Genomic DNA, 56127 nt, shown 5'->3' with positions numbered 1-56127 from the left:
CTTTTCTACTACGAGACACCCATCAAAGCCTATGCGCTCTCCGTTGGGATCGCCCTCGCCGCCGACAAATACGCCAAGGCCTATTTCGACAACGGCATGTCGAGCGACGCAGTCATCTCCTATGCAGATAAGAAGACGCCGGCGCAGGCGAAAGAAATCCGGGACTATCTGAAAGAGCGCTTCGGCGGCGACAATCGCTTCTCCGGCCCACTTGTCCTCGACGGCAACGCCAAATACGAGCCGCTGCGCATCAACGCCCAGGATGCGCAGCTCTTGGGCTCCCGCGAATTCTCGCGTTCTGACGTCGGCATGATCTTTGGCGTGCCGGATCATTTGCTCAACCAGACGAGCAAATCGACCGCCTTCGGCAAGGGAATCGAAGAGCTTACGCAAGCTTTCATCGATTTCACTCTTGGCCCGCATCTCAAGACGATCGAAGACGAGGTCAATTACAAGCTCTACGGCAACCGCCAGCGTCGCGCCCGCTTCGATCGCGACAGTTTCGTGCGCGGCGATCTCAAGTCCCGCGCCGAGGCGATCCAGACCATGCTCGGCGGCGCCCAGGGCCCCGGCGTCATCTCGCAGAACGAAGCCCGCATCCGCCTCGGCATGCCTGGCAAGCGCGGCGACGCATACAACCAAATCCTCGGCTGGGGCGCGCCGCAAAAGCCGGCAGGCGCCGCCGAGCCGCCCGCGCCCGGCGAAAAGCCCCTCCCCGACCCGGCCGCTCCGATCAAGGAAAAGGCTTGAGCATGAAAACCGCCATCCAGCGCCTGCTCGCCGCGAACGGTCCCGGCCGTTTGCCGAGGATCGTCACAAACTACGATCCCGATTGGGATGGCGACGACGACTCTTCGCCTGCCTTCGATCCGGACATGGATGGCGATCAAGCCACCATGTTTTTCTACGATATCATCGGCGGCTGGGATCAGCCCGCGACCGAAGACATCGTGCGCGGCATTCGCGCGCTGAAGGCCTCGACGATCCATCTGCGGATCAACTCGCCGGGCGGCCTCGTCTTCGAATCCGTGGCCATCAAGACGGCGCTCGAACAGCACCCGGCGCAGGTCATCGCCCATGTGGATGGGCTCGCAGCTTCCGCCGCCTCGACGCTCATGCTCGCCGCCGATGAAATCGAGATCGCTCCCGGCGGCTTCGTCATGATCCACAATGCCGAGACGTTCGCCTGGGGCAATAAGGAGATCATGGCGCAGGCGATCGCCATGCTGGAAGCGATCGACGGCTCGATCGCCGCGCAATATGGCGCGCGAACCGGCCTCGCGCTGGAAGACGTCGCCGCCATGATGGCGGCGGAGACATGGCTCTCGGCGCAAGACGCCGTCGACAAGAAACTCGTCGACCGCATCGCGGCGCCCTCGCGCGCTAGCAACCGCGCCAGCAATCTCATCTCGCGCTTCGATCTCACCGCCTATCGCAATCCGCCCGCGGCCCTCCTGAAGCCGCCGGGCGAATCCGAGGCGCTCGCCAAAGCGCGAGCGCTCCAGGCGCACAACGAACGCCGGCTGCGCCTCCTGGCGCTCGGCGCGTAACGAAAATCCCGGGGTTTCCCGGTTCGTCAGCCCAACAAAGGAGAGACCCATGGGCAGGCTGCAGGAGCTTCGCGAAGCCCGCGAAGCGAAAGTGAAGGACATCCAGGCGCTGCATGAAAGCGGCAAGGATGGCTGGACGTCCGAGCATCAGGAAAAATTCGACGCGCTCGACAAGGAAATAGCCAATTTCAATCAGCAGATTTCCAACGCCGAGAAGCTCATCAAGATCGGCGACCGCAACGAGCGCGACGCGATTATCCTCGCCAATCAGAACGGCAAGAGCGTCGACCAAAACACCGCGAAGATCGCCGCCCAGCGCGGCGCCATGAACGCTTATTTCAAATTTGGCGCATCCGGCATGACGGAAGAGCAGCGCGACATGCTGCGCCCGACCGACATGGCGGATATTGGCGCGCGGGGCCGAGACGCCTGGAACATCGCCGAGGGCTCGGGCGCGACCGGGGGCGTCATGGTGCCCACGACGGTCATGCCGACGGCGCTGGAGGCGCTGAAGGCGTTCGGCGGCATGCGTGAGGCTGCGACGCAAATCGCAACGTCGCAGGGAAATCCGCTCTCATGGGCGACCTATGACGATACGGGGGCCGAGGGCGAGGTTGTCGCCGAGAATGCGACGGCAAGCGATGACGATATCAACTTCGGATCGGTCACGATCGGCGCCACTAAGTTTTCGTCAAAGACCATTCCGGTTTCGATCGAGATCCTTCAAGACGCGAATGTGAACGTCGAACAGCTCGTCACCAATGCGATCCTGAAGCGCCTCGCACGCGGCCAGAATCGCAAATTCACGACCGGCACCGGGGCGAATGAGCCCAAGGGCGTCATCACTGCCTGCGCCCTCGGCGAGACGGCGGCGACCGGCAACACGACAAGCGTGCCCTATGTCTCGCTCCTCAACCTCTATCATTCGGTCGACCCCGCCTATCGTAGCGATCCTTCCTGCCGTTGGATGTTCAACGACAACACGCTCAAAAAGCTCAAGACGCTTGTGGACGGCGCGGGGCGTCCGCTCTGGCTGCCTGCTCTGTCCGGCGCCTTCGACGGAGCTGAAGGGCCAGCGACGCTGCTGGGCAAGCCCTACATCATCAATCAGCACATGGCGGACATGGCGGCGGACGCCAAGTCGATCGCCTTCGGCGCTTTCGGCAAATATCTGATCCGCGACGTCATGGCGATGCAGGTCTTCCGCTTCACCGATTCGGTCTATGTGAAGAAAGGCCAGATCGGCTTCCTGGCCTGGGCGCGCGCCGACGGCAATATGATCGACGCCACCAATACCTCGATCAAATATTTTAAGAACTCCGCGACTTGAGCGCGCTTTCGCTCGGGCGCATTCGCCCGAGCGGAAAGTATTCTCGCTGGCCAGAGCGCACAGCCGCCGGCCGATCAGCCTCTTTGAGGAATCCTCTCGATGAAAATCATGATGAAAACGCCGATCGCCGGTGACAATTTCTCGCTTCGTATCGGCGAAGTCGTCGACCTCGCCAGGATCTATGGCGACCGCGCGGAGGAGATCGGCGCGGAATGGATCAAGGCAGAATATGCGATCGAAGCGCCGGCGGAGGCCGACGCCGCCAATTCGCTCGCCGAGCTGCAGCAAGCCCACGACGCGCTCAAAGCCAAGAGCGGCGGTCTCGAAAAAGAGCTGATCGAAACGCGCGGGAAGCTCGCGGCCGCGCAAAAGGAAAAGCAAGGCGCGATCGCCGAAGCGGATGTGCATCGCAAGGCCAACGAAGCATTGACAGCCGAGCGCGACGCGCTACGCGCCCAGCTCGTCGAGAAGAAGCCAACCGAAGCCCCCAAGCCCCCGAAACTGTGACGCCCCGCGTCCCTTTAACCAAAGAGGAAACTCTCATGTCCAACAAAGACCGCCTCGCCGCCGTATGTGACGAGGCTTCCGCCGCCTTCCAGAAGATCCTCGATTTCGGCAAAGGCGCCGCGCCTGTCGCCGAGCAAATCGCTTCCCTCACAGCGCGCGCCAAGACAGCCGAAGATGCGCTGGCGACTGCCGAGGCGCGGCATGAAACCGAACTCGGCCAGCTCGCCGATTTCATCGGCGACCTGAAGACCGGCTTCGCGCAGCATCTCGCCAGCCTTCAAGCCGCGACGGCCGATGCCGCCGGACCGGGCGCGCCCCCGTCGCCCAACCCGGCGCCGACGACCGCCGCCGCGAAGGCGTAAAAAAGCGACGTGATGAGCGCGACGCCCGGCGTCTGGACTCTTGTGACGCCCAATCCGACGCCGATCGTCACGCTCGGCCAAGCGAAGCAACAGACCAACACCGTCGATTTCGCCGATGATGACGCGCTTCTGCAAACGCTCTGCGGCGTCGTCACCGGCTATCTCGATCTACAAGACGGCGTCACCGGCCGCGCCCTGCTCACGCAAACATGGCAGCTCACTGCGCCCGACGCCGCCGCTTGGAACAGTCAAAACGATCCGCGCATGAAAGGCTATCCGCCTTCGCGCGGCTTCATGCTCGATCGCGGACCATTGCAGGCCGTGACGAAGGTCGAGGCGCTCCAAAAGGGCGCCTATGTCGAGCTTCCTATCGCCAACGTCGTCGCGCGGCCGCTCTCGCGTTTCGAAACCTGGCTGCGCCTTGCATCCGGAGCCGCCTGGCCAATCGTCGACCAGGACGAAGCCGCCTGGCGCATCACTCTAAGGCTGGGCTACGGCGACGCGCCCGCCAATCTCCCGCCCGCCCTAATCCAAGCCGCGCTGATGCTGCTGGGCCATCTGTACCAGAACCGCGAAGCCGTCTCCGGCTGGGGCTCCGCCCTCGCCGAAACGCCGCTCGGCTTCCGCATGCTCATCGCGGCGCATTGTGCGCCGGGGTTCTAAGAAGAGATGCACGCCGGCCGCATGGCCTACAAAGTGACGGTGCGTCGCCGCGCCGTCATCGCGGGCAATCCCGGCGGCGATGCGCGCGGCGATTTCGCCGACGCCTTCGTCGCGCGCGCCGCGCTGAAGCAAAAAAACGGCTTCTCGCGCGTCGAGGCCGGCCTCCTCGAAAATATGAATGTCGCCGTGCTGCGCGTCTATTCCAGCGCGCAAAGCCGCACCATCACCATTGCAGACCGCCTGCGGATCGAAGGGCCAAACCTGCCGGCGGGAGACTGGGCGGTCGACAATGTGAGCCTCCCCGACGCCGCGCGCCGCCACATCGAAATCACCGTCATCCAACGCATCGGAGGCTGATCCATGCGCGTGAAGATCACCGAACGGGCGATCGTCCAGGCGACGCCGAGCTGCAATGTCGTCTATCCGCCCGGCGAGCATCTCGCACCGCGCGCGCATATCGAGCAAATCGAGGCGCAGGGCAAAGGCGCGCGGCTTCCTGAGAAAGACGACGCCGCGAGCGGTCGGGCTGGCCCGGAGCGAGCTGAAAATGATGCGCCTGTGCAAGCGCCAGCGCTTGGAAAGCTCGGCCAGTGACCTCGCCCTTCAACGCGCTCAAAACCGCTGTCATCGAAGCCACCAAAGCCGATCCAACCATCTCGGCCATCTGCGGCGCGCGCGTCTATGAGGAAGTGCCCCGCGACGCGCGCGGCGATGCGAGCGACGCCCAGGCGCCCTTCGTCTATCTCGATCATTTCGTCTGGCGCGACATCGAGGCCGGCTGCGGCCCGCTCTATGCCGTCACGCTGCGCCTCAACGCCGTCGCAACGGAATTTGGTCGCAAGCAATCGCGCGATCTCGCCGAGGCGATCGCGGTCGCCTTCAACCGCAAGACGCTTCAGCTCGCCGGCGGCCACGCCATGACGATCTTCAAGGCCGTCGCCGGCGGCGACGTTCCCGCCGTGTCGACCGTCAAGGAGTGCTTCGTCGAGCTGCGCACAGAGCTTGCCGACGCCAACGGCTATCCCCTCCCCTAAGGAAAGGTCGCTTTCATGCCGACGCCCAATTTCGTCAATGCGCTGCCCGGCCAGAAATTCTACACGCTCGTCGGCGACGGCGGCTCGCCGGAGACCTTCAATTTCTTCTGCATCGGAACAACCCTCGACTCCAAACACGACTCCGAAATCGAAGACGGCGCCGTGCTCGATTGCAGCGATCCGACCGCCATGGCGCAACGCGTCTCGGCCGTGAAAATGCTGACCTGGGACATCACCTGCTCCGGCCTCGCCGATCCGAGCAAGCTGCCCTATCAGCGGCTGCGGACCGCCTATCGCTCCGGCGCGTCCATCAACATTCAGCTCAAGCATGATCTCGCCGGCGCGAGCGGCGGCGAAACTGAACAGGGCGCCTTCCTGGTCAAGAGCTGGCAGGAAAACAAAGCCGACAACGGCCTTGTGAAGGTCAGCTTCGATCTCCACGGCACGGGCGCGCCGATCGTCACGCCCAACGCTTAGCGAGCGGTTGGGCTGGCCCAGAGCGAGCGCAAATCAAGAGAGGGCTATGATTCAAAAGCAGACTTGCATCCATCTCCCCTTCGCGGGCCGAAAGCGCAAATTCGAGCTGAGAATTGGCGAGATCGGCGAGCTGGAGCGCCTGTGCAATGCCGGGATCGGCGCGATCTATTTCCGCCTCGTCTCGGAACAGTGGCGCTATGACGACATCCGCGAGACGATCCGCCTCGGCCTCATGGGCGGCGGCGAGAGCCAGGCGACGGCGCACATGTTCGTCGAACGCTATATCGACGTCGGGCCCAAGCGCGAGCATTTGGCGGTCGCCGCCAAAATCCTCAACGCTCTGATCGAAGGCGTCGACCCCCCAAAAGGCGCGGGGGAGAGGGCGGAAAAGAGCGCACCCCCGGCGACCTCTCCCCCTTCTACGAAGCCGGCGGCGCAATCGGATTTTGCCCCCGAACAATCGACGCAATGAGCTTGCGCGAATTCGACGCCTGCCTGCGCGGCTACATTCGCGCCAATGGGGGCAAGGAAGAGGCGAGCGCGCAGGACTATGATGAATATTTCGCGGCGCTGGCGGAAGCCGAAAGACTTGGGCTACTATAGCGATCAATATCTGACGCTTGGAACCAATTTCTCGGCTCTTAGCAGGAGTGTCTTGAAGTCAGCACCGCGCCGAGCTGGCATTCGGGTCATGCACAGCAGCGGATCTCTGGCTAGTGAGTTCTCATGCGTAGCTTGCGCTCTCGATACATTTTACTATCTCTGAGCGCGCGGTATCGCTCAGCAACGACTTGAATGACGGCCGTAGGCAAATTTGAGATCGGCGATGGAAAAGAAAGACGACACATTAGGATTTCCTAAAATCCCTGAAGCGGAGGATGTGATCGTCGGCGAACTCGCGGAGCGTGGCGAGTGGATCGTAGCAAATATCACGACAAATAGCTTTTGGCCGGTGACAGCTCAGAAGGCACCGTATCGAGGCGAATCAATTTGGATTTTGCCAATCATGAAAAACTACTTCCCGGCGGTCGCCATGAGGGTGCCGCCGGGAAAAAATCGCGAAGAATGCGAGCGGCTATTGATGCATTTCCTTAGCAATCTGGCTTGGGTCCAAGAGAAGGGATTCCTGGTCGATGGATTCAGCGGTGGCAGTCTGCCGGCGCCTATGTGGCGGGACAAAATTGACGGATTTTCGATCTGTGAGGAATTCGACCTTTCCTATTTCCCTGAGCCGACTGATGACAAAGCGCTCTTGGCCTTGGCCTTGATGCGCGAAGGACGAGGGCTAAACCACCCGGGGTATGCCTTCCTTTCTTTTTATCGGGTACTTGAGGTTGCACTTCCTGACGGGAAAAAACGTGGCCAGTGGATCAGCGATCGTGTGGATGCCATCACAAATCATCGAGCAAAGGAGGCGCTTGCGAAGCTTCTAGCTCAAGGAATAGCAGACGTGGGGGTGCATTTACGGGATTCTGGCAGACGTGCCATCGCGCACGCGCGGGAAAAACCCATCATCGACCCTGACGATCCCTCGGACAGCAGACGCTTGTGGTCCGAATTGCCCATTATGACGGCGCTCGCTCAGTTGGCGATTGAGGAACTGCTTCACGTCGAAACGAGCTACACCGTTTGGAAGAAGCACTTATACGAACTCTCGGGATTCAAGGAAATCCTTGGTCCCGACATCGTCGATCATCTGATCCGGGGCGAGCAAATCACAGACGAGCGAGTGGTCGATGTTCCGAAGATCAACGTTCAGCTTCGCCGACACGAGCCCTATCCACCGCTATCAAACCTCGTCGTGAAGGAGATATTACAAAAACGCACCGAATGTTACATGCGCTTCGAATCTGAAGACGGAGGAGTGCGTATACGCTTCAAATTAGATTTTGCGGACGAGCGGTTGCATTTCGATATTTTCAGTGATTTGGCGGTTGTGGATACCGGCACACCCCAAGCAGCAAAAGCCATCGCGGAATCACGCCGCTTCTCAAAAGAATATTTTGGTAACGGGCAGCTTCACATTTATAATGCAGAAACCGGCGCACTTATCGCTCGAAAAGACCCCTATGTTCCTGTGAATATGCATCTCGATCATGAGGCGGCGAACGCAGAAATTGCGAGTTGGGATCGGCTTGCTGTGGAACGCCATGAAAGGAATCGGCGCTACGGCGAAGAGATGGTGCGGCTATCAACCCCGTACGCCGTGCACGTCAGCGTCGCTTTCGCCTGCCCCTAACGCCGGTTTTTGAGAGAAGACCCATTCTCTGGAATGACCGGCGGTCCACCTAGCCCCGGTCCCGCCGTTTCATGCCGCCGAAACCACGCGTTGGATTTCTGTCGCCAAAATGCCTCTCATCGCTAAATTCAAGATCGCGAGTGAGCGCACGGTCTACGATCTTCCGGCTTTCTCGGAAGAAGCGCGCGCCACGGCGTTTCAATGCCTCGCGGCGAAGCGCATCGCGGAAATCGACGATGAAAACGCCCGCGCCGCCGGGCGCGTCATTCCGCGCCAGCTTTTCGTCGACAATGCGGAGGCCACGTCGCTCGCGCGGACGAAATCGACCTCCATCATCGTCGCGCGCTGGAGTGTCGGCGTCGCCGCCGTCGATTGGATTTGGGAGACGCTGCGGATCGCCGGTCCGAAACTGGCCGGTCATTATCGAGCATCCGCGCGCATGTATATCGACGGCGTCGAGTCCCGCGATCCGCGCGACGCGGTCGGCGCGCGCGAGGTGCTCTTCGTCTCGATCGTCCCCTATGCGCGCAAGATCGAACGCGGGAAGAAGGGCTATGCGCCCGGCCATGTCTATAGAGCTGGCCTCGCTTGTCTGGACAGCTCCCCGCGGATTTTGAGTGGATCTCTGCCGGGGTTTGCCGAACGCGGGGCGTTTCGATTTTGTCGCGGCGGCGGGAGGGCCTAGGCCCGACCAGAGCTGCGACAAAATCGACGGCGATGGTCATGCGGCCATCGCCGTTTCCTTGATGCCGAAGTAGGCCTCGTCGGGCGTGCGCCCGTCAAGCGCCGTATGCGGGCGCCCCTCGTTGTAGAAGGCCAGATAGCGGCCGATCGAGGCGCGCGCCTCGGACATGCTGTCATAGGCCTTGAGATAGACCTCCTCGTATTTCACGCTGCGCCACAGCCGCTCGACGAAGACATTGTCCCGCCACGCGCCCTTGCCGTCCATGCTGATCGATATTTTCGCATCGAGCAGCACGCCGGTGAAGTCGAGACTGGTGAACTGGCTGCCTTGGTCCGTGTTGAAAATCTCTGGCTTGCCGTATTTCGCCAGGGCCTCCTTCAAGGCTTCGACGCAGAACTCCGCCTCCATAGTGATCGACACGCGATGCGACAGGACGCGCCGCGTGAAGACGTCGACGACCGCTGCGAGATAGACGAAGCCGCGCCGCATCGGGATGTAGCTGATGTCCGTCGCCCAGACCTGGTTCGGCCGTTCGATCTTCACCCCGCGCAGCAGATACGGGTACACCTTGTGTCCCGGCGCAGGCTTGCTCGTGTTCGGCCGCCGATAGAGCGCCTCGATCCCCATCCGCTTCATCAATGTCGCGACATGCCGGCGGCCCACGGCGACGCCCTCGCGCCGCAGAAGATCGCGCAGCATCCGCGCGCCCGCGAAGGGGTGTTCGAGATGCAGCGCGTCGAGACGGCGCATCAGCTCGAGGTCCTCGGCCGAAACCGGCCGCGGCCTGTAGTAGACGGAGCTGCGGGCGACGCCCAGCGCCTTCGCCTGCCGGGCGATCGAAAGATCGTGATCGCGGTCGATCATCTTTTTGCGCTCAGCAATCCCGCTTTTGTGAGCGCGCCGGACAAAAAATCGTTCTCCAACGTGAGTTCGCCGATCTTCGCGTGAAGACCCTTCAGGTCGACGGCGGCCTCTTTCGGCTCCGTCTTATCCTGCCCGAAAACGCCGGCCGCGCCTTCCAGCAACTGGCTTCGCCACGTCGTGATCTGGTTCGGGTGGACGTCAAACTGCTGCGCCAGCTCGGCCAGCGTCTTCTCGCCCTTGATCGCGGCCAAAGCCACTTTCGCCTTGAAGGCCGGAGAATGCGTCCGGCGGCTTCGCTTCGTCATCGAATGCTCCTGATTCGCAGCGAGAATCCTCGCCGCTGTCAGGCAGAAAATCCACTCAAGCTACTGTCCGAATTCGTGAGGCCGGCTCTCTATCAATCGGTCGCGCAGGCCGCGCAGGCGCGCTTCGGCAATGCGGCGCTGATCAAATTTACCTACGCCGTCCCGGAAGGCGCGGCGCCCGAGCTGCGTCCCTGGGCCATGGGCCACGCGCATGGCGTCGGGCCCGCGGGATGGAAAAGGCGGGGCGTGACGCAGCTCGCCGCCGATCTCTCTAAGCAGCGCGTGCAAACGATCAAAAATTTGCGCCAGCCCGCCATTGCGGTGTTCTTGAAGTAAGCCGATGACCGAAATCAAAGACCAGATCACGCTCCAGGCGCGCAGCGAGGGCCTCGACAAGGTCGACGCGGACGTCTCTTCGCTCGGCAAAGCGGAAAAGGACGCGGCGACGCAAGCCGAGCTGCTCGCCCGCGCGCAAACGACGGTCGAAAAATCGCTGATGCGCGTGCAGACGCGCATGACCGCCTATGTCAATTCGATCGATCCGGCCGAAAAGGCGCTCAAGAAGCTCGAACAAGGCGAGGCCCTGCTCGGCGCCGCGCGCTCGAAAGGCCTCACCAGCCTCGACTCTATGGAGCGCGCCGTCGAGACCGCGCGCGAGCGCTTCCAGCAACTGCAAACCCAATCGACCGGCGCCGCCGGCGCGCTCGCGCTCACGAAGAATGAAGCGCTGACGCTCACCTATACGTTCAACGACGTCGTCGCCTCGCTTGCCTCTGGCGCTTCGCCCATGACGATCCTCATGCAGCAAGGCGGCCAGGTGACGCAGGCCTTCGGCGGCGTCCGCCAGACCTTCGAAAAACTCTTGCCGGTCCTCCTACGCTTCGCGCCGATCGCGGCCGGCGCCGGCGTTGCGGCGTTCGCCTTCAAGGAAGTCATCGGCGCATATGACGAGCTGCAGAAGATCAACGAGAGCGCCGGGAGCGCGGGCGTTTCGACGCAGCTTTTCCAAATCTGGATCAATTACGCGACGAAACTCCGCCTCACGGTCGAGGACGCCGAAAAGGCGATTCTGCACGCCGGACAGGCGCTCTCGGGCCAAATCGACAATTTCTCGGCGCTCAGCCTCGACAACAGCCAATCACGCGTCGCGCAGCGCGCGAACAATCTTTCGGACGTGCTGGGCCGCGATGTCGCCTCGAAAAATCTCGCGGCCGAAGCGACAACCCTCGATGAGATGCATCGGGCCGCCCTGCAGCTCGTCAGCGACTATCTCGCCGCCGCCAATGAGCTGGAAGCGCATGGCAGGCTGCTCGACGCCAATCAGGCGCGCACGGAAGCGATCAACGCCGCGACGGAAGTCTGGGGCGATGCAGGGCGCAAGATCGCGGAGGCGCTGCGCGACGGCAAAATGACCGCCGATGAGTTGCAGACCGCCAGCGGCGAGATCGGCCATGTGTGGAACGACGAAATCCTCACAGCGCAAAAGCAGGTGAATGACGAGCTTGCGGCCGCAAAGGATCATCTCTCCAAATCGCTCACCCCGGCGTCGGAAGACTTTGCGAGGCTGTCCCTTCAGATCATGTCGTCGTGGGCGAAGACAGTCGATCTGATCGCCGACGCCGTGAGCAGGGCGACGAAATTGGTTACCGAGCTGCGCAAAGCGGCGGAGGGAACGCAAGCCGTGCGCGACGGCGCGTCGGTCGGAAAGCTGATCGGCAAGGCGGGAAGCGGCTTTGGCCGCCTGGTTCCGCTCGGCGAGGAGTCGAGCGACGGGCATTCGCTGCGCGATCTGACGGGCGAAGAGACCCCTTTGCCGCCCTCGCGCCCGGAAGGCCTCGGGAAGTCGGCGCCGAAAGCGCATTCCGACGACCGCGCCAGACGCGCCAAAACCGAGCGCGACGATCTGAAGTCCTATCTCGGCGACTTGCAAAAAACCGTCGACATGCTCGACGCCGAGGCCAATGCGCAAGGCAAGTCCAACGCCGAGAAACAGCGCGCCGTCGATCTCGCCAAGGCGGAGGAAATTGCCAAGCAACGCGGCCGCCCCCTCACCCAAGCCGAAATCGACCAGGTCACCGAGCTTGCCGATCGCCACGCAGCGTTGCGCGCCAAGATCGACGAAACCACCAAGGCGCAACAGGCGGCCAATGAGCAAAGCCGCTTCTTCGCCGACACGGCCTTTTCGGCGATCGACCGCCTCACGACCGGCACGGCGAAGCTCAACGACGTCGTGCGCTCGCTGGCGCAATCGCTCGCGCAGGCAGCCCTGAAGGCCGGGCTGCTCGGCGAGGGGCCGCTCGCGAGCGTCTTCGGGACGAAGAGCGAGAACGGCGGCGTCGGCGGCTTGCTCGGCGGCCTGACCAATTCTCTGACGAGCGGTCAAAGCGGCGGGCTGGGCGGCCTTCTGAGCAACGCCCTGAGCGGGATCAGCAACCCATTCGCGGGCATGTTCGCCAATGGCGGCCAGATTCCCTCCGGTCAATGGGGCATTGTCGGCGAGCAAGGGCCGGAGCTGGCCTTTGGCGGCGCCATGGGCGTCAATATCGCGCCCTCGGCCGCCACAGCCCTGATGCGCGCGCCGTCGAGCGTCTCCAATTCGCGCGTGACGCACAACAATGTCAGCGTCGCGCTCCATACGCCGGACGCCCAAAGCTTCATGCGCAATCAAGGCCAGGTCGCCGCCGTCCTCGCGCGCGCCGTCGCCACGGGCTCGCGCAATCTATGATCGCCGCCTTCCACGAAGTCCGCTTCCCTTGCGGCCTCACACTCGGCGCGCGTGGCGGCCCCGAGCGGCGCACGCAAATCGTCGATCTGCGCTCGGGCCGCGAAGAGCGCAACCAGCTCTGGGCCGGTTCGCGGCGCAAATGGAACGCCGGCTATGGGCTCAATACGGTCGACAAGCTTGCGCAGGTCGTCGCCTTCTTCGAAGAGCGCGCGGGCCGCTTCTATGGCTTCCGCTGGCAAGACCGCTTCGACATGACGAGCGGCCCCTCGCCCAAGATAGCGGTCACGCCGACAGACCAGACGATCGGCGTCGGCGACGGCGCGACCAAGAGCTTTCAGCTCATCAAGACCTATGGCGCCGCCTATAACCCTTTCGCGCGCAAGATCCTCAAGCCGGTCGCGGGAACAGCTGTTGTCGCGCTCAACGGCGTAGCGCAGGCGAGCGGCTGGAGTGTCGACGCTACGACGGGAATCGTCACCTTCGCGGCCGCGCCCGCGGCCGGCGCAATTGTGTCCGCTGGCTACCAATTCGACGTGCCCGTGCGCTTCGATCTCGACTATCTTGAGATGGAAGAGAGCGCCATTCTGGCCGGGATCGTGCCAAACATTCCCGTCGTTGAGCTGCTAGGATAGGGCTACAATATCCGAGAATATTTCAAGCACGGCTCGACCCATTGCTGTCAACACTAACCGGTCTTCGTGTAATCTACGCTCATTACGCCGGCTTGAGTTAAGGCTACGACGGATATTTCTCCGCTCCACGGTACAGTGCTCGGTGCAAGTTGATCTGGGGTCCGCGCCCCAAAAATTGACACGAATTTTTCATCGCTAAACTCAACATTTGGGTCGGCCTTCCGGTCAAAGACGAGCCAACCTTCCTTGAATGGCAACATTGTATAAAAGGGCGAGACACGTGGACATTGGGGTAGATAATAACGGCGTATGAAAGGATCGGATTCTGCGTCCTTTTTAAAAAAGAAAGCGCCTTTGGAGCCTGGGATCGTACGAGGGAACTGAAACCCAAATTGCTTTTCAATAATTGTTGCGAGGTAAGCGAGTGCTAACCGCGCATCTTCTTTGAGAGTTTCAACGGTTGACGCGTTAAAGTGGAGAGAGCGGTGTCTTAAATTCCTAAGCTCCTCGAAGGTCGCCTTTACCTCTTCAGCCTGAAATATTCGCCATTCATGCAAGGTCTCGATGGCTTTGGTCCAATCATCGATGGAACGCCGAGTGTGAGATTTTCGGTCAAAGGTCGACTGCGGAAAATGCTCTCGCAGATCTAGAAAGAGATGATTGAGGATACGCTCACCAAGAGCACATGATGCCGTCAGGGCTGGATAATAGAAACCATGAATGAAAGCGTAACGTGCCTGATGGAATAAGACATTGTGGTGGGCAATGACTGAAAACGGAGAAGAGCCAAGCTCCCTGAAATTCTGGAGCTTCTCCTCGAAATTATTTTCGCCGAGCTCGACCTTCAGATTCGCAATTAGGCTCTCCCTCCCGCGATCTAATTGCTCTGCAAGCTGCGGGTCCTGCGGGACCTGTTCCAAGGCGTGGGCGCGAGTGTCGAACTGAAGTGGGAAGATTAGATATCGTCTCATAGGCACTTGTCGGTCCAGAATTTAACAGAGCTAATTAAATGCCCGCCCAGAATTTGTGAAGGGGGTCTTCGATTGGCAAAACGCAAAAGGCTTTATTTCATTTGAATGCTTACACTCCTGGCATCCAATGGAACCCTCTTTGGCGGTTCTATCAAAAAGCATCTAGACAATGAAATCTTTTCCCCCCGCCCTTTCCGCGCATCTTGCCAGCGGCGCGACAACCATGTGCCGCTGCTGGCGCGTGACGCGCCGCGACGGCGTCACGCTCGGCTTCACCGACCACGACCGTGATCTCATCGTCGACGGCACGCTCTTCGAAGCGGCGGCGGGCTTCACGGCCTCGCAAATCCAATCCTCCCTCGGCCTCGCCGTCGATAATTTCACGGCCGACGGCGCGCTTTCTTCGGCGCGGCTCACCGAGAAAGACATTCTCGCCGGCCGCTATGACGACGCGACCATGGAGCTGCTCCACGTCAATTGGGCGGACCCAACGCAATTCTATGTCGAGGCCCGCGGCAATCTTGGCAATCTCGACCGCAAGGGCGCGGCCTTCACGGCGGAGTTTCGCTCCCTCGCTGCGCGGCTCAATCAGCGTATCGGGCAATCTTTCGAGCGCTCCTGCAACGCGCACCTCGGCGACGCGAGTTGCGGCGTCAATCTCGCCTTGCCCGCCTATTCGAGCGCCGCGACGATCGTGTCGGTAGATGGGCCGTATCTCGTCTTGTCCGGGCTTTCGTCATTCAAGCGTGACTGGTTCACCGGCGGCCTGCTGCAAAAGAGCGTCGATGCTTACGAGATCAAGGCGCACATTATCGAGCCGGACGGCTCTGTGATGCTCGAATTCTGGGCCGATCTGGCGGCCTTCGTGGCGGCTGGCGACGTGGTAACCCTGAAAGCGGGCTGCGCCAAGAATTTCCCGACCTGCAAAAACAAATTCGCGAACGCTGCCAACTTCCGCGGCTTCCCGCATATCCCGCCGACCGACACGATCGGGACGATCGCCAACCGCGGCGACCCGCGCAACAACGGCGGCTCGCTGCTAGGGAATTAATTAGCGTGCAACGAGTTGAACATCTCGCCGAGGGCGTAACGCTCTATCTCGGCGATTGTCGAGAGATACTGCCAGGGCTCGGGCGTTTCGACGCAACCGTGACAGACCCGCCATATGGACTCGGCAATAAAATGCAGGGCGGCACTTGGGCCGCTAAAGATGGCTTCAAAGAGATGCTGCAATGGGATCGCGCGCCGCCACCGAGCGTGTTGCTCGAAGAGATAATCGCGATGTCGAATGCGGCGATCTTTTGGGGAGGCCAATATTTTGTGCTGCCGCCCTCGCGTTGCTGGCTGATATGGAACAAGACGAACGCAGTTCCGACGATGGCCGATTTTGAAACGGCATGGACAAACCTCGACCGCCCATCCAAGCGGTATGACGCTCCTGTCGGTAGGGTTGAGTTTGGTCATCCTACGCAAAAGCCCCTGCCTCTGATTGAGTGGACTCTCGGATTCATTCCCTTGGCTCGGTCGATCCTCGACCCGTTCATGGGCTCGGGCACAACCGGGGTGGCCGCAGTGAAACTCGGGCGGTTGTTCACCGGCATCGAAATCCAGCCCAAATATTTCGACATTGCCTGCCGTCGCATCTCAGACGCCCTGGCCCGCCCCGACCTTTTCGTCGAGCCGCCGAAGCCCCCGAAGCAAGAAAGCTTTCTGTGAGAGAGCGCGTCTTTCGCTACGTGCTGCATTCGCGACGCGCCGCCTATGAGGCGGCGGGTTGGATTTTCGCGGCCGATCTCGGCCTGCCGCATGGGATTTACTCCGTGCTGATGGAATGGCCCCATGAGGGCGAAGCTGCAGAGCCCGAAAGTGCCGACGCGCGCTGATATCGTCGCGGCCGCCCTGCGCTGGATCGGCACGCCTTACCATCACCAGGCCGCCGTGCGCGGCGCGGGTTGCGATTGCTTAGGGCTCGTGCGCGGCGTCTGGCGCGAGGTCTATGGCGCCGAGCCCGAGGCCCCGCCGCCCTACTCTCCGGATTGGGGTGAGGCCGGCAAGGCGGAGCACATTCTCGACGCCGCGCGGCGTAACATGAGCGAGCTCTCGCCCGGCGCGGCGCAACCGGGAGACGTGCTCGTCTTCCGCATGGTTGAAGGCCGCATCGCCAAGCACATAGCGATCGTCGCCTATGATCGCACAATGATCCACGCCGTCGCGCGAGACGGCGTGCGCTGCGTCCCGCTCGACGCCGGCTGGATACGCCGCGCCGTCGCCGGCTTCGCCTTTCCTAGAGTCGAAGACTAATGGCCACCATGCTCTTCAGCGCCGTCGGCGGGTCTTCGCTCGTCAGCAGCGTGCTTGGCACAGCCGCCGGCGTCGGCCTCAATTACGCGGCCGGCCTGCTCGGCCGTAAGAAGAGCAGCGCGCCGAAGGTCACCTTCGGCCAACATGTCTATGAAGTCCATGTCACCGGCGCGCAGGAAGGCGCGCCGGTCCGCCGCCTTTGGGGCCGCGCCCGTATCGGCGGCCAGGTCATCTGGGCCACCAATTTCTCCGAATACGCCCAATGGGTGCCGAGCTTCACCCAATCCGCCGCCTCGGGCAAAGGCGCGCCCGCCCAATCGCAACAGCTCGATTGGACCGAGATCTGGCATGCGCAGATTTCCTTCGCGGTCGCCTTTTGCGAGGGCGACGGCGGAACCTCGCTCGGCTGCGTCTGGGCGGACGGTAAGCTGCTCGATCTCACGAAATACACTTGGCGCTTCTACAACGGCTCTGAGACGCAAGCCCCCGACCCGCTCATTGTCGCGGCGGAGGGCGCCGCCCCGGCCTATCGCGGCATTTGCTATCTCGTTTTCGAGAACATGCTTCTCGACAAATTCGGCAACCGTATTCCGCAGATCACCGCCGAAATTGTCCGCCGACCGAAAAGCGCTGCGCCCGACGATCTCACGCGCAATCTGCGCTCTGTCTGCATGATCCCGGCGACGACCGAATTCGGATATGCGACGACCGTCTACAAGGCCAGCGCCAACGCGGGCAGTTGGAGCACGGTCAACTCGAACGCCGAGGACTCGATCTCCGATTTCACCGTATCGCTCGACGCGCTCGTCGGCATAAATGCGACGGCGACGCTTCCTGCGGGGGTGAGCGCGACGGGCGGCAATTGGCGCTCGGCGAAAGGCGCGCTCGACGCCGCCGACGCGGTCTCGCTCGTCGTCGCCTGGTTCGGCGACGATCTGCGCGCGGGCGATTGCACGATCCGGCCGAAAGTCGAAGTCGCGCAGAAAAACACCGATCCTGCCGATTGGGAGGTGGCGGGCTATACGCGCGCCGGCTACGCCTGGTTCGTCGCGATCAACGGCGTGGTCATGCGCGCTCATTACGCCGCGCCGAACGCTTTTCCTTTGCCCTGGGGCGTCGCGGCAAGCGTCGTCTCACAGGTTTCTCCCGACCTCATGAATCCAAACGGCGCCGGCGGCTCGGTCGCCTTCACGGGCGCGGCTGTGCCGGCCTATGGCGGCACGCCCTCGGACGGAAGCGTCGTCGAGGCGATCAAGGAGATCAAAAGGCGCGGGTTGCGCTGCGTCTTCTATCCCTTCATCGCCATGGATGTCCCGCCCGGCAATGGCAAGCCGGACCCGTGGGGCGGCGCCGAGCAAGCCGCCTTCCCCTGGCGCGGGCGCATCACCTGCCATCCCGCGCCGGGCCAGCCCGGCACGGTCGACAAGACTGCCGCCGCCGCAACGCAGATCGCCGCCTTCTTTGCGCAATACAGCGCCATGGTGACGCATTACGCGAGCCTCTGCGTCTCTGCCGGCGGCGTCGACGCCTTTATCATCGGCTCGGAGCTTGTCGGGCTCACGCAAGTGCGCTCGTCGCCCGGCGATGGAACCTATCCCGCTGTCGACGCGCTTAAGACCCTCGCGGCGAACGTGCGCGCGATCGTCGGGCCCGATTGCAAGATCGGCTACGCTGCGGATTGGAGCGAATATCACTCGCATCGCCCGAGCGACGGCACGCATGATGTGATCTTCAACATGGACCCGCTGTGGTCCGACCCGAACATCGATTTCATCGGCATCGATAATTACATGCCGCTCGCCGACTGGCGCGACTCCGGACCGAACGCCGACGCGGCGGGCGCCAATGCCGCCGCCTCCATCTATGACAAGTCCTATCTCGCGCGGAACGTCGAGGGCGGCGAGTATTACGATTGGCATTACGCCAGCGCCGCCGATCGAACAGCCCAGACGCGCACGCCGATCGCCGACACGGCCTATGGCGAGCATTGGGCATTTCGCCAAAAGGACATGCGCAATTGGTGGGGCAACGCGCATCACTCACGGCCAGGCGGCGTGCGCAATGCAGCCGCGACGTCATTCCTGCCCGGATCGAAGCCGATCTGGTTCACCGAATTCGGCTGCCCTGCGGTCGACAAGGGCGCGAACCAGCCCAATGTCTTCGTCGATTCGAAGTCGAGCGAAAGCGCCTATCCCTACTTTTCCAACGGCAATCGGGACGACGCGATCCAGCGCGCCTTTCTCGAATCCTTGCTGGCCTATTGGCGCGACAACGCGCCCGTGTCGGCCGCCGGCGTGAAGATGCTCGACACGCGCAATATGTTCGCCTGGGCCTGGGATGCGCGGCCCTTCCCCGACTTCCCAGCCCAGGGCGGAACCTGGCGCGACGCGCCGAACTATCATCTCGGCCACTGGCTCAACGGCCGCCTCGACGAGCCGCCGCTCACATGGATCTTGGGCGACATTTGCGCAGCAGCAGGGACCGCCTGTTATGACGCGTCGCGCATCATCGGCCCGTCGTCACTGGCGATCGGCGTCGTCGCCGACGGCCCGACCTCGCCGCGCGATCTTCTGGAGCAAATTTCCGCCCCCCTGCAAATCGACGCTTTCGAGAGTGGCGGCTGCGTCGTCTTCGCGTCCCGCGCGCAAGCCAAGACCATCGCCGTTTCGCTCGACGATCTCGTCATGGAAAGCGCCGACGACGTCGGCTATTCGCTCACCCGCGCCCAGGAAACCGACCTTCCCTACGGCCTCACGCTCACCTTCGTCGATCTCTACAAGGATTACGACGCCGGCTCGGTGCGCGAGCTGAAGAACGTCGGCTCTTCGCAAAACCTCGCCTCGGTCAATGCGCCGCTTGTTCTCGATCCCGGCTACGCAAAGGCGCTCACCCGCGCTCTGCTGCAACAGCACTGGCTCGCGCGCGATACGGGGACGCTGAAAGTCCCGCCCTCTTTCTCGGCCGTGGAGCCGGGGGACTGCATCGCCTTCGATATCGGCGAGGCGAGCCCGCTCAAGTTCCGCGTCGATCGCATCGATCGCGGCGACTTCCTCTCGCTCGAACTGATGGGCTTCGATCCCGCCTCGGCGCGCTTCGGCTCCGCCTCGGCTGGAGCGGACGCGCTCTCCAAGCCGACCAAGCGCGCCTTCGGCCCGCCGATCGTCGAATTCCTCGATCTGCCGCTTGCGACCGGGACCGAGCCCCAGCCCTGGGCCCCGCGCGTGGCCGCCTTCGCCTCGCCCTGGACGCCCGTCGCCGTCTATCGAACGGTCAATGGCTCGAACACGTTGATTGCGACTGTCACCGCGCCGACCATGATGGGCGAGATCGTCGACGGCGCTTTCTATTCGGGACCGCGCTCCATCTGGGATTACGGAAACAGCCTCTACGTCCAATTCTACGGCGACGCGCAGCTTCTCTCGCAAACCGAGCAACAGGTTTTCGACGGCGCCAATGTCGTGGCGGTTAAAGCGCCCTCGGGCGATTGGGAGATCGTGCAATTCGCGCAGGCCGAGTTGCTCGCGACCAATAAATACAAGCTCTCGAAGCTTCTGCGCGCGCAGCAGGGCACGGAAGCCGGCATGGCCGATCCGGTTCCGATCGGCGCGCGCGTCGTGGTGCTCACGCCGGCGACGCTGGCGACGCTCGGCATAACTGTCGACCAGCTCGGCCAGGCGCTCACGCTACGCGCCGGCCCCGCGAAAGACGATCCGGGCGCATCGAGTTACTTCGATTATTCCGTAACGCCCAAGGGTGTCGGCCTGAGGCCCTTCAGCGTCTCACAGATCAAAGGCCGCCGGCCGCTCGGCTTTGGCGATGCGCTCATCACCTGGTCGCGGCGCACGCGCTACGGCGGCGACGCATGGGACCCGCCCGATGTTCCGCTCAGCGAGCAAAGCGAGAGCTACGATCTCGAAGTTCTCGACTGGGCCGGCAATGTGCTGCGCACGGTTTCGGGGCTCGCGTCGCCCACATGGACCTATGCGCTCGCCGAGCAAACGACCGATTGGGGCGGGCCTCAGAACGTCTACCCCATCCGCGTCTATCAGATTTCCGGACAGATCGGCCGCGGCCAGCCGGCCAAAGCCAACGTCAATTTGTAAGGCTTCGATATGGCGACGACGCCCAATCTCATCCTTCCCTTTATCGACCAGAACCAAAGCCAAAAGCACGTCACGCACAATGAGGCGCTGACCGCCCTCGACGCGGTCGTGCAGCTTTCCGTTATCGACAATGCGCTCGCCGCGCCGCCGCCGTCTCCCGCGGATGGCGACCGCTATATCGTCGCCGCCGCGCCCTCGGGCGCCTGGTCCGGCAAGGCCGGTTATATCGCGGCCTGGCAGAGCGGCGCATGGATGTTCTATGCGCCGAAACCCGGCTGGCTTGCCTGGGTCGCGAGCATCTCCGCCGTCTTTGTCTGGAAGGGAGCCGCATGGGCGCCGCTCGTCGACATCGGTTCGCCCATGCTGCTCGCCAAGGCCGCGCATGGCGGGAAGATCGACGCCTATTGCGCCGAAGAGCTGATCACGCTCGCGGGCGCTACGACCAATTCATCTGTTCTGATTCCCAACGGCGCGTTGCTGTTCGCGGTTTCCAACCGCGTCGTCACGCCGATCGCCGGGGCGGCCTCTTACAGTTGCGGCGTCGCCGGCAACGCCAGTTGGTTCGGTTCGTCGCTCGGCGTTGGCGCCGGCGCAACCAATCGCGGGCTCATAGGGCCCAACCCTTTCTATTCTGACACGCCCGTTCTCTACACGGCGGCGGGCGGCAATTTCACCGGCGGCCAAGTGCGCATGACGATCCATTATCTGATGCCGACCTGGGCGGACGCCTAACCTCTCCCCACTCCCCAAACCGCAATCGTGGTGAGCGCCGCGCGCCGAAAAGGCGCGCGGCGATAACGCATGGCTGAAAGGATAGACGATGGAATATTTCAAAGGCTCGGCGCGCCGCGCGACGGCGGCGGATTTCGAAGCGGCAGCGGCGCTCGCGCGCGTGAGCGTCGCGTGCATTCGCGCGGTCAATGACGTCGAGGCGCGCAACAGCGGCTATGACGCCAAGGGGCGGCCGATCATTCTTTTCGAGCCGCATAAATTCTGGAGCAATTTGCTCGCCGCGATGCGCAGAGATGGCGAGTTGAATGGCCCCGGCTCGAAGCTCCACCGCGCCGCCAAGGCGGGCCTCGCCTATCAGAATTGGGGCGAAAAGCCCTATCCGAAATCGAGCGACGGCAATTATGCACGCCTGGCGGCCGCGATCGAAATCGACGAAGAGGCGGCGTTCCGCTCTGTGTCGATTGGCCTTGGGCAGATCATGGGCGAGAATTACAAGGCTGCCGGCCATGAAAGCGCGCGCGCGATGTTCGAGGCCGCGAAGGAGAGCGAGGGCGAGCAGTTGCGCCAGATGGCGAGCTTTATCCTCACGCAGCGCTTGTCGGACAATCTACGCCGCAAGGATTGGGCAGGTTTCGCACGGCGCTACAATGGGCCCGGCTATGCCAAAAACCGTTATGACGAGCGCCTCGCCCGCGCCTATGAGAAATGGTTCGCTATCCTGGCGAAGCCCCGAGCGCAACTGACGGCGGCCGACCTGCACGCCGCCGGCTCGCGCACGATCGCCGCGACGGGCGAAGCAAAGGCGGCCGTGCAAGCGGTGACGGCCGCCGGCGCGACGGCGAGCGCCGCCATGACGCAGGCCGGCGACGTCGTCTCGCAAACGCAGGATTTGGCAGAGGGGTTGAGGGCCGGCGCGGGCTGGCTAGAGCTGGCTAAGAGCTATTGGCCTCTCTTGCTCGTTGTGCTGGCTACAATGGTCGCCGCCTATTTCGCGTGGCGCGTCTGGTGCGCGATGCACGCAGCGGAGGCCGCACGTCTCGACCAGGAGCGCAACGCCATGGCCAGCGCTGGACGAATTTGACCCATGCCGACGCCGCAATATCATCTGCAAAACCTGCTCGGCGGCATGCTGAGCACGACGAGTGATCGCGTGGCTTTTGCTGTCGCAGGCGTCGCCGGGTCGGCGCCGCTTTGGAAAGAGCAGGCTCGGGAAATCTCCGAGCTTGCAGCCCTCGTAGGGCCAATCCTTGCCGGCCTCTTCGTCATTTCGAAAATCATTCTGACCTGGGTCCAGATTTGGAAGGAAGCCCGCGTCCAACGGACTAACTGACGCAAATAGTTAAACTACAGCACCAACTTATAGAGCCACGACTTTCAGCCCCTCTCGCCTTTGTTGGAGGGGCTTTTTCGTTTTCTATACGTTCCCTCCCATTTTTGGGAGTTGACAGGCGAGCACGGCGAAGGCGACGCTGAAACGTCGTTTTTTATTTAATTGGGTGGAGTGATCATGTTTAGAGTCGATTCGGCGGCATTGGCCGAAGGAATGAGCGATTCCGAAATGCTCGAAAGTGTCCTTTCTGGCATCAAATCAAAGAAAAGGAGAAAGGAGGTCGTCAAGAGGTTGTTGGATCGCTTTGGAAGCTATGGTGATGTGGTTTGCGCGCATGTCGATCGGCTCCGCGAAGTCGAGGGGGTAGACGACAGGTCGATTTCAGCGCTGAAGGCCGTAGAAAAGAGCGCCAAACTCTTAGCGCGCGCTACATTGTTTTCGCGCAAAAAGATGGATTCCCTTTATACAGTCATGGAATACTGCAATACCGTGATGGCGCATGAAGACCGCGAGCAATTTCGCGCTTTGTTTCTCGATAACCAGAATGGCCTTATCGCCGATGAAGTGCTAAGCGTCGGCACGGTCGACCAAACGCCAGTCTATCCACGCGAGGTTTTGCGCCGTGCGCTGGAGCTTGGCGCGAGCGGGCTGATCCTCGCGCATAACCACCCGTCTGGCGATCCGACACCCTCGATGGCAGACATATGTAGGACCAACGAGCTAGTAGCCGCCGCGAAACTTTTCGGGATAGGTGTGCACGACCACCTGATCGTCGGCTGCCACGGTAACGCGAGCCTGAGAGGGCTCGGGTTTATTGGTCAGTGACTTAAGAGACCACAACACACTCTTGGGCATTTTCCGCGAATCGGCTTCGGTGCGGCGACGCCGCGCCGCCGCCGGCCGCATGCGCGACGAGCTTCTGAATGAAACGCTGCTCTTTCGGCCTCGACCACGCGCGGGCGAAGATCGGCGCGTGGGTCATCGGTGCCCGCATTCTTCACTCGGCTACGCGACGCCAGCAGAGAATGCGGCCAGTCTCACCGCAACAGGCGATCGGCTGCGCAACCCGGACCAGCTCCGCCGATCGCCCGTTGCTACATCTGCGCCCTCGGGCGTATCAAACGCAGGGACTCTAATTGCTGCTGGATGAAAGTTCGGGGGCAGGTCAAAGGGAGGAGCTACTCTTGTTCTTTGAGGATCTCCGCCGCAGTGGGGCGAAGCGCGGCGATGAGGAGGAACTGGGGTGGAACGAATTCCACCGATTTTCACCAACAGAATTGAATGGCGAAGCAGGCTTAGACTCAACACATGTTCAAGCCATCGCTTCCCAGCACCCGTCGCACCGTTAGTTCTGCAGCCAAGATGGGCATTCAGACAGCGCCGCGATTTGATTCCGAGTGAGACTTGGAGATGTCATCGGCGAGAAGTCTGGGTTCAAGCTATTTACAATCAATATTTGCCGAGGACGTATGTCGTTCTGCGTTTCGATATACTTAAGCTCTACGCCTTCATCCATAAGCGCGAACGCAACCTCTTTTAAGGCTTTGACCGGCGTATCAGGGCCACACCTCAGTGCATTTGAAAGCGTCCCCTCGTGGCCAGGCGCTACATAATATATCGGGGTGTAGGGGATAGATCGCTGCTGCAGCACATCTGAAATCTTAGTTCCATCTCTACGCTTTACGTAATATGCAACGGTAACGCCTGAAAAAACACTAGCCCCTTCTAGGGATGTATTGTCGACAGGCGCAGGACTCGTCGGCAAGCTGTATTGCGCCGCTGATACGTAAGGCTGAGTATCGCCAATATAGGAGAGAACCACAGTTGGTTTCTTATATTCAATTTCAGCGTCCTGGCCCAAAGCCCAGGTTAGCACCCACTTGTTTTTCAGAACGGGAATCGCCTCCATCTTTGGCAATTTGGATCCCTGCGTTATCAACGCGTTCTCGACACCTTCAGCTGACTTCGGATCGAGTCCGCTCCATTTTCCGACATACTGCTTTGGATCGATATCACCCGTATCAATCCTGGGTTTTCCGTTTTCATCATAGAGAATTTTGCCTTTGACGTCCCGGGCCCACGTTGTATTTGAAATGCAGTCCACGTCTCGGGCGGAGATACACTGAACCGCGTCATAAGCATCCTTGGCTTTCGCTGTATACTCCTTGAGCTTGTCAGGATCGATCCTGGGTTTTCCATTTTCATCGTACAGAATTTTGCCTTCCACGTCTCGCGCCCAGAGCGTGCCTGACATACACGCCAGGTCGCGGGCAGAGATACAGCGTGCGGTCTCATACACCTCCTTCGCCTCCGGCGAGTACGCCTTAAGCTTATCAGAACCGCCTTGTATTAGCACGGCTCCCGCAGATTTTAGGAAGCCGTCCTTTATTGCCTGCTCGTCGCCTCCGGCAGCGGCCACCGAGATACCTCCCGCAGCGCCAGACAGTGCGGCTTTCTTGATAATTTCGTCTGTTGTGCCCGAAGGCATTTTTGCGATTGAACTACCAGTCTGTGCTGTTACGGCAGCAAGTATGCCAGCACGGATAGCCATATCCGCGTTGCCTGTCCTTCGGTACGTCGACCAAGCTGCGTAGGCCGCTGCGCCGGCGGGGCCGCCATAAGCAGCCGCTGCTGTAGCGGCCGCCGCGTTGACGACTTCACTCTCCTGAGTTGCCTTTGCGAAGTTTTCTTCGCCTGATTTAGCTGGCTCGGTAGCTAACCCCCACATGGAATCGATGACTTTTCCTTCGCGCATTCGTTTTTCGGCGTTGCTAAACGTCATCGCATGCGCGTTGTTTTCATTCTCGACGAAGTGAACAACTGCTTGCCCGGCATCAACTATGTCTTTGAAGCTCCGCTTGCCTTGTTCACCTATGTCGCGCCACGCCTTGACATACGTGGCAGTGGCGTCACCTGCGGCCTTGTAGATTGTCTTTATACTGTCATCGCCAGCCTTCTGGACGGTGGCAATCGTATCCCCGCCTGCTTTCTGCAGGGCACGTATAGTGTCACCACTAGACTCTTTGACGGTGGTAAGCGTGTCGCCGCCAAGCTTTTCTACCTTGCGAGAGGCAGCTTGGCCTAACTTGTCTATCTCCGCCTGAATCGGTGCCGGTAGTGGAATAGGCGAAGTGGGAACCAATGACCCCGGCGGCGTGCCGCCTGTCGGAATAGGGATCTTGCAACCAATCCGAGGCACACACCAGCAAATCGTTGTCCCAGGGACACATTGCTCGTCATGACAATCGGGACAACTCGCAATCGCCGCGGTCGTGAAAAAAGTGGATAAGAGCGCGAGGACTGCAATCCAAAATTTGTTCGCAATGGGCATTCGGAACTCCCCTCCTCCTGCAATGCTGATTAAGAGAATACGCTTTTTTGTCTGGAATTCCAGCAAGCTGGCTTTAAAATCGCCCCTGGCAGCTGGACGCCTTCCGCGTTCCATTACGATCGGTGGAGGATCACGCAAAAGTAATCGTTGGCAGTTCGCAAATAGGCAGACACCCGCCTCGAAGGTTTCAACACCACGGTAGTTCATCGAAGAATTTAAAGCTGGGGCAGGGAGACGTTTAGGAGGGGCTCCGAATCCCGCATCCCGAACGAAAGAGCCTCGTTGGAGACGCGGTCCAAATGGTTTGGGGACCCGTCGGGAAAGACCTTTGGAATCAGTAGCAGCAAGATTGCCCAAACCTCCTGTCAAGCAGACGAAATTACTTATTTCCGCGCCTTCCCTAGGGAGCGCCAATTACCTTCTACATCTCCGCGCCGCGTGTGCGCCCGGCTTCGCGCAGGGCCGCGATCTCCTGTGGGCAATGCTCAAAACGGGCGAGATTTTCGAACCATTCGTTAGGCTCGCGTAATATACTGTTGCGCCGCCCAGTCATGCCCCCACAGGGCTGCGGCGAATAAAATGCTTTGAAAATATAAGGTTAAGCAGATCCTTTAGCTTCTCTTCGGGGGCGCATGAAGGAGCAAGAATGAAACAATTTTGGTTCTCTTGCGCGCGCGTGAGCTTTGCGGCCGTTGTCGCCGGGACGGCGCTCGTCGCAGCGCCGGCGAAAGCGCAGCATCCGTCTGAAATGTCTTGCGGCCAGCTCTGGTACGAGCGCAACAAAATTTATGCGCGCAACGGATATTGCTTCAAGACAGCGCGGGCCCGCGCCGAATTCGGCCCCGGCTGTTTCCCGCCCTATGGCGACCTGCGCGGATGGGAGCGTCGCAGGGTGAATGAAATCCAGATGTGGGAAAGCCGCAATGGCTGCAACTAGCGCGCTTTCCGCTCGCATGAAAATCGTGCGCGCGATCAGAAAGCGCGCCGGCGACTCTGCTTTTTTCAACCCCGTAACCGAGAGGATTTACATGAACGCTTACGCCAAAACGATGGCTGCGTCGCTTGTCGCGATCGCGGCGCTCGCCGCCAATCCGCTCACCGCCTCGGCCATGCCCGCGGCCTCGAAGGACGCGCTCGCGCAGTCGAACGACTCTGCGGGGCTGCAGCAGGCTCATGCAGTCTGGGTCTGCCGCTACGGCCGCTGCTGGTGGAGCCATTCCGGCCATTACCACGGCGGCTATGGCTGGGGCGGCGGTTACGGCTGGGGCCACCACGGCGGCTGGGGTCATCATGGCGGGTGGGGACATCACGGCGGGTGGGGTCATCACGGCGGCCATCACGGCGGCGGTCATCACGGCCATTGGTAATCGAACGCTGCACTCGCGCGCATGACCTCATGCGCGCGGAAAGCGCACAAGAGACACGGATCGAGACGACGCTCTCGATCCGTTTTGTTTTAGGAAAGCAAATTGCCCTCGTCTCCATCGCCTTCGCCGCCGCATGATCGTCGGGAGGGCCAACGAATAATATGCGTTCCGCTCGATTGGATTGCCGCCGTCATTGCGAGGAGGCGAGGCCGACGACGCAATCCAGGGCCGCATCGCCGCTCTGGATTGCTTCGCGTCGCGCGCGATGACGGGCTCTGGTCGGGCCTTCGGCTTGTCGGGAATGACAACCCGATGCGCGCTGTTCAACCGCAGATGCTATGAGGGCCTCGCCCTGGCGCCCATGTTGCTGGAAGTCGGAGATGACGACGAATAACGCTCAGAATGCGACCTTGTACGACCATATCGGCGGCGCCTCCACTGTCGACCAATTGGTGGAAGCGTTCTACCGCAACATGGACACGATGGAGGCGGCGCGGGGGATACGCGCCATGCATACGACAGACCTCGGTCCGACCAAGGCGATCCTGAAGCTCTATCTGACCGAATGGCTGGGCGGCCCCGCGAATTATTCGGCGAAACGCGGCCATCCGCGGCTCAGAATGCGTCACGCGCGTTTCCACATCGGCCCCGCGGAGCGCGACGCCTGGCTCATCTGCATGGACGCGGCGCTGGACGCGTGCATAACCGATCCGGCGGCGCGAGGGTCGATCGCGCAGGCGCTCGCCAAGCTCGCCGATTGGATGCGTAACGATCCCGACAACGCGCACGACAAAGCGCATTGACGCCGCGCCGCTCGCAACGGCGTCGCCGCGCCTAGAGTCCTGCCCTTGACCGCGCCGTCGAGCGTTGCGCGGCTCGGCGCCAGCTATTATCAGCAAGCGTCCAGCACCGGAATCCACTTCCCTGGCGCGCCGCGCAGGTCGTCGCCAAACTGGGATATAGGTTTTGCGGATGGACGAGAAAGCTGGAGCGCATTCCGCAAAAGTCTATCGAGTTTTGCGAAATGCGCTCTAACGACAGGGACTCGAAAACATGCGCAAGGACGGGCCCGCTTCCTTCTTCCGGGCGACAAGCCGGGCGTTCGGCGATACGGTCGCCGCGCGACGCAACCAGGCTGATCTCGTCGGCGCCCTTTGCGCGCAGGCTTTCGACCTTTTCGAGAAAAATGTCGTCATCCAGGCCGAAGGCGCGCCGGCGATCGCCTGTCATGGCGAATGCGCGGCGTGCTGCCGTCTTCGCGTCGTGGCGACGGCGCCCGAGGTTTTCCTGCTGGCCCGTTTCGTGGACGTCAACGCCCCGGCGTTCGAGGCGCGGGGGATCGACCTTCCGCGCCGCATCGGCGAGGCGGCGAATACGGTTGGAAGCCTGGATGAAGCCTCGCGCTTGGCGGCCAAGCATTATTGCCCGCTGATCGAGAAAGACCTCTGCCTCGCCTATCGGCTCCGCCCGCTTGCGTGCCGCGGTCATGCGGCGTTGGATAAGCTCGCCTGCATTTCGGCGGCCGACGGAGATGGAGACGAGGCGACCGTATCGACGCCGCATCTGGTCGTGCGCAGTCTCGTGCAAAACGCCATGATGAACGCCATGCGCCAGTCGGGCCTCGCCTGGGGTCTATACGAGATCACCAAAGCGCTGGAGATCGCCTTGCGGGCTCCCGCGGCGATCGAGTCCTGGCTCGGCGGCGAAGACCCTTTGTCTCCCGCGCTCATCGCCGAATTCGATCTCGGCGAGGCCGCCGCGCTTTTTGACGGGATCGCGTGATTTAAAAAACGGCGTTCGCTGGCGCCGGACAGCAACCGAACGGCCTTACTCAACCAAGCCGCGAATTTTAGGGCTAGCTAAACCATTCAAGAAGTCTCAAGCTTTTGAGCGCCTAATCGCGGCGTGCGCGTGATGGAGAGAGGCGCTCGTGAAAACCTTGTTCTGGTTGCAGACCGGGGCCTGCGGCGGCGACTCGCTTGCAATTCTGAGCGCTGAAGCGCCGAGCTTCGAGCAATTATTCGCCTCCTGCGGGATCGAGCTGCTCTGGCACCCCTCCCTCTCGCATGCGCCGATGAAGCGTTTCGACGCGCTGATCGAAAACATCGCGTCGGGCGCCCAAAAGCTCGACATCCTCTGCGTCGAGGGCAGCGTCGTCACCGCGCCGCGCGGCACCGGCCTTTACGACAGTTACCGGGGCCGGGCGCGTATGGAGATCACGCGCGCGCTCGCCCGGCGCGCAAACATCGTCGTCGCCATGGGCACGTGCGCCAGTTTTGGCGGCGTTCACGCGGCGAGCCCCAACCCCGCCGATTGCATCGGCCTGCAATTCGACCGGGAGACGCCGGGCGGCCTTTTGCCGGCGGACTGGCGCGCCGGTTCGGGCCTGCCGGTCATCAATATCGCCGGCTGCCCGGCCCATCCCCACGCCATGACCCAGACGCTGGAGGCGATCGCCCAGGACCTGCCGCTCGCCCTCGATCCGCTGAACCGGCCGAGCGCCTTTTTCAGCACGCTGGCGCATCAGGGCTGCACCCGGAACGAATACCACGAATATGACATCGAGGACTTGGAGCTCGGCGGTCGCGCCTGCCTGTTCTATAATCTGGGCTGCCAGGGCCCGCTGACCCAGGCGGTCTGCAACAGCGATCTTTGGAACGGCGTCAACAGCAAGACGCGGGCGGGCGTCCCCTGCTTCGGCTGCACGGCGCCCAATTTCCCGCGCGAAACGGACCTCTTCGCAACGGCGAAGATCGGCGACATTCCGCTGCGCCTGCCGGTCGGCGTCGAGCGCGCCCGCTACATGGCCTATAAGAATCTCGCCCGCGCCGCCGCGCCCGCGCGCGTCCGAAACAAGAAGATGGACGTTTGACATGGCGCGCGTCGAGCTCAATGTCAGCCTCAACCGCGTCGAGGGCGATCTCGAGCTCGCCGTGACGCTGGACGACGGCGTGGTGGCGGAAGCCCGCACCATCGGCACGATGTATCGCGGCTTCGAGCAGATTCTCATCGGCCGGGCGCCGCGCGACGCCCTTGTGATCACGCCGCGAGTCTGCGGCATTTGCGGAACCGCGCATCTTTATTCGTCGGCGCTCGCTTTGGAGCGCGCCTGGGGCGCCGTCCCGCCTCCCAACGCCACGCGCATCCGCAATCTCTGCCTGATGGCGGAAGGCATTCAGAACGATCTGCGCCAGACCTTTCTGTTCTTTACGCCGGACTTCTGCAATCCGCGCTACGCCGCCGAACCCTGGTTCGACGAAATGATGGCGGCCTTCGAGCCGTTTCGCGGCGCGATCTATCTCGAAACTCTCGCGGTGACGCGGAAGGTCGTGCAGATCGTGGCGCATTTCGGCGGACAGTGGCCGCATTCCTCCTATATGGCGCCCGGCGGCGTGACGCTTCCCGCCGATCTGCGCCGGATTTCCGCCTGCCGCGCCGTGCTGGACGACGCGCAACGCTGGTATGAGCAGCGCATCATCGGCGCGCCGCTCGAGCGCTGGCTGGCGCTCGACAAAGCGGAGGACTATTTCGCCTGGCTCGACGCGCCCGCCCATGCGGCGAGCGCGCTTGGCATGCTCAGCCGTTGCGTGCGCGCGCTGGGGCTTCATCGCTCGGCGGCGGGCGCCAAACATATGTTGAGCTACGGCGCCTGGCGCGATCCTGCGACGACCGACGCCGATGCAACTCTGTTGGCGTCGGGCTTTTACGACGGCGAGACGGGGGCCATTGCGCCTCTCGATCAGACCCAGATCAATGAGCATGTGCGCCATTCCTGGTTCCGGCACTATGAGGGCGGCAGGCATCCGTGGAACGGCGAAACCATCCCCAATTACGAGCCCGGCGGCGACCGCTACACATGGTCCAAGGCGCCGCGCTATGGCGACAAGGTCGTCCAGACCGGCCCGCTCGCGGAATTGCTTATCGGCGGCGATCCTTTGATCGCCTCGCTCAACGCTTTGGAGGGCGGCGGCGCCTGGTTGCGGCAATTCGCGCGGGCGCGGCGCATCGCCCATGAATTCTTGCATGCGCGGCGCATGCTCGACCAACTTGCCGCCGATCTCTCCGGCGAGCACTTCATTCCGCCCGCCAATGAAGCAGATGGCGACGGCTACGGCCTGATCATGGCGGCGCGTGGCGCGCTCGGCCACTGGATCAAGATCAAAGACGGCGTCATCGAAAAATATCAGATCGTCACGCCCACCGCCTGGAACGCCTCGCCCCGCGACAGCGCCGGCCAGCCCGGCCATTGGGAGCAGAGCCTGGTCGGCGTCGAGGTGCGCGACCCGGACGATCCGGTCGAGATCGGCCACATCATCCGCTCCCACGATCCCTGCCTGGTCTGCACGGTCCATATGCTGGACACTGGGAGGAAGGTTCATTTCAACGCATGAACCAGAGTCCTTCCATCATCCGGCGCCATATCGTCTGCTTCGGCAATCCGCTGCATGGCGACGACGGCTTCGGCCCGGCGGTCTATGAACGGCTGGCGGCGCGCGAGCGCCCGCCCGATCTGCGCCTGACGGAAGCTGGCGCGCCCGGCCCGGCGGCGCTGGCGCTCTTCGAGGACTGCGACGAAGTCGTCATCGTCGACGCCCTGGCGCCCGCAGGAAAGCCCGGCCGCGTGCATCGGCCCTCCCTCGCCATGATCATGGAAGAAGCGACGCCCGCAGCCCACGGGCTTGGCCTCGGCTATGTCCTGCGCGCGCTCGCCGCATTTCCCGAAACCTCCCCGGCCATTAAGATCATCGGGGCGGAAGTCGAGACTATTACGCCATTTCACATTGGGCTTTCAGAGCCGGTAGCGCGCGCCGTGGACGAGGTCGCCATGCTGCTCGGCGCCTATTTCGAGAATGACCGCCATGAGTGAAGACGCGCTCACACAAGAAGTGGAACGCCTGCGCGCCGAGGTCGAGTCGCTCCGCCTCGCCAACGCCGCCATTCAGGAGCAGATGAGCCTCGACGCCGCGCAGACGGACGAGATGCTGCGCACGATGGAGCTGCAGGCGGAGGCCCTGCAGGAGGCCAATCAGCGGCAGGCCAATCTGGCGACCTTCACCCAGCGCGTGATGGACACGTCCAGCGCCCTGCTGATCGTTCTCGGACCCGAGGGACGGATCGGCCAGGTCAATCGTCGCTTCTCCGTCGATCTATGCGCGCCGGAGGGAGAGATCGCGGAGCGCGTCCTCGACGAATGGCTGCCGCCGGAGGAAAGGCGCCGGCTCGAGCAATCGCTCCCCCGCCTGCCCTGGCCGGCGCATTCGCCATTGTTCGAGCGCGTGCGCGGCTCAGGCTCCTATGCGGCCGAACATCGGCTCCTCGCGAAAGACGGCCAGTATCGCTTCTACTGGCTGGAGGCGACCCTCCAGCACGACCCCAAGGGCAAGGAGGAAGGGGCTGTCGTCTGCGCCACCGACATCACCGCAATCAAGAAGCAACATGACGCGCTGCTCGACAGCGAGCGGGAGCTAAGGGAAGCGCAGCGCATCGCCCAAATCGGCCGCTGGGAAGTCGATCTGACCACGAATGAGGTGATCTATCGTTCCGAGGAAATGGCCCATATCTGCGAGACGAGCGCGCTGCCACGACGATACGACGATTGTCTCGCAATCATCCATCCCGAGGACCGCCAGGCGGTGGACGAAGCCTTCCAGGCGTCGATCCGCGACCGTCGCCTTTTCAACGCAAGCTGCCGCCTCCGTCTCTCGGGCGGCAGGATAAAATGGGCGCAGCTCCGGGGCGTGACGCTCTGCGACGAAAACGGAAGACCAGTACGGGCGAACGGAACCCTGCAGGACGTCACCGCCCAGCGGCAGACCGACGAGCAGTTGAGCCTGGCGGCCAGCGTTTTCGAAACCAGCCTGAACGGCGTGGTGATCACCGACGCAGAGGCGCGGATCATCAAGGTCAATCCCGCGTTCAGCCGTATTCTCGGTTACGCCCCCGACGACGTCATCGGCAAGAGAACGAATATCTTCAGATCGAAACGGCATAGCGCCGCCTTCTTCAAGCAGCTTTGGAGCAAGCTGAAGAGCGAGGGCGAATGGCACGGCGAAATCTGGGATCGCCGCAAGGACGGCGACAGCATCCCGCTTTGGCAGAATATTTCGGCGGTGCGCGGCGGCGACGGCAGCGTGAAGAACTACATCAGCGTCTTCTACGATCTGACCGAGCAGAAGCGTTCGGCGGCGCATATCCACCATTTGGCCTATTACGACTCCCTCACCGATCTTCCCAACCGCCAGCTCTTCAACGAACGCTGCGAGCAGGCCACGAAATTGGCTCATCGGACCGGGAGAAAAATGTGTCTGCTCTTTCTCGACCTCGATCGGTTCAAATATATCAATGACAGCCTGGGCCACCCCATCGGCGACGAGCTTTTGCGCGCCGTCGCGCGGCGGTTGATGCAGAACCTGCGGCAGGGCGCCATGATCGCCCGTTTGGGCGGCGACGAATTCGTCGTGCTGCTGCAAAACACCCAAGGTCCGGAGGACGGCCAGGAGGTCGCCCACAAGATCATCGCGGTTTTATCCAGCCCCTTCATCGTGCAAGGCCATCGGCTGGAGGTCGGCGCGTCGATCGGCCTGAGCTGCTATCCTGGCGACGGCGAAGACTCTGCGACGCTGATCAAGAACGCCGATCTCGCGATGTATCAAGCCAAGGAGGAAGGGCGCGGCAAATATCTGTTCTACAGATCGCATCTGACCGATCAGGCGCAGGAGCGGCAATTCCTGGAAGGCGAGCTGCGCAAGGCGCTGGAACAGGGCGAGCTGTTCCTGAACTATCAGCCGCAAGTCGATCTGGCCGACGGAAGACTCGTCGGCTCCGAGGCGCTCTTGCGCTGGCGCCACCCCGAGCGCGGGATCATTCCGCCCGATAAATTCATTCCCATCGCCGAAGAGACGAGCCTGATAACGCAGCTCGGCGAATGGGCGCTGCGCGCCGCCTGCCGCCAGGCAATGGAATGGATGCGCAAGGGATTGGGGCTGCATCGCATCGCCGTGAATATTTCCGGCGTGCAGATCGAGCGCTCGGATCTCGTCGGCCTCGTGGCGGATGTCCTGGTCGAGACGGGATTGCCGTCCAAATTTCTCGAGCTAGAGATCACCGAGACCTATGTCATGCGGCAAGCCCAGAAGAACGTGAAAGTTCTCGACGGGCTTCGCTCTTGCGGCGTATCGCTGGCGATCGACGATTTCGGAACGGGGCAATCCTCCCTGGCCTATCTGAAACGCCTGCCCGTCAATAAGCTGAAGATCGACCGCTCCTTCGTCTCCGATCTTCCCAGCGGCGAGAATGAAGCGGCGATCACCCGCGCGATCGTCGCGCTGGGCCACAGCCTGCATCTGAAAGTCCTGGCGGAGGGAATCGAAACTGCGGCTCAAGCCGAGTTTTTGAAGGGTTTAGGCTGCGAGGAAGCGCAGGGCTTTCTGTTCAGCCGCCCGCTCGACGCCGCGGGCATGGAAGCGCTGCTCACGCAACATGGCGCGCCTGCCCCGCTGACCCAGCTCCTGCCGCGCACCGGCCCGGCCGGTGAAAAGCCCGGCGGGCGCCACCGGCGCCGGGCTTAACGCGCCTTCCGCTCGCGCATGTCATGCCCCACGCTCGCGAAGCGAGCGATCGGGAATCGAGGGCACATGAGCGCGGTTTTGCCCAGAGCCCGTCCTTGCGAGCGAAGCGAAGCAAGCCAAGGCGGCGATACGGCTCTGGATTGCTTCGTCGCTGCGCTCCTCGCAATGACGGCGGTGATTTCTTGCCTGTCCAAACGGCGCGAGCGTCGGCCGGAAATGACACTCCCCAATGCGAGCCGCTCAAGCCGATGTCGTCAATCCTGGAAAGGATTATGCACCAGTATGGTGTCGTCGCGCTCGGGGCTGGTCGAGAGCAACGCCACGGGCGCGCCGATCAGCTCCTCGATGCGGCGGACATATTTGATCGCCTGCGCCGGAAGCTCCGCCCAGCTACGCGCGCCGCTCGTCGTCTCCTTCCAGCCGGGGAAGCTTTCATAGACGGGCGTCACCCGCGCCTGCGCCGACTGCGAGGCCGGCAGGCGGTCGATGCGCTTGCCGTCGAGCATATAATGCGTGCAGATCTTGATCTCGTCGAAGCCGTCGAGAATATCGAGCTTGGTGAGCGCGATGCCGTTGATGCCGGAGGTCTTCACCGCCTGCCGCGTCAGCACGGCGTCGAACCAGCCGCAGCGCCGGCGCCGGCCCGTATTGGTGCCGAATTCATGGCCGCGGTCGCCGATCAGCTCGCCAATGCTGTCGGTCAGTTCGGTCGGGAACGGCCCGCCGCCGACGCGCGTCGTATACGCCTTGGCGATGCCGAGCACATAGCCGATCGACCCCGGCCCCAGCCCCGAGCCGCTCGCCGCCGAAGCCGCGACGGTGTTGGAGGAGGTGACATAGGGATAGGTGCCGTGGTCGACGTCGAGCAGCACGCCCTGCGCGCCCTCGAACAGGATGCGCTTGCCGGCGCGGCGCTGATCGTCGAGCAGGTCCCACACCGCGTCCATGAAGGGCAGGATTTTCGGCGCGACCGAGAGCAGCTCCTCGCGCAGCGTCTGCGGCGCGACTTCCGGTAGGCCGAGGCCCCGGCGCAGCGGATTGTGATGGGCGAGAACGCGCTCGATCTTGTCGTCGAGCGTATCCGGCTCGGCGAGGTCCATCAGGCGGATGGCGCGGCGGCCGACCTTGTCCTCATAGGCGGGGCCGATGCCGCGCTTGGTGGTGCCGATCTTGGCGCCGCCGCCGGAGGCTTCCTCGCGGTGAGCGTCGAGTTCGCGATGCAGCGACAGGATGAGCGGCGCGTTTTCGGCGACCTTGAAATTCTCCGGCGTGATCGCGACGCCCTGCGCCCGCAGCCGCTCGATCTCGCCCACGAGGAAGTGTGGATCGACCACGACGCCATTGCCGATGACCGAGAGCTTGCCCGGCCGGACGATGCCGGAGGGCAGCAGCGCGAGCTTATAGGTCGTGCTGTCGATGACAAGCGTATGGCCGGCGTTGTGGCCGCCCTGGAAGCGCACGACGACATCCGCCTCCAGCGACAGCCAGTCGACGATCTTGCCCTTGCCCTCGTCGCCCCATTGGGCGCCGACCACCGCCACATTCGCCATGATCTTGTCTTCACGCTTCTTAAAACGGCAAAAGCCCCACGCGGTAACGCGAAGGGCTCGTTACGGGTGAGGTTTAGCGCAGGACGGCGGGGCGGTAAAGACCGTAATCCCCGCGCCGCCGACGGTCCGCCCGAGGGAACTTCGCGGCGGCTCGCCGGTTGGCGCTTGGTCAGGAGAGGTCCTCGCCATGGCCACAGCCGCAGCCGTCGATCGCGTCCAGAACCACACGAGCGAAGCCGTCAACCGCATGATCCACGAGGCGATGACGGAGCGGCTCGTCTATTTCGCGCTGCATCCCGGCAAGATCGACGAGCGCATCGACGAGCTCGATCGCGAATGGGACGTCGAGCGCGCGCTCGAAGCCAACGCCTCGACGCTGGCCCTCGCGGGTCTCGCGGCGGGGATCGTCGCCGACCGCCGCTGGCTCGCCCTGCCGGTCTTCGTCGCCGGCTTCCTGTTCCAGCACGCCGTCCAGGGCTGGTGTCCGCCGCTGCCGCTGCTGCGCCGGCTGGGCTTCCGCACCCAGCATGAGATCGACCAGGAACGCTATGCGCTGAAAGCCTTGCGCGGCGATTTCCAGAAAGTAGAGCAGGCCATGGGCCGGCTGCAGAAGACGATGCATGAGCAGCGGGTGTAGGGGGCTACCATCCGTCATTGCGAGCGAAGCGAAGCAATCCAGGGCAGCAATGTGGCTCTGGATTGCTTCGTCGCTTTGCTCCTCGCAATGACGGCCACCCGGTATTACAAAACATTCTTATTGTTGAGAGCGCGATGACGAAGCTGAAACTCATCCCAATCGGAACGTCTACCGGCGTCGTCCTGCCTAAGGAGATGCTTACGCGGATGAACGTCGGAAAGGGCAATACACTTTACGCCATCGAGGCTGCGGACGGCGGCTATCTACTGACGCCCTACGACCCAAAGAAGATCGAGAAGGCGGACGAGATTATGCGGCGCTATCGCAACACACTGCGCGCGTTGGCTAATAATTAAGCGCCTCTCGCTTGCATGACGAACGGCAAGCCCGCCTCACGCCCGATGATAGGGGTGGCCCGATAAAATCGTCGTCGCCCGGTAAATCTGCTCAGCCGCCAGTATGCGAACAATCTGATGCGGCAGCGTCATCGCGCCAAAGGAAAACACCGCCGTCGCCCGCGCCCGTACGCGAGCATCGAGCCCCTCCGAGCCGCCGATCGCGAACCACATGGCCTTGCGCCCGGCGTCGCGCTCGCGGCCGATGAAGGCGGCGAAAGCCGCGCTATCCGCCGCCTTGCCGCGCTCGTCGAAGACGATGAGCGCCGAATCCTCAGGCAGCAGCGCGAGCATCTCCTCGCCCTCGCGCGCCATGCGCTCGGCCGGGCTCTTGGCTTTGCTTTCGTCGATTTCCTTGAGGTCGAGGCCGTCGAGCCCGATGCGCCGCAGCGCAGCGATGCGCTCGGCGTAACGCGCGTAAATCTCGCGCTCGGGGCCGGCTTTCAACCGGCCCACGCAAATAATGCCCAATCGCACGGTCGCCGGTCTATCGTGTCAGACCAGCCGCATCTCCACCGGGCGATCGCCGCCCCACATTTTCTCGAGGTTGTAGAACTGGCGCACCTCGGGACGGAAAATGTGGACGATGATGTCGCCGGCGTCGATCAGCACCCAGTCGCACTGGGGCAGGCCCTCGACGCGCGCCGAAACGCCCGCCGCCTTGAAGGCCTTGATCGCCTTGTCGGCGATGGCGCCGACATGCACGGTCGAGCGGCCCGTCGCGATGATCATTTCATCGGCGAGCGCCGTCTTTCCGCGCAGATCGATGGAGATGATGTCCTCGGCCTTTGTCTCGTCCAGGGCGTTGAGGACATTTTGCACGATCGAGCCGCCAAGCGGCGCTCGCGCGCCGATCTTCGGCTGGGAGACGGTGACGCCCGCTCCCGGATGAACACTTGTCGACAGCGTTGCAACCCTCATGCTTCACGGCCAATTTCCGGCCGCGCCAAGAGGATGGGACTCTTTGTCCCGGATTGCAACATGAAAGCGGCCCGGCTGCCGCGCGGGAGCCGAAAAAAACCCGGCGTCGACGGCCGGGTCTTTGAGGCGGTTCGGGCTAATCGAGAGGTGGGAGGAACCTCAAAGCCGGAACATATTCAAGATAGCCCATTTTGGGGAAAATGCTCGCGCCTTTTTCGTCGCAGGCTCGAGCTGGAGCGCCAAAAACCCCGGTTTTCCACTGGATTTTTCAACGCCCAACGACCCGATGCCCACTAGAAACGAGCATGATTTCAAAATGTTGTGAGCAATTTACAACCGACTCCGTTTCGCGCGTGGCCAATCGGCAACACAAGCATGAATTGTAATTCGGAAGTCATCCGATCGGGCTAGGAACCCCCGAATCACTCGATTGGACCGGCAGCTCCGGATTTCCCACGGCGCGCCATTCAAACAGGAATGGCGTCAGGGAATCAGCACCATCGATCCCGCCGTCTGGCGCGATTCGAGCGCCGCATGGACCTGCGCCGCCTCCGCCAGCGGAAAGCTTTGCGGCGGCTCGATCGTCAGATGGCCCCGCTTGATGGCGTGGAACATGTCCTCGGCCATATCCTCATAGTCGCGGCGCTTGGCGATATGGTCGAACAGCGAGGGCCGGGTCGCAAAGAGCGAGCCTTTCTGCGTCAACAGCCCGATGTCGAAGCTCTCGATCGGCCCGGAGGCCGAGCCGAAGCTCACGAACAAGCCGAAGGGCGCGAGACAGTCGAGCGAAGCCGGGAAGGTCGCGCGTCCGACGCCGTCATAGACGACGTCGCATAATTTGCCCTTGGTGATCTCCTTCACGCGCTCCTCGAATTTCTCGGTGCGGTAAAGAATGGCGTCCCGCGCGCCGGCTTTGAGAGCGATCTCCGCCTTGTCGGGCGAGCCCACAGTGGCGATGACCTTGGCCCCGAGCGCGTCCGCCCATTGGCACAGAAGCTGGCCGACGCCGCCCGCCCCGGCATGCACCAGCACGCGATGGCCCTTCTTCACCCGGAAGGTGCGGCGCAGGAGATATTGCGCGGTGAGGCCCTTGAGCATCACCACGGCGCCCTGCTCATAGCTCACCGACTTCGGCAGATGGATCACCGAATCGGCGGCGATGTTGCGCGCCTCGCTGTAGCCGCCGAGCGCGCCCACATAGGCGACGCGGTCGCCTTCCTCGAAATCCGTCACGCCCTCGCCGACCGCGACAATCTGCCCCGCCCCTTCATGGCCGGGAATGAAAGGATATTGCGCCGGATACGCTCCCGTCCGGCGATAGATGTCGATAAAGTTCACGCCGATGGCGCGATGGCGAATCTGCACCTCGCCCGGCCCCGGGGCCGGCAGGTCCACCTCTTCGAGCTGCAGCGCCTCGGGGCCGCCCGGGTGGTGCACGCGAATCGCCTTGACCATCGAAACCTCCACTCGCCAATGCAAACGGCGGGAAAAACCGGGGAGACCGTCCCGCCTGTCGCCCCATTTACCGCCCAAACTCGCAAAGCTCAAAGCCGCAACCTTAGGCGCGCGCAACCGCCCTCGCCCTTGCGCGCCTCCCCCTATATAGAGAGCGCGAAGATCAAGGAGATCATGAGCGATGACCCAGCCTTCCGCGCCGACCGGCGAGACGACGAAGACCGATATTCTCGTGGCCGGCGCCGGCTCGACCGGGCTCGCGGCGGCGCTGGCCTTTGCGCGCTCGGGGCTCAAGACGGCGCTGGTCGGCCGCATTCCGCCGCCCCTGCCCGGCCGCACCATCGCGCTCTTCGAGGCCTCCGTCCGCTTCCTCGACGCGCTCGGCGCGTTGGAGCGGGTGAAGGCGCTTGCCTGCCCGATCGAGGGCATCCGCATGATCGACGACACGGATCAGCTCTTCCCCGTGCCGGAGCTGACGCTGCGCGCGAGCGAGATCGACCTGCCGGCGCTGGGCGTCAATATCTCCAACGATGAGCTGGTCGGCGTGCTGCTCGACCTCGTGCGCGCGTCTCCGGAGATCCAGTTCATCGACGCCGACATCGCCGATTATGAGGTCAATGGCGCTTGCGCCGCCGCCCTTCTCGCCGACGGACGGCGGCTGGAGGCGGATTTCATCGTCGCCGCCGACGGCCGCAACAGCCGCGCGCGCGCCGTCGCCGGCATCGACGTGAAAGAGTGGACCTATCCGCAGGTCGCGCTCACCATGATGCTGCGGCACGAATTCCCGCACGACAATATTTCGACCGAGTGGCATACGCGCTCGGGCCCCTTCACGCTGGTGCCGCTGCCCCCGCGCGACGACGCGCCGCATCGCTCGAGCCTCGTCTGGCTGATGAGCGTCGACGACGCGCGCCGCCGCCTCGCCAAGCCGCGCGAGGAGCTGGAATATGAGATCGAGGACTACGCCAAGTCCGAGTTCGGCGCGATGAAGATCGAAAGCGACATCGGCCAGTTCCGCATGGGCGGGATGCAGGTGTCGCAGCACGCCAAAGGGCGCCTGGCGCTCGTCGGCGAGACCTGCCACATCTTCCCGCCGATCGGTGCGCAGGGGTTGAACCTCAGCCTGCGCGACGTCGCCGATCTCGAAGACTGCCTTGCGAGCGTCGATCTGCGCAACGAGCGCGAGCTGTCGCGCGCGCTTGTCCGCTACGACAGGCACCGCCGCGCCGACATCGGCTTCCGCACCAATGGCGTCGACGTGCTGAACCGCTCGCTCATCATTCCCTACCTGCCCGTCGATCTCTTCCGCGGCGCAAGCTTCATCGCCGTCGCGGCGCTCGGACCGTTGCGCCGCGCGGTGATCCGCGAGGGCGTGCTGCCGCATCTCGTGCTGCCCCGGATGATGCGCCACCCCGTGCGCGCACACGCAGGTTAAGCGCCGACTTGGAGCAATGTCATTCCCGACGCTCGCAACGCGAGCGATGGGGAATCCAGAGCAAAACCAGCGCTTTTGCGGCTCTGGATTCCCGGTCGGGCTTTCAGCCCGCCGGGAATGACACGTCCCCATGCGCGCCATTCGGAAATAGTGTCATTCCCCGATCGCATGCAAGGCGATCTCGCGCCGGTGCGGCCGCCGCCGGTGCTCGAAGAGGAAGGCGCCCTGCCACGTGCCGAGGGCCAGCGCGCCGCCGATAATCGGGATCGACAACTGCGTCTGCGTCAGCGCCGCGCGAATATGCGCGGGCATGTCGTCGGGGCCCTCAGTGTCATGCGCGTAATCCGCGCCCTCGGGCGCGAGCCGCGCGAAGACATTCTCCAGATCTCGCAAAACGCTCGGATCGGCGTTTTCCTGAATGAGAAGCGACGCCGAGGTGTGCCGGCAAAAGACCGTCAGCAGCCCCTCGCCCATGCGTGCGCTGCGCAAGAAATCCGCAAGCGCCGGCGTGAACTCGTGAAAGCCGCGCCCGCCTGTCTCAATTTTGAGGAGTCTCGTCGCCTGTCGCATGACGAGAGATGTGCGTAAGCGCGCGGGAAAGTCCAGCAGCCGAAGGCGTATGAACGCTTGTCTGCGGCCCACGCAACAGGTAAGCGCGGACGCAACCGCAAGGAGCGAGAATGTCCGACCTGATCGACGCCGTCACGACCTGGGCGACCTCCGACGCCGGCAAGGCCGCCGGAGGCGTCGCCTTAGCCGCCCTGGCCTGGGCGGAAGCCGCGACCGTTGTCGGCAGCGCCTATATGAAGCGCATGATTCCGTTGCGGATCACCGCCATGGTCTGCAATTGCCTCGGCTTGACCTACGGGCTGCTGACCGGAACCTTCCCGACCATCGCCAAGCATGCGATCAATCTGCCGCTCAACTTCTCACGCCTGCGGGAGATGCGCCGCCTGATCGACAGCGTGCGCGAAGCCAACGCCAACGATCTCAACATCGAATGGCTGAAGCCCTTCATGCACCCGGAGAGCCTGCCCGCGACGGACTTCATCTTCAAGAAGGGCGACGTCGGCGGCGAAGCCTATGTCGTGGTCGAAGGCCAGGTCGAGATCATCGAGCGCGGCGTGACGATCGGACCCGGCGCGCTCTTCGGCGAGATGGCGCTTTTCACCAAGACCGGCAAGCGCACGGCGAGCGCGCGTTGCGTCACGGACGTCCGCCTGCTGGCGATCACCTATGAGCAGTTCGAGCAGCTCTATTTTCAGAACCCGGAATTCGGACTTTATCTCGTGCGGCTGATCGTGCGCCGGTTCGAGGAAAACCACGTCGAAGACGATATGGCGGGAGCCCCTCTCCAACCCGCCGCCGCCCCCGAGCAGGTCTGACGAACGGCCGGACCGGCGCTACGCCGTGCCTTCCGCCGTCTTTCCCAAGGCCGCCTGCGCCGCGGCGAGCCGCGCGATCGGCACGCGGAAGGGCGAGCACGACACGTAATCGATGCCGATCTTCCCGAAGAAGGCGACCGACGCCGGATCGCCGCCATGCTCGCCGCAGACGCCGAGCGCAATGTCGGGGCGCGCGGCGCGCGCCCGCTGGCAGCCGAGCGCGACAAGCTCGCCGACGCCCTCCTGGTCGATCGACACGAAGGGATCGTGCGGCAGCACGCCCTTCTCGATATAGGCGCCGAGGAACGAGCCCGAATCGTCGCGGGAAATGCCAAGCGTCGTCTGTGTGAGGTCGTTGGTGCCGAAGGAGAAGAAATCGGCCGATGGCGCGATCTCCCCGGCCCGCAGCGCGGCGCGCGGCAGCTCGATCATTGTGCCGATGTGGTAGCGCGGGCGAAGGCCCGTCTCGTCCTCGACGAGCTTCGCCATGGCGTCGACGCGGGCGTTGACGAGATCGAGCTCGGCCCGCGAAAACACGAGCGGCGCCATGATCTCGATCTGCGCGGGCGCGCCAGTCGAGAGGCTCGCCTCGATCGCCGCCTCGAAGATGGCGCGCGCCTGCATATCGACGATCTCGGGGAACACCACCGCGAGACGCACGCCGCGAAAACCCAGCATCGGATTGAATTCGGAAAGCTGCAGCGCGCGGCGGCGCAGCTTCACGGGGTCTGCGCCCATGGCGCGCGCCACCTGCGCAAGCTCGCCGTCGGTGTGCGGCAAGAACTCGTGCAAGGGCGGATCGAGCAGGCGGATCGTCACCGGCAGCCCGGCCATGATCTCGAAGAGATGCTTGAAGTCCTCGCGCTGGATCGGCAGCAGCTTGGCGAGCGCCGCGCGCCGCCCCTCCGCGTCATCGGCCAGGATCATCTCGCGCACGGCGACGATACGCTCGCCCTCGAAGAACATATGCTCGGTGCGCGCGAGGCCGATGCCCTCGGCGCCGAAGCGGCGCGCCGCGCGCGCGTCCGACGGCGTCTCGGCGTTGGCCCGCACCTTGAGGCGGCGCACCTGATCGGCCCAGCCCATCAGCACGGCGAATTCGCCGGTAAGTTCGGGCCGCTGCATCTTCACTTCGCCGGCGATGACATGGCCGGCGGAGCCGTCGATCGTCAGCTTGTCGCCCTTCACGAAACGCTTGCCGGCGATGGTGAAGCATTGCTCCTCGTAATCGATGCGCAAGGCGCCGACGCCCGTCACGCAGGGCTTGCCCATGCCGCGCGCCACGACCGCCGCATGTGAGGTCATGCCGCCGCGCGCCGTCAGAATGCCCTCGGCGGCGTGCATCCCATGAATGTCTTCCGGGCTCGTCTCGGTGCGCACCAGAATGACCTTGCGCCCCGAGGCCGCGAAGGCCGCCGCTTCTTCCGGATTGAAGACGATCTCGCCGAAGGCCGCGCCCGGTGAGGCCGGCAGGCCGGTCGCCAGAATGTCGCGCCGGGCGGCAGGGTCGATCGTCGGATGCAATAGTTGATCGAGCGAGGTCGGCTCGACGCGCAGCAGCGCTTCTTCCCGCGTGATGAGGCCCTCTTTCGCCATATCGACCGCGAGCTTCAAGGCGGCGCGCGCCGTGCGCTTGCCGGCGCGCGTTTGCAGCATCCACAATTTGCCGCGCTCGATGGTGAACTCCATGTCCTGCATGTCGCGATAATGGCGTTCGAGACGAACGGCGACCTCAACGAATTCCGCGAAGACCTTGGGCATGGTCGCCTCGAGCGAAATCTTCTCGCCCGGCGAGGCGCGGCTCGCGACTTCGGTCAGCGGCTGCGGCGTGCGCAGGCCGGCGACGACGTCTTCGCCTTGAGCGTTCAGCAGATATTCGCCGTAGAGCTCCTTCACGCCGGTCGACGGATTGCGCGTGAAGGCGACGCCGGTCGCGGAATTGGCGTCGAGATTGCCAAACACCATGGCCTGCACATTGACGGCCGTGCCCCAGTTTTCCGGGATATTATGCAAATGGCGATAGACGATGGCGCGGTGGTTCATCCAGGAGGAAAAGACCGCCTTGATCGCGCCCCAGAGCTGCGCGCGCGGGTCCTGCGGGAAGGCGACGCCGGCATTGGCTTCGATGATGGCCTTGAACTGCTTCACCGCCGCGCGCCAATCATCGGCCGTCAACTGCGTGTCGAGCGTCAGCCCCTTGGATTCTTTCAGCTCCTCCAGCGCATCCTCGAAAATATGATGCTCGACGCCGAGCACGACCGAGGAATACATCTCGACGAAGCGCCGGTAGCAGTCCCAGGCGAAGCGCGCGTCGCCCGAGTAATTGGCGAGCGCCTCGACGGTCTCGTCGTTGAGGCCGAGATTGAGCACCGTATCCATCATGCCCGGCATGGAGGCGCGGGCGCCCGAGCGCACGGAGACGAGCAGCGGCCAATTGGGGTCGTCGAAAGCGTGGCCGGCGACGCGCCCGATCTCCGCGAGCGCGGCCTCGACCTGCGCCTCGAGATCGGCCGGAAAGCTGCGGCCTTTGGCGTAAAAATGGGCGCAGACCTCAGTGGTGATGGTGAAGCCCGGCGGAACAGGCAGCCCAAGGGCCGCCATTTCGGCGAGATTGGCGCCCTTGCCGCCCAGAAGGTCTCGCATGGCCGCCGAGCCCTCGGACGCGCCGCCGCCGAAACTGTAAACCCACTTCGTCATCGCTCTCGTCTTTCCGCCAATGACGGTCGAATGCTGGTCTTGGCCGCGGCCGGACGAACCCCGTTCGGCTTCGCGGGCGCACAATAGCAGATAGGCCTAAACAATTGTCGCGACGAGGGCTGATTTTTCGGCCCGCGCCCCAACCAGCCCCGCTGGGGCGCCGGTCTCCGATTTTTACTTACCGCGATTGCTTATCGCTCGCATGACCCAATGCGAGCGGAAAGCGCGCGAGCGCGGGGGAACGAGCCAACGAAACGCGGCGCATGCGCATTACTCCAGGAAATACATCCGCTTGGGCTATAATAGGCGCCCCGGCGCGCGTCACATTTCCATGCGCGCGCATCAGAGCTATTTTGTCGATTGACCCTCGAGAGGAAAGCTCATGACGGAAGACGACGCGCCCCGCCCCCGCCCCGCCTATGACGTCGGCCAGCCCCTCGAACTTTTGTCGATTGCGGAAATCGAGTCGCGAATTCTGATGCTGCAAGAAGAGATCGCCCGCCTCGAGGCGGCCGCGCAGGCCAAACGCGCAGCGACGTCCGCGGCCGAGGCGTTTTTCCGAAAATGACCGCCGGCGCGCCCTCTCCTTCGTGGGGAGATGGCCCGCGCCTAGCGGCCTTAGACGGCAGAAGGGGGGGCTACCCCATCTCCCCAGCCCGCTCTTCCCGCGCGACCTTATCGAGCACGGCGTTGACCATGCCCGATTCCGTCGGCCCGAAAAAGGCGCCGGCGACGTCGACATATTCCTTGATCACGGCGCGGGCCGGCACATCCTTCCGGGACCGCAGCTCATAGGCGCCGGCGCGCAAGGCGGCGCGCATCACGGCCTCGATGCGCGCCAGCGGCCAGCCGCCGGAAAGCACGCGGTCGATCTGCCGGTCGATCGCCACCTGATCCGTCAGCACGCCCTGCAGCACGTCGCGAAAGAACGTCAGCTCGGCGGGCTTATATTGCACGCCCTCGATCTCGCGGCCGATCCAATGGGCTTCGAATTCCGCGTAAATCTCGTTGAGGCCCTTACCCGCGACCTCCATCTGATAAAGCGCCTGCACGATAGCGAGACGCGCGGCGGAGCGTTGATCGAGGCTCATGCGAGGCTCCGCTTCAGGCGGATGAGGGACAATGCCGCGAGCGCCGCGTCGGCGCCCTTGTCGCCCTGTTTCGGATCGGCGCGCACAATCGCCTGTTCGTCATTTTCCACTGTGAGAATTCCATTCCCGAAGGGGAGCCGCCGCGCGACCGAAAGGTCGGTCAAGGCGCGCGAGCTTTCATTCGCCACGATTTCGAAGTGATAGGTCTCGCCGCGAATGACGCAGCCGAGCGCCACAAGACCATCATAGGGCGCGCCGGCTCGCTCGGCCGCGTCGAGCGCGATCGCGGCCGCGGTTGCGATTTCCAACGCGCCGGGCACGTCGATGACCGTCGCGTCAGCGCCGAGCCGCTCGATCGCCGCCAACGCGCCCTCGCGCAGCAAGCCGACGACGTCGGCGTTGAATCTGGCCGCGACGACGAGAATCCGCGCGCCCGGGACGGGCGCCGCGGCGATGTCGCCGGGTGCAAAACCTGCCATTGCCTGTAACTCCTTGGGCGGCGATGGATACACTTTTCGCTCACGCACCACCATAGGGGCGTGTTGTAGCAGGAGAGATTTTGGCGGTGGCGGCGGCGACGGAAGAACCCGTCTGTCACGCGATCGCCTTTCGGCCCCCGCCTATATAGCTTGACATCCCACGCGCCGCACGTATGTTGCGCGCCAATTCGTCGCCCGCCGCTCGCTGCGGCGGGGACGATTTTCTATTCTCACTCGAATCGGAACGAGCGCTATGGCCAAGTCCGCCATGATCAAGATCAAGCTCCTGTCCACGGCGGATACGGGCTATTTCTACGTCACCAAGAAGAACGCGCGCACCAAGACCGAGAAGCTCGCCTTCAAGAAATACGACCCCGTCGTGCGCAAGCATGTCGAGTTCAAGGAAACCAAGATCAAGTAAAGCGTCGGCGGCCACGCCGCCGCTCTTTATCGTCGCGAAATGGCCTCGCCGACAGCGGGGCCAATTTTTTTGGCCATAGGCACGAATCGACAACGCCCAACGATCGCCTTCCGGATGCGAAGAGACGAATCGGCTGAGACGAGTTGTCGAAAGAAGAACGCCTGATGCGACCGCCTTCATCCAACAGGATGAAGGCGGCCGACTGACAATGGCTTCAAGGAGGCCACTCCAACCATCGTCAGCCGGCCAACCCCACGGACCCAGGAGATGCGGCGGACCTGAGCACTCCGCAGGGTATTCGAGTTCTGCCGTTACGCATCGAACGCTTAACTTACGGCGTGGGCTTTATTGCTAGCCCTTGCGCCGCCGCCCGGCCACGTAATCCAGTTGGCGGGCATCAAGTTACCCCGGCTGCACAAAATTGCAACCGCCTGATATGGTTTTTCACAATGGGGCAATTTGAAAAATGAAAGACCGCGACGAACCGGCGCTTTTCCGCTAAAGAGACCAAAAAACGCGCGCCCCAGACGCGCCCGCTTCGGAGGAAATAGATGACTGCTCATGGTTTGCGCCTGTCCATCGGGCTCGTGACCGCTTTGGCGCTCGCTGGTTGCGGCGATCACCAGCCCGGCGACGCCACCGGCGCGAAAGTGTTGCGCAACATTCTCGAGAAGAATGGCGTCGGCGCCAAGATCGTCTCCTTCAAGAAGGTCAACGCGCGCGAGGTCAATCACGACAAGGTCGACGCCTTCGAGCTGATGTACGAGGCGGAAATCCAGTTCCCCGAAGGCTTCGAGGCCAAGTGCCGCGAAGAGCACGAGCGCGGAAAATGCGCCTTCCTCGGCCTCGATGAGGATCGCACCTTTGCAAAAGCCGAAGTGCATACGAGCGAAGGCACGCTGCATTTCGTGAAAACCGACAAAGGCTGGATGGCCGAAGACAACAACGTCTACTGAGTCTCTTGGAACCGCGTGCGCTTGTCGTGATCCCCGCGCGGCTGGGCTCGACCCGGCTGCCGGGAAAGGCGCTCGCCGACATCGGCGGGCGGCCGATGGTGGTTCACGTCTTGTCGCGCGCCATCGAAGCGGCGCTGGGCCCCGTCGTCGTTGCGACGGATTCGCAGGAAATCGCGACAGTCGTTCGGGCCGCCGGCGGCGAGACTCTGCTTACGACGGGCGCGCATCTGTGCGGCAGCGACCGCGCCGCCGAGGCGCTGCGCGCAATCGACCCGGAGGGCCGATACGACTCTGTCGTCAACCTCCAGGGCGACAACCCCTTCCTTCCGGAGGACGCGCTTGCGGGGGCTTTGGCCCTGCTCGATGACCCGGTCGTCGACATCGGAACGGTCGCCGCGCCCGCCGCGCCGCAAGAGGCCGACGATCCGAATGCGGTCAAGCTTGTTGGAACGCATGTCACGCCGCGCCGCCTGCGCGCGCTCTATTTCACCCGCGCCCGCGCGCCCTGGGGCGAAGGGCCGCATTACAAGCATATTGGCGTCTACGCTTTCCGCCGCGCCGCGCTGGAGCGCTTCGCGTCGCTTGCGCCGTCTCCGCTCGAGCTGAGCGAGCGCCTCGAACAATTGCGGGCGCTCGAGGCGGGAATGCGGATCGACGCGACTGTGCTGGACAAAACGAGCCCATCGGTAGATACCGGGCGCGACCTCGAAGCCGTGCGCCGAGTTTCCTCGTCCCGAGGGATGAGCGAATCGTGAAAGTTCCGCAAGTGAACCAGTTCATCGCTTATCAGGGAGAGCCCGGCGCGAACTCCGACATCGTCTGCCGCGAAGCCTATCCCGACCTCACCCCCCTCCCCTGCGCGAGCTTCGAAGACGCCTTCGCGGCCGTGACCGAAGGCCGCGCCGCGCTCGGGATGATTCCGATCGAAAATTCGATCGCCGGCCGTGTCGCGGACATTCATCATTTCCTGCCGCATTCGGGCCTGCATATCGTCGGCGAGCATTTTCTGCCGATCCATTTTCATCTGATGGCGCCCAAAGGCGCGACGCGCGAGGGATTGCGCGCCGTCTACAGCCATGTCCATGCGCTCGGTCAATGCCGCCGCGTGATTCGCGATCTCGGGCTCGTCGCCCATACGGCGGGCGACACCGCCGGCGCCGCGCGCGAGGTGGCGGAATGGAACGATCCCACGAAAGCGGCGCTGGCGCCGCGGCTTGCGGCCGACATCTACGGTCTCGACGTGCTCGGCGAGAATGTCGAGGACGAAGCGCATAACACGACGCGCTTCGTCGTGCTGTCGAAGACGAGCCAATGGGCGCCCGTCAATGGCGGCGCGACGATGACGACTTTCATCTTCCGCGTGCGCAACGTGCCCGCCGCCCTTTACAAGGCGCTCGGCGGCTTCGCGACGAATGGCGTCAACATGACCAAGCTGGAAAGCTATATGGTCGGCGGCGAATTCGCGGCGACGCAGTTTCTCGCCGATGTCGACGGCCATCCCGAGCAGCCGGCCCTCGCCCGCGCGCTGGAGGAGCTGCGCTTCTTCTCGAAGGAAGTGGAGATACTCGGCGTTTACCCGGCGGCGGCGTTCCGCGTCACCAATATCCGCGCCTTCGAATATGGGGACTGACCAGGGGGAAGAGACATGGCCGCCGCATATGATCCGAACAATATCTTCGGCAAGATTCTGCGCGGCGAGATCCCCGCGCACAAGATCTATGAAGACGACGTCGCTCTTGCCTTCATGGACATCATGCCGCGCACCGAGGGCCATACGCTGGTGATCCCCAAAGAGGGCGCGCGCACGCTCGTCGATGTGTCGCCGGCGACGCTCGCGGAACTGATCAAGCGCGTGCAACATGTCGCCAAGGGGCTGCAGGCCGCCTTCCAATGCGACGGCCTGACCCTGCATCAATTCAACGAGAGCGCTGGCGGACAGGTGATCTACCACCTGCACTTCCATCTGCTGCCGCGCTGGGATGGCGTCTCCCTTCGCCCGCCGGGAACGATGGGGGATAACGACAAGCTTGCGGAGCAGGCTGAAAAGATCAAAGCGGCGCTGACGCCGTTTGTGGGTTGAGGGTCAGCCCTCATCCGACCCCTGCTCACGCAGGGGCCACCTTCTCCCGCAAGCGGGAGAAGGGGTCACACCCGTTAATTGGTGATCCAGTAACCTAGGGCTCTTCCTTCTCCCGTTTACGGGAGAAGGTGGCCCTCGCGTTAGCGAGGGTCGGATGAGGGCCTTACTCCTCCACCACCTTCGCCGGCCGCAGCGTCACCGGCCGCAGCAGGAAGGATGGCACATGGTCGCCCAAGCCAATGACGGGCGGGCCGTCGTCCTCATGATGGCGGCGCGGGCGCCGGTCGCGGCGATCGTCCATTTGCGGGCGCGGGCGCGTCGGTTCGGCGTCCGGGCGCCGGGGCGCATGCGCCGGGCGGCCCATGGCCACCGGACCTTCGGCTTCGACCCGTTCGACCCGTTCAACGCGCGCCGGACGCTCGGTCCGCTCCGCACGCTCGCCGCGCTCGGCCCTGCTGCGGCCGCGCTCCGCCCCACGCTCGCGGCGCCCGCCGCGTTCGCTTCTACCACCGCGGCGATGCTCATGCCCGTGCGATGTCTCCATGGGCGGCGGCAGCTCGTTGAAGCCCGGCCCTTCCCAGTCGATCGCCTTGCCGATCAGGCTCTGGATCTGATCGACATATTTGGCGTCGTCCTCGGTGGCGATCGTGATCGCAACGCCCGAGCGGCCCGCGCGGCCTGTGCGGCCGATTCGATGCACATAGTCTTCGCTGTGCGTCGGCACGTCGAAATTGAAGACATGGCTGACGTCCGGAATATCGAGGCCGCGCGCCGCGACATCCGAGCAGACGAGCAGCGACACGTCGCCGGTCTTGAAGGCGTCGAGCGAGGCCATGCGGGCGAGCTGGTCCATGTCGCCATGCAACGCGCCGACCGAGAAGCCATGCTTCGCGAGGGAGCGATGCAGGATCGCCACGTCGCGCTTGCGGTTGCAGAAGATGATCGCGTTCTTGAGGTTTTCGGCGCCGCGGATGAGATTGCGGAGCGTTTCGCGCTTGTCGGCGTGGCCATGCGAGGCGACGAGCGCCTGGCGGATCGTCGAGGCCGTGGTGGAAGCGCGGGCGACCTCGATCCTGACCGGATTATGCAGGAAGGCCTCGGTGAGGCGGGTGATCTCAGGCGGCATGGTCGCCGAGAAGAAGAGCGTCTGGCGGGTAAAGGGAACGAGCTTGCAGACGCGCTCGATGTCGGGGATGAAGCCCATATCGAGCATGCGGTCGGCTTCGTCGATGACGAGAATCTCGATGCCTGTCAGCAGCAGCTTGCCGCGGTCGAAGAAGTCGAGAAGGCGGCCCGGCGTCGCGATCAGCACGTCTGCGCCGCGCATGATCTTGGCTTCCTGATCGCCGAAGGCGACGCCGCCGATGAGCAGCGCGACGTTGAGCTTGTGTTGGGAGCCGTATTTATTGAAGCTTTCCTCGACCTGCGCCGCGAGTTCGCGCGTGGGTTCGAGAATCAGCGTCCGGGGCATTCGGGCCCGGGCGCGGCCCTGCTCGAGGCGGCTGAGCATCGGCAGGGTGAAGGCGGCAGTTTTGCCGGTGCCGGTCTGGGCGATGCCGAGGATGTCACGGCCTTGAAGCGCCGGCGGTATGGCCTGCGCCTGGATGGGCGTCGGATTGGCGTAGCCTGCCGCTTGCACGGCCGCGAGAACCTTTTCCGAAAGGCCCAATTCGTTGAATGTCATCAATTATCCTGGTTACGGCTTACGAGAGCGGGAGGCCGCTGCGCGCCAGCCGATCGAAAAGCGCGCAAGATGTCCTGAGAGAGGGCGCCGTCATCGCCGCGAGGACGGAAGAGCTCGCATACCATCGCCGCAAAGGAGCGGGGGCGAGAGCCTCAGCCGCATGCTTGGAGAACAAATGGGCAGATGTCAATGAATTTGCGAGCCCTCGAACGAATTTTCTCGGTCATGGCCACGACAAACCGTGCAATTTCGTAAAAAAACCGCCCAAGAATTATCTTTTTGGCTGCTCGGCGCCGCCGCAAGGCGAGACCGGCGCCGGCCCGGGCAAGGGAATCGTCGCCGTGGTCACGCCATCGACGCCCACGCTCCGCACGATCGAATAGGCCTGCGCCGGCGGCGGCTCGAGATTGCGCGCCACATTGCGCATGGATCGCTCATAGGCAAGCCTTGAAAACTCGTCACTATCTACGAGTTTCGACATGAGCTTGGCTCCCACGACGCTGCAAAAAAAAGCAACGGCGGCGACAGCGGCGAAGTTCCGGAAAGATCCGCTCCAGGAGAATGACCGGGCGGTATCATTTTTGTCGAATCTGGACATGGAAGCGCCTGTTTAGGATCGCGCCCTTCTTTGCCGCGATATGGTAAATATCCCGTTCACGACAGCCTTTGGCCAGCCGGGCGGCTCCTTGCCTCTTGCCAAGGCCCTCACGAAGCAGAATGCTGTGAGGGATCGCGCCCCCGCCTTCGATTTTTGTTCGAGCGGCCGCGGCAAAGAAATTGCTCCATGCGCCCCTGAAAGACCATTTCATGGGACCTACATGGAAAGGACCGGGGACGAGACGGACGTGGCGGCGTTGACATCTATCCAAACCCAACAGGCGATTTCCCGGCCGGGCCCGGCCCCTTTTTGGGGCGGCAAGCCGCTGGGCTTGCCTCTGAGGGCCGGCAAAGAGCCAAAGAAATCAGGCGACGGCGGCTCCGCTGGCACGGCGCTCATCACGCGCACCCGCCAGCAGACGCGCCGTCCGAATATGTACCGGGTATTGTTGCTCAATGACGATTATACGACACAAGAGTTCGTTGTGATCGTTCTGCGTAAATACTTCAACAAATCTGTCGAGGAAGCTACGCGCATCATGCTGCACGTCCACAACCATGGCGTCGGCGAATGCGGTGTCTACACCTATGAAGTCGCCGAAACGAAGGTCACCCAAGTGATGGATTTCGCAAGGAAGCATCAGCATCCTTTGCAGTGCATCATGGAGAAAAAATAGAGAGGCTCGCAGCATATGCCGACGTTCTCGCGCAATCTGAAACAGACCCTGGACCGCGCCCTCGCCTCCGCGCGCGAGCGTCATCACGAATACGCCACCCTCGAACATCTGCTGCTAAGCCTGATAGAGGACGCCGACGCCTCCGCCGTGCTGCGGGCCTGCTCCGTCGATCTCGAGCTACTCGCCAAGAATTTGCGCGACTACATCGACCGAGAACTCGACAATCTGGTCAATGAGGACGCCGATGAGTGCAAGCCGACCGCCGGCTTCCAGCGCGTAGTTCAGCGCGCCATCATCAGCGTGCAATCCTCCGGGCGCGAGGATGTGAGCGGCGCAAATGTGCTCGTGGCGCTCTTCGCCGAGCGCGAGAGCCATGCCGTCTACTTCCTGCAGGAGCAGGATATGACGCGCTATGACGCCGTGAACTACATCAGCCACGGCATCGCCAAGCGCCCCGGCCTTTCCGACCAGACCCGCGCCCCGCGCGGCGTCGAGGAGGATGGCGAACGCGCGGAAGGGCGCGAGACCCGCGACGGCGAGAGCCGTAAGAAAGAGGGCGCGCTCGAGGCCTATTGCGTCAATCTGAACAAAAAGGCGCGCGACGGCCGCATCGACCCGCTGATCGGCCGTGAGGCCGAGGTTTTGCGCACGATTCAGGTCCTCTGCCGCCGCCACAAGAACAATCCGCTCCTCGTCGGCGACCCCGGCGTCGGCAAGACGGCGATCGCCGAAGGCCTGGCGCGCAAGATCATCCAGGGCGAGGTTCCGGATGTGCTGGGCAACGCCACGGTCTTCGCGCTTGATATGGGCGCCCTGCTCGCCGGCACGCGCTACCGCGGCGATTTCGAGGAGCGCTTGAAGCAGGTCGTCAAAGAGATCGAGAACCACAAGGACGCGATCCTCTTCATCGACGAAATTCACACCGTCATCGGCGCCGGCGCCACCTCGGGCGGCGCCATGGACGCCTCCAATCTGTTGAAGCCCGCGCTCGCCCAGGGCGTGCTGCGCTGCATCGGCTCGACGACCTATAAGGAATACCGCCAGTATTTCGAAAAGGATCGCGCGCTCGTGCGTCGCTTCCAGAAGATCGACGTCAATGAGCCGTCGATCCCGGACGCCATCGAAATCATCAAGGGTCTGAAGCCCTATTTCGAAGAGTTCCACAAGATCCGCTACACCAATGACGCTTTGAAGGCGGCGGTGGAGCTTTCGGCCCGTTACATTCACGACCGTAAGCTTCCCGACAAAGCCATCGACGTGATCGACGAGACCGGCGCGGCGCAGATGCTGCTCGCCGAGAACAAGCGCAAGAAGACGATCGGCCTCAAAGAGATCGAGGCGACAATCGCCACCATGGCGCGCATCCCGCCCAAGACCGTCTCCAAGGACGACGCCGAAGTGCTCGCCCATCTCGACGAGACGCTGCGGCGCGTGGTCTACGGTCAGGAGAAGGCGATCGGCGCCCTCACCTCGGCGATCAAGCTCGCGCGCGCCGGCTTGCGCGACCAAGAGAAGCCGATCGGCTGCTATCTCTTCTCGGGCCCCACGGGCGTCGGCAAGACAGAGGCCGCGCGCCAACTTGCCACTTCGCTCGGCATCGAGCTCGTGCGCTTCGACATGTCGGAATATATGGAGCGCCACACGGTGAGCCGGCTTATCGGCGCGCCTCCCGGCTATGTCGGCTTCGACCAGGGCGGCCTGCTGACCGACGCAATCGACCAGCATCCGCATTGCGTTCTGCTACTCGACGAGATCGAGAAGGCGCATCCCGACCTCTACAATATTCTGCTGCAGGTCATGGACCACGGGAAGCTCACCGACCACAACGGCAAGACGATCGACTTCCGCAATGTCATTCTCATCATGACGACCAATGCGGGCGCGGCCGATCTCGCCCGCACGCCGATCGGCTTTACCCGCACCCGCGCCCATCTCGACGACAGCGAGGCGATCAACCGGCTGTTCGCGCCGGAATTCCGCAACCGTCTCGACGCGATCGTGCCCTTCGGCCATCTGCCGGTGGATGTCATCAAGCGTGTCGTCGACAAATTCATCATGCAGCTCGAGGCGCAGCTCGCCGACCGCAACGTCACTATCGAGCTCACCGATGAAGCGCGCGGCTGGCTCGTCGAGCACGGCTATGACGAGGCGATGGGCGCGCGGCCGATGTCCCGCGTCATCCATCAGTCGATCAAGACGCCGCTGGCCGACGAGGTGCTGTTCGGCCGCCTCAAGAATGGCGGCGCCGTGCGCGTGGTGGTCGTCGGCGACGACAAGGGCGAGAAGAAGCTCGGCTTCGTCTTCCCGGAAGGCCCGGTGCTGCCGCGTCCCGAGCGCGACATTATCGAAGCCGGCAAGAAGCGCGCGAGCGCCGACGAGCCGGAAGCGACGGCCGGTGGCCCCGAGTCGTCGGAGCCCGATCAGAAGCCGGCTTCGGTGCGCAACTGAGGCTAGCTTGAGCGTCGTCCCCGACGCTTCGCGTAAGCGAAGCGTCGGGGATCCAGAGCAGCGCAGCTTGGCTCTGGTTTCCGGTCGAGAGTCTTGCGAAAGCATTTACGGGCGGTCGGACTGTTCGCCCGTCCTTGCCATTT

Annotated in this window: 59 protein-coding genes and 1 pseudogene (1 of these 60 running past the window's edge); 47 read left to right on the top strand and 13 right to left on the bottom strand. The window is 63.0% G+C overall.

Annotation, left to right across the window (positions count from 1 at the left end):
- From QMG84_RS07410 to QMG84_RS07345, 14 genes are all read left to right on the top strand, one after another.
- Positions 1–750, top strand: partial view of a phage portal protein gene (locus QMG84_RS07410; RefSeq protein WP_281931493.1) — the 3' portion only. 576 nt of this gene lie to the left of the window's left edge; 750 of the gene's 1326 nt are visible here — the last part of the coding sequence; the start codon falls outside the window, past its left edge; it ends in the stop codon at positions 748–750.
- A gap of 2 nt (positions 751–752) precedes the next feature.
- Positions 753–1550, top strand: coding sequence for a head maturation protease, ClpP-related (locus QMG84_RS07405; RefSeq protein WP_281931491.1), 798 nt, complete (start codon positions 753–755; stop codon positions 1548–1550).
- 49 nt (positions 1551–1599) lie between these two features.
- Positions 1600–2880, top strand: a complete 1281-nt coding sequence (locus QMG84_RS07400; RefSeq protein ID WP_281931490.1) for a phage major capsid protein — start codon at positions 1600–1602, stop codon at positions 2878–2880.
- A 99-nt stretch (positions 2881–2979) separates the two neighbouring features.
- Positions 2980–3387 (top strand): hypothetical protein, encoded by a 408-nt coding sequence (locus QMG84_RS07395; RefSeq protein WP_281931489.1) that lies wholly within the window; start codon positions 2980–2982, stop codon positions 3385–3387.
- A gap of 35 nt (positions 3388–3422) precedes the next feature.
- Entirely contained in the window at positions 3423–3749 is a 327-nt protein-coding gene (locus QMG84_RS07390; RefSeq protein WP_281931488.1) for a hypothetical protein, read from the top strand.
- A 12-nt stretch (positions 3750–3761) separates the two neighbouring features.
- Positions 3762–4412: a head-tail connector protein gene (locus tag QMG84_RS07385; protein WP_281931487.1), complete on the top strand. Its 651-nt coding sequence runs from the start codon at positions 3762–3764 to the stop codon at positions 4410–4412.
- 21 nt (positions 4413–4433) lie between these two features.
- The gene (locus QMG84_RS07380) at positions 4434–4769 is read left to right on the top strand and encodes a head-tail adaptor protein (protein ID WP_281931486.1); all 336 of its coding nucleotides are present in this window, start codon (positions 4434–4436) and stop codon (positions 4767–4769) included.
- Between the two features lie 3 nt (positions 4770–4772).
- On the top strand, positions 4773–5006 hold the full coding sequence (locus QMG84_RS07375; protein WP_281931485.1) for a hypothetical protein: 234 nt from the start codon (positions 4773–4775) through the stop codon (positions 5004–5006).
- A complete protein-coding gene (locus QMG84_RS07370) occupies positions 5003–5446 on the top strand; it encodes a DUF3168 domain-containing protein (RefSeq protein ID WP_281931484.1) in 444 nt (147 codons plus the stop codon). The genes QMG84_RS07375 and QMG84_RS07370 overlap by 4 nt, the downstream gene beginning before the upstream one ends.
- Before the next feature lie 15 nt (positions 5447–5461).
- Positions 5462–5923 (top strand): phage tail tube protein, encoded by a 462-nt coding sequence (locus QMG84_RS07365; RefSeq protein ID WP_281931483.1) that lies wholly within the window; start codon positions 5462–5464, stop codon positions 5921–5923.
- Between the two features lie 46 nt (positions 5924–5969).
- The gene (locus tag QMG84_RS07360) at positions 5970–6395 is read left to right on the top strand and encodes a gene transfer agent family protein (protein WP_281931482.1); all 426 of its coding nucleotides are present in this window, start codon (positions 5970–5972) and stop codon (positions 6393–6395) included.
- Positions 6392–6526, top strand: a complete 135-nt coding sequence (locus QMG84_RS07355) for a hypothetical protein (protein WP_281931480.1) — start codon at positions 6392–6394, stop codon at positions 6524–6526. The genes QMG84_RS07360 and QMG84_RS07355 overlap by 4 nt, the downstream gene beginning before the upstream one ends.
- 223 nt (positions 6527–6749) lie before the next feature.
- Entirely contained in the window at positions 6750–8162 is a 1413-nt protein-coding gene (mauJ, locus tag QMG84_RS07350; RefSeq protein ID WP_281931479.1) for a methylamine utilization protein MauJ, read from the top strand.
- A gap of 109 nt (positions 8163–8271) precedes the next feature.
- Positions 8272–8847 (top strand): hypothetical protein, encoded by a 576-nt coding sequence (locus QMG84_RS07345; protein WP_281931478.1) that lies wholly within the window; start codon positions 8272–8274, stop codon positions 8845–8847.
- 36 nt (positions 8848–8883) lie between these two features.
- Here QMG84_RS07345 and QMG84_RS07340 read toward each other — a convergent pair.
- A protein-coding gene (locus QMG84_RS07340) for an IS3 family transposase (protein ID WP_281927849.1) occupies positions 8884–10016 on the bottom strand; the annotation gives its coding sequence in 2 pieces (ribosomal slippage) (positions 8884–9761 and positions 9761–10016; 1134 coding nt in all).
- Between the two features lie 75 nt (positions 10017–10091).
- On the opposite strand from QMG84_RS07340, the gene QMG84_RS07335 reads away from it, so the two are divergent.
- From QMG84_RS07335 to QMG84_RS07325, 3 genes are read left to right on the top strand one after another with little or no spacing between them, the layout of a single operon-like run.
- On the top strand, positions 10092–10352 hold the full coding sequence (locus QMG84_RS07335) for a hypothetical protein (RefSeq protein WP_281931476.1): 261 nt from the start codon (positions 10092–10094) through the stop codon (positions 10350–10352).
- Positions 10353–10356: 4 nt separating this feature from the next.
- Positions 10357–12741, top strand: a complete 2385-nt coding sequence (locus QMG84_RS07330) for a phage tail length tape measure family protein (RefSeq protein WP_281931474.1) — start codon at positions 10357–10359, stop codon at positions 12739–12741.
- A complete protein-coding gene (locus QMG84_RS07325; protein ID WP_281931472.1) occupies positions 12738–13373 on the top strand; it encodes a DUF2460 domain-containing protein in 636 nt (211 codons plus the stop codon). The genes QMG84_RS07330 and QMG84_RS07325 overlap by 4 nt, the downstream gene beginning before the upstream one ends.
- 53 nt (positions 13374–13426) lie before the next feature.
- On the opposite strand, the gene QMG84_RS07320 is transcribed toward QMG84_RS07325, so the two are convergent.
- The gene (locus tag QMG84_RS07320; protein ID WP_281931471.1) at positions 13427–14344 is read right to left on the bottom strand and encodes a hypothetical protein; all 918 of its coding nucleotides are present in this window, start codon (positions 14342–14344) and stop codon (positions 13427–13429) included.
- Between the two features lie 169 nt (positions 14345–14513).
- On the opposite strand from QMG84_RS07320, the gene QMG84_RS07315 reads away from it, so the two are divergent.
- The 10 genes and pseudogenes from QMG84_RS07315 to QMG84_RS07270 form a co-directional block, all read left to right on the top strand.
- Positions 14514–15395, top strand: coding sequence for a phage/gene transfer agent baseplate hub protein (locus QMG84_RS07315; protein ID WP_281931470.1), 882 nt, complete (start codon positions 14514–14516; stop codon positions 15393–15395).
- Positions 15396–15400: 5 nt separating this feature from the next.
- The gene (locus QMG84_RS07310) at positions 15401–16060 is read left to right on the top strand and encodes a DNA-methyltransferase (protein ID WP_281931469.1); all 660 of its coding nucleotides are present in this window, start codon (positions 15401–15403) and stop codon (positions 16058–16060) included.
- Positions 16057–16227, top strand: coding sequence for a hypothetical protein (locus tag QMG84_RS07305; RefSeq protein WP_281931467.1), 171 nt, complete (start codon positions 16057–16059; stop codon positions 16225–16227). Before QMG84_RS07310 ends, QMG84_RS07305 begins: the two co-directional genes overlap by 4 nt.
- Positions 16211–16645: an NlpC/P60 family protein gene (locus tag QMG84_RS07300; protein WP_281931465.1), complete on the top strand. Its 435-nt coding sequence runs from the start codon at positions 16211–16213 to the stop codon at positions 16643–16645. The genes QMG84_RS07305 and QMG84_RS07300 overlap by 17 nt, the downstream gene beginning before the upstream one ends.
- A complete protein-coding gene (locus QMG84_RS07295) occupies positions 16645–20748 on the top strand; it encodes a baseplate multidomain protein megatron (protein ID WP_281931463.1) in 4104 nt (1367 codons plus the stop codon). The genes QMG84_RS07300 and QMG84_RS07295 overlap by 1 nt, the downstream gene beginning before the upstream one ends.
- A 9-nt stretch (positions 20749–20757) precedes the next feature.
- Positions 20758–21480: a DUF2793 domain-containing protein gene (locus QMG84_RS07290; protein WP_281931462.1), complete on the top strand. Its 723-nt coding sequence runs from the start codon at positions 20758–20760 to the stop codon at positions 21478–21480.
- A gap of 88 nt (positions 21481–21568) precedes the next feature.
- A complete protein-coding gene (locus QMG84_RS07285; RefSeq protein ID WP_281931460.1) occupies positions 21569–22561 on the top strand; it encodes an N-acetylmuramidase family protein in 993 nt (330 codons plus the stop codon).
- Positions 22562–22564: 3 nt separating this feature from the next.
- Positions 22565–22810: a hypothetical protein gene (locus QMG84_RS07280; protein WP_281931459.1), complete on the top strand. Its 246-nt coding sequence runs from the start codon at positions 22565–22567 to the stop codon at positions 22808–22810.
- Between the two features lie 177 nt (positions 22811–22987).
- Positions 22988–23635, top strand: a complete 648-nt coding sequence (gene radC, locus QMG84_RS07275; protein WP_281931457.1) for a RadC family protein — start codon at positions 22988–22990, stop codon at positions 23633–23635.
- Between the two features lie 73 nt (positions 23636–23708).
- A pseudogene (locus QMG84_RS07270) lies at positions 23709–23960 on the top strand (integrase core domain-containing protein); the annotation flags it as partial.
- 195 nt (positions 23961–24155) lie between these two features.
- Here QMG84_RS07270 and QMG84_RS07265 read toward each other — a convergent pair.
- Positions 24156–26348 (bottom strand): hypothetical protein, encoded by a 2193-nt coding sequence (locus QMG84_RS07265; protein ID WP_281931455.1) that lies wholly within the window; start codon positions 26346–26348, stop codon positions 24156–24158.
- Between the two features lie 439 nt (positions 26349–26787).
- Here QMG84_RS07265 and QMG84_RS07260 point away from each other — a divergent pair, with 439 nt between their 5' ends.
- From QMG84_RS07260 to QMG84_RS07225, 8 genes are all read left to right on the top strand, one after another.
- A complete protein-coding gene (locus QMG84_RS07260) occupies positions 26788–27078 on the top strand; it encodes a YARHG domain-containing protein (protein WP_202072603.1) in 291 nt (96 codons plus the stop codon).
- Positions 27065–27508: a hypothetical protein gene (locus tag QMG84_RS07255; RefSeq protein WP_281931454.1), complete on the top strand. Its 444-nt coding sequence runs from the start codon at positions 27065–27067 to the stop codon at positions 27506–27508. The genes QMG84_RS07260 and QMG84_RS07255 overlap by 14 nt, the downstream gene beginning before the upstream one ends.
- Positions 27509–27888: 380 nt before the next feature.
- On the top strand, positions 27889–28311 hold the full coding sequence (locus QMG84_RS07250) for a group II truncated hemoglobin (protein ID WP_281931453.1): 423 nt from the start codon (positions 27889–27891) through the stop codon (positions 28309–28311).
- A gap of 250 nt (positions 28312–28561) precedes the next feature.
- A complete protein-coding gene (locus QMG84_RS07245; protein WP_281931452.1) occupies positions 28562–29290 on the top strand; it encodes a YkgJ family cysteine cluster protein in 729 nt (242 codons plus the stop codon).
- A gap of 148 nt (positions 29291–29438) precedes the next feature.
- Positions 29439–30380 carry an NADH-quinone oxidoreductase subunit B family protein gene (locus QMG84_RS07240; protein ID WP_281931451.1) on the top strand — a complete coding sequence of 314 codons (942 nt, stop codon included), beginning with the start codon at positions 29439–29441 and terminating at the stop codon, positions 30378–30380.
- A gap of 1 nt (position 30381) precedes the next feature.
- Positions 30382–31899: a nickel-dependent hydrogenase large subunit gene (locus tag QMG84_RS07235; protein WP_281931449.1), complete on the top strand. Its 1518-nt coding sequence runs from the start codon at positions 30382–30384 to the stop codon at positions 31897–31899.
- Positions 31896–32375, top strand: coding sequence for a hydrogenase maturation protease (locus tag QMG84_RS07230; RefSeq protein ID WP_281931448.1), 480 nt, complete (start codon positions 31896–31898; stop codon positions 32373–32375). Before QMG84_RS07235 ends, QMG84_RS07230 begins: the two co-directional genes overlap by 4 nt.
- Complete coding sequence (locus tag QMG84_RS07225) at positions 32368–35076, top strand: sensor domain-containing protein (RefSeq protein ID WP_281931446.1); 2709 nt, start codon at positions 32368–32370, stop codon at positions 35074–35076. The genes QMG84_RS07230 and QMG84_RS07225 overlap by 8 nt, the downstream gene beginning before the upstream one ends.
- A 254-nt stretch (positions 35077–35330) precedes the next feature.
- On the opposite strand, the gene QMG84_RS07220 is transcribed toward QMG84_RS07225, so the two are convergent.
- Complete coding sequence (locus tag QMG84_RS07220) at positions 35331–36626, bottom strand: adenylosuccinate synthase (RefSeq protein WP_281931445.1); 1296 nt, start codon at positions 36624–36626, stop codon at positions 35331–35333.
- A gap of 187 nt (positions 36627–36813) precedes the next feature.
- Between QMG84_RS07220 and QMG84_RS07215 the strand changes: the two genes are divergently transcribed.
- Together QMG84_RS07215 and QMG84_RS07210 are read left to right on the top strand one after the other, a co-directional pair.
- On the top strand, positions 36814–37263 hold the full coding sequence (locus QMG84_RS07215; protein ID WP_202072583.1) for a DUF2892 domain-containing protein: 450 nt from the start codon (positions 36814–36816) through the stop codon (positions 37261–37263).
- 134 nt (positions 37264–37397) lie between these two features.
- The gene (locus QMG84_RS07210) at positions 37398–37619 is read left to right on the top strand and encodes an AbrB/MazE/SpoVT family DNA-binding domain-containing protein (protein ID WP_281931443.1); all 222 of its coding nucleotides are present in this window, start codon (positions 37398–37400) and stop codon (positions 37617–37619) included.
- 36 nt (positions 37620–37655) lie between these two features.
- Here QMG84_RS07210 and rlmH read toward each other — a convergent pair whose 3' ends face one another.
- The 3 genes from rlmH to QMG84_RS07195 form a co-directional block, all read right to left on the bottom strand.
- A complete protein-coding gene (gene rlmH / locus QMG84_RS07205; RefSeq protein ID WP_281931442.1) occupies positions 37656–38135 on the bottom strand; it encodes a 23S rRNA (pseudouridine(1915)-N(3))-methyltransferase RlmH in 480 nt (159 codons plus the stop codon).
- A gap of 18 nt (positions 38136–38153) precedes the next feature.
- Positions 38154–38579: a ribosome silencing factor gene (gene rsfS, locus QMG84_RS07200; protein WP_202072579.1), complete on the bottom strand. Its 426-nt coding sequence runs from the start codon at positions 38577–38579 to the stop codon at positions 38154–38156.
- Positions 38580–39062: 483 nt separating this feature from the next.
- The gene (locus tag QMG84_RS07195; RefSeq protein WP_281931441.1) at positions 39063–40034 is read right to left on the bottom strand and encodes a quinone oxidoreductase family protein; all 972 of its coding nucleotides are present in this window, start codon (positions 40032–40034) and stop codon (positions 39063–39065) included.
- A gap of 181 nt (positions 40035–40215) precedes the next feature.
- On the opposite strand from QMG84_RS07195, the gene QMG84_RS07190 reads away from it, so the two are divergent.
- Positions 40216–41469, top strand: a complete 1254-nt coding sequence (locus QMG84_RS07190; RefSeq protein WP_281931440.1) for an FAD-dependent monooxygenase — start codon at positions 40216–40218, stop codon at positions 41467–41469.
- 153 nt (positions 41470–41622) lie between these two features.
- On the opposite strand, the gene QMG84_RS07185 is transcribed toward QMG84_RS07190, so the two are convergent.
- A complete protein-coding gene (locus tag QMG84_RS07185; RefSeq protein WP_281931438.1) occupies positions 41623–42039 on the bottom strand; it encodes a secondary thiamine-phosphate synthase enzyme YjbQ in 417 nt (138 codons plus the stop codon).
- Between the two features lie 110 nt (positions 42040–42149).
- On the opposite strand from QMG84_RS07185, the gene QMG84_RS07180 reads away from it, so the two are divergent.
- The gene (locus QMG84_RS07180) at positions 42150–42854 is read left to right on the top strand and encodes a Crp/Fnr family transcriptional regulator (RefSeq protein ID WP_281931437.1); all 705 of its coding nucleotides are present in this window, start codon (positions 42150–42152) and stop codon (positions 42852–42854) included.
- An 18-nt stretch (positions 42855–42872) separates the two neighbouring features.
- Here the strand turns inward: QMG84_RS07180 and ppdK are convergent, their stop codons facing one another.
- Entirely contained in the window at positions 42873–45551 is a 2679-nt protein-coding gene (gene ppdK, locus QMG84_RS07175; RefSeq protein ID WP_281931435.1) for a pyruvate, phosphate dikinase, read from the bottom strand.
- A gap of 382 nt (positions 45552–45933) precedes the next feature.
- Between ppdK and QMG84_RS07170 the strand changes: the two genes are divergently transcribed.
- Complete coding sequence (locus QMG84_RS07170; RefSeq protein ID WP_281931434.1) at positions 45934–46119, top strand: DUF1192 domain-containing protein; 186 nt, start codon at positions 45934–45936, stop codon at positions 46117–46119.
- Between the two features lie 70 nt (positions 46120–46189).
- Here the strand turns inward: QMG84_RS07170 and nusB are convergent, their stop codons facing one another.
- Both nusB and ribH read right to left on the bottom strand, forming a co-directional pair.
- The gene (gene nusB / locus QMG84_RS07165) at positions 46190–46642 is read right to left on the bottom strand and encodes a transcription antitermination factor NusB (protein ID WP_202072568.1); all 453 of its coding nucleotides are present in this window, start codon (positions 46640–46642) and stop codon (positions 46190–46192) included.
- Positions 46639–47121 (bottom strand): 6,7-dimethyl-8-ribityllumazine synthase, encoded by a 483-nt coding sequence (ribH, locus tag QMG84_RS07160; RefSeq protein ID WP_281931433.1) that lies wholly within the window; start codon positions 47119–47121, stop codon positions 46639–46641. Before ribH ends, nusB begins: the two co-directional genes overlap by 4 nt.
- Before the next feature lie 253 nt (positions 47122–47374).
- On the opposite strand from ribH, the gene rpmG reads away from it, so the two are divergent.
- The 5 genes from rpmG (at position 47375) to QMG84_RS07135 (ending at position 50578) form a co-directional block, all read left to right on the top strand.
- A complete protein-coding gene (gene rpmG / locus QMG84_RS07155; protein WP_016918986.1) occupies positions 47375–47542 on the top strand; it encodes a 50S ribosomal protein L33 in 168 nt (55 codons plus the stop codon).
- 551 nt (positions 47543–48093) lie between these two features.
- Positions 48094–48498, top strand: coding sequence for a hypothetical protein (locus tag QMG84_RS07150; RefSeq protein ID WP_281931430.1), 405 nt, complete (start codon positions 48094–48096; stop codon positions 48496–48498).
- Between the two features lie 5 nt (positions 48499–48503).
- Positions 48504–49253 carry a 3-deoxy-manno-octulosonate cytidylyltransferase gene (locus tag QMG84_RS07145; RefSeq protein ID WP_434085978.1) on the top strand — a complete coding sequence of 250 codons (750 nt, stop codon included), beginning with the start codon at positions 48504–48506 and terminating at the stop codon, positions 49251–49253.
- Between the two features lie 11 nt (positions 49254–49264).
- Positions 49265–50128 (top strand): prephenate dehydratase, encoded by an 864-nt coding sequence (locus QMG84_RS07140; protein WP_202072840.1) that lies wholly within the window; start codon positions 49265–49267, stop codon positions 50126–50128.
- 15 nt (positions 50129–50143) lie between these two features.
- Positions 50144–50578, top strand: coding sequence for an HIT family protein (locus QMG84_RS07135; RefSeq protein WP_202072565.1), 435 nt, complete (start codon positions 50144–50146; stop codon positions 50576–50578).
- Positions 50579–50741: 163 nt separating this feature from the next.
- On the opposite strand, the gene QMG84_RS07130 is transcribed toward QMG84_RS07135, so the two are convergent.
- Positions 50742–52262, bottom strand: a complete 1521-nt coding sequence (locus QMG84_RS07130) for a DEAD/DEAH box helicase (RefSeq protein WP_202072564.1) — start codon at positions 52260–52262, stop codon at positions 50742–50744.
- A gap of 271 nt (positions 52263–52533) precedes the next feature.
- Positions 52534–52743 (bottom strand): hypothetical protein, encoded by a 210-nt coding sequence (locus QMG84_RS07125; RefSeq protein ID WP_202072563.1) that lies wholly within the window; start codon positions 52741–52743, stop codon positions 52534–52536.
- A 442-nt stretch (positions 52744–53185) separates the two neighbouring features.
- Here QMG84_RS07125 and clpS point away from each other — a divergent pair, with 442 nt between their 5' ends.
- Positions 53186–53536, top strand: a complete 351-nt coding sequence (clpS, locus tag QMG84_RS07120) for an ATP-dependent Clp protease adapter ClpS (RefSeq protein ID WP_202072839.1) — start codon at positions 53186–53188, stop codon at positions 53534–53536.
- Positions 53537–53551: 15 nt separating this feature from the next.
- The gene (gene clpA / locus QMG84_RS07115) at positions 53552–55984 is read left to right on the top strand and encodes an ATP-dependent Clp protease ATP-binding subunit ClpA (RefSeq protein WP_281931428.1); all 2433 of its coding nucleotides are present in this window, start codon (positions 53552–53554) and stop codon (positions 55982–55984) included.
- Positions 55985–56127 lie beyond the last annotated feature (143 nt).

The organism is Methylocystis iwaonis, assembly GCF_027925385.1.
Classification (GTDB): Bacteria; Pseudomonadota; Alphaproteobacteria; order Rhizobiales; family Beijerinckiaceae; genus Methylocystis; species Methylocystis iwaonis.
This window is presented reverse-complemented; position numbering and strand designations above follow the sequence as displayed.

Coding starts and splice junctions, on each gene's coding strand:
- QMG84_RS07405 (WP_281931491.1), top strand. CDS start 753: ATGAAAACCGCCATCCAGCGCCTGCTCGCCGCGAACGGTCCCGGCCGT.
- QMG84_RS07400 (WP_281931490.1), top strand. CDS start 1,600: ATGGGCAGGCTGCAGGAGCTTCGCGAAGCCCGCGAAGCGAAAGTGAAG.
- QMG84_RS07395 (WP_281931489.1), top strand. CDS start 2,980: ATGAAAATCATGATGAAAACGCCGATCGCCGGTGACAATTTCTCGCTT.
- QMG84_RS07390 (WP_281931488.1), top strand. CDS start 3,423: ATGTCCAACAAAGACCGCCTCGCCGCCGTATGTGACGAGGCTTCCGCC.
- QMG84_RS07385 (WP_281931487.1), top strand. CDS start 3,762: ATGAGCGCGACGCCCGGCGTCTGGACTCTTGTGACGCCCAATCCGACG.
- QMG84_RS07380 (WP_281931486.1), top strand. CDS start 4,434: ATGGCCTACAAAGTGACGGTGCGTCGCCGCGCCGTCATCGCGGGCAAT.
- QMG84_RS07375 (WP_281931485.1), top strand. CDS start 4,773: ATGCGCGTGAAGATCACCGAACGGGCGATCGTCCAGGCGACGCCGAGC.
- QMG84_RS07365 (WP_281931483.1), top strand. CDS start 5,462: ATGCCGACGCCCAATTTCGTCAATGCGCTGCCCGGCCAGAAATTCTAC.
- QMG84_RS07360 (WP_281931482.1), top strand. CDS start 5,970: ATGATTCAAAAGCAGACTTGCATCCATCTCCCCTTCGCGGGCCGAAAG.
- QMG84_RS07355 (WP_281931480.1), top strand. CDS start 6,392: ATGAGCTTGCGCGAATTCGACGCCTGCCTGCGCGGCTACATTCGCGCC.
- mauJ (WP_281931479.1), top strand. CDS start 6,750: ATGGAAAAGAAAGACGACACATTAGGATTTCCTAAAATCCCTGAAGCG.
- QMG84_RS07345 (WP_281931478.1), top strand. CDS start 8,272: ATGCCTCTCATCGCTAAATTCAAGATCGCGAGTGAGCGCACGGTCTAC.
- QMG84_RS07330 (WP_281931474.1), top strand. CDS start 10,357: ATGACCGAAATCAAAGACCAGATCACGCTCCAGGCGCGCAGCGAGGGC.
- QMG84_RS07325 (WP_281931472.1), top strand. CDS start 12,738: ATGATCGCCGCCTTCCACGAAGTCCGCTTCCCTTGCGGCCTCACACTC.
- QMG84_RS07320 (WP_281931471.1), bottom strand. CDS start 14,344: ATGAGACGATATCTAATCTTCCCACTTCAGTTCGACACTCGCGCCCAC.
- QMG84_RS07315 (WP_281931470.1), top strand. CDS start 14,514: ATGAAATCTTTTCCCCCCGCCCTTTCCGCGCATCTTGCCAGCGGCGCG.
- QMG84_RS07295 (WP_281931463.1), top strand. CDS start 16,645: ATGGCCACCATGCTCTTCAGCGCCGTCGGCGGGTCTTCGCTCGTCAGC.
- QMG84_RS07290 (WP_281931462.1), top strand. CDS start 20,758: ATGGCGACGACGCCCAATCTCATCCTTCCCTTTATCGACCAGAACCAA.
- QMG84_RS07285 (WP_281931460.1), top strand. CDS start 21,569: ATGGAATATTTCAAAGGCTCGGCGCGCCGCGCGACGGCGGCGGATTTC.
- QMG84_RS07280 (WP_281931459.1), top strand. CDS start 22,565: ATGCCGACGCCGCAATATCATCTGCAAAACCTGCTCGGCGGCATGCTG.
- radC (WP_281931457.1), top strand. CDS start 22,988: ATGTTTAGAGTCGATTCGGCGGCATTGGCCGAAGGAATGAGCGATTCC.
- QMG84_RS07265 (WP_281931455.1), bottom strand. CDS start 26,348: ATGAACTACCGTGGTGTTGAAACCTTCGAGGCGGGTGTCTGCCTATTT.
- QMG84_RS07260 (WP_202072603.1), top strand. CDS start 26,788: ATGAAACAATTTTGGTTCTCTTGCGCGCGCGTGAGCTTTGCGGCCGTT.
- QMG84_RS07255 (WP_281931454.1), top strand. CDS start 27,065: ATGGCTGCAACTAGCGCGCTTTCCGCTCGCATGAAAATCGTGCGCGCG.
- QMG84_RS07250 (WP_281931453.1), top strand. CDS start 27,889: ATGACGACGAATAACGCTCAGAATGCGACCTTGTACGACCATATCGGC.
- QMG84_RS07245 (WP_281931452.1), top strand. CDS start 28,562: ATGCGCAAGGACGGGCCCGCTTCCTTCTTCCGGGCGACAAGCCGGGCG.
- QMG84_RS07235 (WP_281931449.1), top strand. CDS start 30,382: ATGGCGCGCGTCGAGCTCAATGTCAGCCTCAACCGCGTCGAGGGCGAT.
- QMG84_RS07230 (WP_281931448.1), top strand. CDS start 31,896: ATGAACCAGAGTCCTTCCATCATCCGGCGCCATATCGTCTGCTTCGGC.
- QMG84_RS07225 (WP_281931446.1), top strand. CDS start 32,368: ATGAGTGAAGACGCGCTCACACAAGAAGTGGAACGCCTGCGCGCCGAG.
- QMG84_RS07220 (WP_281931445.1), bottom strand. CDS start 36,626: ATGGCGAATGTGGCGGTGGTCGGCGCCCAATGGGGCGACGAGGGCAAG.
- QMG84_RS07215 (WP_202072583.1), top strand. CDS start 36,814: ATGGCCACAGCCGCAGCCGTCGATCGCGTCCAGAACCACACGAGCGAA.
- QMG84_RS07210 (WP_281931443.1), top strand. CDS start 37,398: ATGACGAAGCTGAAACTCATCCCAATCGGAACGTCTACCGGCGTCGTC.
- rsfS (WP_202072579.1), bottom strand. CDS start 38,579: ATGAGGGTTGCAACGCTGTCGACAAGTGTTCATCCGGGAGCGGGCGTC.
- QMG84_RS07195 (WP_281931441.1), bottom strand. CDS start 40,034: ATGGTCAAGGCGATTCGCGTGCACCACCCGGGCGGCCCCGAGGCGCTG.
- QMG84_RS07190 (WP_281931440.1), top strand. CDS start 40,216: ATGACCCAGCCTTCCGCGCCGACCGGCGAGACGACGAAGACCGATATT.
- QMG84_RS07185 (WP_281931438.1), bottom strand. CDS start 42,039: ATGCGACAGGCGACGAGACTCCTCAAAATTGAGACAGGCGGGCGCGGC.
- QMG84_RS07180 (WP_281931437.1), top strand. CDS start 42,150: ATGTCCGACCTGATCGACGCCGTCACGACCTGGGCGACCTCCGACGCC.
- ppdK (WP_281931435.1), bottom strand. CDS start 45,551: ATGACGAAGTGGGTTTACAGTTTCGGCGGCGGCGCGTCCGAGGGCTCG.
- QMG84_RS07170 (WP_281931434.1), top strand. CDS start 45,934: ATGACGGAAGACGACGCGCCCCGCCCCCGCCCCGCCTATGACGTCGGC.
- nusB (WP_202072568.1), bottom strand. CDS start 46,642: ATGAGCCTCGATCAACGCTCCGCCGCGCGTCTCGCTATCGTGCAGGCG.
- ribH (WP_281931433.1), bottom strand. CDS start 47,121: ATGGCAGGTTTTGCACCCGGCGACATCGCCGCGGCGCCCGTCCCGGGC.
- rpmG (WP_016918986.1), top strand. CDS start 47,375: ATGGCCAAGTCCGCCATGATCAAGATCAAGCTCCTGTCCACGGCGGAT.
- QMG84_RS07150 (WP_281931430.1), top strand. CDS start 48,094: ATGACTGCTCATGGTTTGCGCCTGTCCATCGGGCTCGTGACCGCTTTG.
- QMG84_RS07135 (WP_202072565.1), top strand. CDS start 50,144: ATGGCCGCCGCATATGATCCGAACAATATCTTCGGCAAGATTCTGCGC.
- QMG84_RS07130 (WP_202072564.1), bottom strand. CDS start 52,262: ATGACATTCAACGAATTGGGCCTTTCGGAAAAGGTTCTCGCGGCCGTG.
- QMG84_RS07125 (WP_202072563.1), bottom strand. CDS start 52,743: ATGTCGAAACTCGTAGATAGTGACGAGTTTTCAAGGCTTGCCTATGAG.
- clpA (WP_281931428.1), top strand. CDS start 53,552: ATGCCGACGTTCTCGCGCAATCTGAAACAGACCCTGGACCGCGCCCTC.